General features: G+C 50.3%; 50 protein-coding genes (1 of these 50 running past the window's edge). 28 read left to right on the top strand and 22 right to left on the bottom strand.

Annotated elements, in window-relative coordinates; genetic code table 11:
- The 9 genes from amiB to FAZ14_RS06910 all read left to right on the top strand — a co-directional run.
- A protein-coding gene (amiB, locus tag FAZ14_RS06950) for an N-acetylmuramoyl-L-alanine amidase AmiB (RefSeq protein ID WP_153508274.1) crosses the window boundary here: on the top strand, positions 1–407 show its 3' portion. 1279 nt of this gene lie to the left of the window's left edge; only the last 407 of its 1686 coding nucleotides appear in the window; its start codon lies off the left edge, out of view; its stop codon occupies positions 405–407.
- 23 nt (positions 408–430) lie between these two features.
- On the top strand, positions 431–2368 hold the full coding sequence (gene mutL / locus FAZ14_RS06945; protein ID WP_153508273.1) for a DNA mismatch repair endonuclease MutL: 1938 nt from the start codon (positions 431–433) through the stop codon (positions 2366–2368).
- Positions 2361–3302 (top strand): tRNA (adenosine(37)-N6)-dimethylallyltransferase MiaA, encoded by a 942-nt coding sequence (gene miaA, locus FAZ14_RS06940; protein ID WP_016940705.1) that lies wholly within the window; start codon positions 2361–2363, stop codon positions 3300–3302. Before mutL ends, miaA begins: the two co-directional genes overlap by 8 nt.
- Before the next feature lie 143 nt (positions 3303–3445).
- Complete coding sequence (gene hfq, locus FAZ14_RS06935) at positions 3446–3745, top strand: RNA chaperone Hfq (RefSeq protein ID WP_012886271.1); 300 nt, start codon at positions 3446–3448, stop codon at positions 3743–3745.
- Between the two features lie 89 nt (positions 3746–3834).
- On the top strand, positions 3835–5136 hold the full coding sequence (gene hflX / locus FAZ14_RS06930) for a ribosome rescue GTPase HflX (protein WP_016940704.1): 1302 nt from the start codon (positions 3835–3837) through the stop codon (positions 5134–5136).
- Positions 5137–5187: 51 nt separating this feature from the next.
- A complete protein-coding gene (hflK, locus tag FAZ14_RS06925) occupies positions 5188–6447 on the top strand; it encodes an FtsH protease activity modulator HflK (RefSeq protein ID WP_153508272.1) in 1260 nt (419 codons plus the stop codon).
- Positions 6448–6449: 2 nt separating this feature from the next.
- On the top strand, positions 6450–7445 hold the full coding sequence (hflC, locus tag FAZ14_RS06920; RefSeq protein WP_012886268.1) for a protease modulator HflC: 996 nt from the start codon (positions 6450–6452) through the stop codon (positions 7443–7445).
- Between the two features lie 62 nt (positions 7446–7507).
- Entirely contained in the window at positions 7508–7708 is a 201-nt protein-coding gene (locus tag FAZ14_RS06915) for a DUF2065 domain-containing protein (protein ID WP_012886267.1), read from the top strand.
- Between the two features lie 99 nt (positions 7709–7807).
- A complete protein-coding gene (locus FAZ14_RS06910; RefSeq protein ID WP_016940702.1) occupies positions 7808–9106 on the top strand; it encodes an adenylosuccinate synthase in 1299 nt (432 codons plus the stop codon).
- Positions 9107–9252: 146 nt separating this feature from the next.
- Here the strand turns inward: FAZ14_RS06910 and mpl are convergent, their stop codons facing one another.
- Positions 9253–10635, bottom strand: a complete 1383-nt coding sequence (gene mpl / locus FAZ14_RS06905) for a UDP-N-acetylmuramate:L-alanyl-gamma-D-glutamyl-meso-diaminopimelate ligase (RefSeq protein ID WP_038926586.1) — start codon at positions 10633–10635, stop codon at positions 9253–9255.
- 170 nt (positions 10636–10805) lie between these two features.
- Between mpl and fbp the strand changes: the two genes are divergently transcribed.
- Entirely contained in the window at positions 10806–11810 is a 1005-nt protein-coding gene (gene fbp / locus FAZ14_RS06900; RefSeq protein ID WP_016940700.1) for a class 1 fructose-bisphosphatase, read from the top strand.
- A 252-nt stretch (positions 11811–12062) separates the two neighbouring features.
- Here the strand turns inward: fbp and ruvX are convergent, their stop codons facing one another.
- From ruvX to FAZ14_RS06860, 8 genes are all read right to left on the bottom strand, one after another.
- On the bottom strand, positions 12063–12494 hold the full coding sequence (gene ruvX, locus FAZ14_RS06895; RefSeq protein ID WP_016940698.1) for a Holliday junction resolvase RuvX: 432 nt from the start codon (positions 12492–12494) through the stop codon (positions 12063–12065).
- The gene (locus tag FAZ14_RS06890) at positions 12494–13057 is read right to left on the bottom strand and encodes a YqgE/AlgH family protein (RefSeq protein WP_012886262.1); all 564 of its coding nucleotides are present in this window, start codon (positions 13055–13057) and stop codon (positions 12494–12496) included. Before FAZ14_RS06890 ends, ruvX begins: the two co-directional genes overlap by 1 nt.
- Positions 13058–13163: 106 nt before the next feature.
- Complete coding sequence (gene gshB, locus FAZ14_RS06885) at positions 13164–14117, bottom strand: glutathione synthase (RefSeq protein WP_019843316.1); 954 nt, start codon at positions 14115–14117, stop codon at positions 13164–13166.
- An 11-nt stretch (positions 14118–14128) separates the two neighbouring features.
- Positions 14129–14863: a 16S rRNA (uracil(1498)-N(3))-methyltransferase gene (gene rsmE / locus FAZ14_RS06880; protein WP_038926587.1), complete on the bottom strand. Its 735-nt coding sequence runs from the start codon at positions 14861–14863 to the stop codon at positions 14129–14131.
- A 128-nt stretch (positions 14864–14991) separates the two neighbouring features.
- Positions 14992–15690 (bottom strand): deoxyribonuclease I, encoded by a 699-nt coding sequence (gene endA, locus FAZ14_RS06875; protein ID WP_016940695.1) that lies wholly within the window; start codon positions 15688–15690, stop codon positions 14992–14994.
- Between the two features lie 100 nt (positions 15691–15790).
- Positions 15791–16303: a SprT family zinc-dependent metalloprotease gene (locus FAZ14_RS06870; protein ID WP_038926588.1), complete on the bottom strand. Its 513-nt coding sequence runs from the start codon at positions 16301–16303 to the stop codon at positions 15791–15793.
- A gap of 140 nt (positions 16304–16443) precedes the next feature.
- Positions 16444–17598, bottom strand: a complete 1155-nt coding sequence (metK, locus tag FAZ14_RS06865) for a methionine adenosyltransferase (protein WP_016940693.1) — start codon at positions 17596–17598, stop codon at positions 16444–16446.
- Between the two features lie 116 nt (positions 17599–17714).
- Positions 17715–18074 carry a hypothetical protein gene (locus FAZ14_RS06860; RefSeq protein ID WP_152446784.1) on the bottom strand — a complete coding sequence of 120 codons (360 nt, stop codon included), beginning with the start codon at positions 18072–18074 and terminating at the stop codon, positions 17715–17717.
- Positions 18075–18393: 319 nt separating this feature from the next.
- Between FAZ14_RS06860 and speA the strand changes: the two genes are divergently transcribed.
- The 9 genes from speA (at position 18394) to FAZ14_RS06815 (ending at position 31098) form a co-directional block, all read left to right on the top strand.
- Positions 18394–20370 (top strand): biosynthetic arginine decarboxylase, encoded by a 1977-nt coding sequence (gene speA / locus FAZ14_RS06855; RefSeq protein ID WP_016940691.1) that lies wholly within the window; start codon positions 18394–18396, stop codon positions 20368–20370.
- 302 nt (positions 20371–20672) lie between these two features.
- Positions 20673–21866, top strand: coding sequence for an MFS transporter TsgA (tsgA, locus tag FAZ14_RS06850; protein ID WP_038926589.1), 1194 nt, complete (start codon positions 20673–20675; stop codon positions 21864–21866).
- 398 nt (positions 21867–22264) lie between these two features.
- The gene (tkt, locus tag FAZ14_RS06845; RefSeq protein ID WP_038905730.1) at positions 22265–24259 is read left to right on the top strand and encodes a transketolase; all 1995 of its coding nucleotides are present in this window, start codon (positions 22265–22267) and stop codon (positions 24257–24259) included.
- A gap of 473 nt (positions 24260–24732) precedes the next feature.
- The gene (epd, locus tag FAZ14_RS06840; protein ID WP_038926591.1) at positions 24733–25749 is read left to right on the top strand and encodes an erythrose-4-phosphate dehydrogenase; all 1017 of its coding nucleotides are present in this window, start codon (positions 24733–24735) and stop codon (positions 25747–25749) included.
- Positions 25750–25816: 67 nt separating this feature from the next.
- Positions 25817–26980, top strand: a complete 1164-nt coding sequence (gene pgk, locus FAZ14_RS06835; protein ID WP_016940687.1) for a phosphoglycerate kinase — start codon at positions 25817–25819, stop codon at positions 26978–26980.
- A 189-nt stretch (positions 26981–27169) separates the two neighbouring features.
- Entirely contained in the window at positions 27170–28246 is a 1077-nt protein-coding gene (fbaA, locus tag FAZ14_RS06830) for a class II fructose-bisphosphate aldolase (protein ID WP_016940686.1), read from the top strand.
- A 128-nt stretch (positions 28247–28374) separates the two neighbouring features.
- Complete coding sequence (gene mscS / locus FAZ14_RS06825; protein WP_153508271.1) at positions 28375–29256, top strand: small-conductance mechanosensitive channel MscS; 882 nt, start codon at positions 28375–28377, stop codon at positions 29254–29256.
- A gap of 167 nt (positions 29257–29423) precedes the next feature.
- Entirely contained in the window at positions 29424–30227 is an 804-nt protein-coding gene (locus tag FAZ14_RS06820) for an IclR family transcriptional regulator (RefSeq protein WP_235914489.1), read from the top strand.
- 148 nt (positions 30228–30375) lie between these two features.
- Positions 30376–31098 (top strand): oxidative stress defense protein, encoded by a 723-nt coding sequence (locus FAZ14_RS06815; protein ID WP_194287065.1) that lies wholly within the window; start codon positions 30376–30378, stop codon positions 31096–31098.
- A gap of 32 nt (positions 31099–31130) precedes the next feature.
- Here FAZ14_RS06815 and FAZ14_RS06810 read toward each other — a convergent pair whose 3' ends face one another.
- Positions 31131–32024 (bottom strand): LysR family transcriptional regulator ArgP, encoded by an 894-nt coding sequence (locus FAZ14_RS06810; protein ID WP_016940682.1) that lies wholly within the window; start codon positions 32022–32024, stop codon positions 31131–31133.
- A gap of 196 nt (positions 32025–32220) precedes the next feature.
- Between FAZ14_RS06810 and rpiA the strand changes: the two genes are divergently transcribed.
- Positions 32221–32883 carry a ribose-5-phosphate isomerase RpiA gene (gene rpiA, locus FAZ14_RS06805; RefSeq protein WP_016940681.1) on the top strand — a complete coding sequence of 221 codons (663 nt, stop codon included), beginning with the start codon at positions 32221–32223 and terminating at the stop codon, positions 32881–32883.
- A 380-nt stretch (positions 32884–33263) separates the two neighbouring features.
- A complete protein-coding gene (serA, locus tag FAZ14_RS06800) occupies positions 33264–34496 on the top strand; it encodes a phosphoglycerate dehydrogenase (RefSeq protein ID WP_016940680.1) in 1233 nt (410 codons plus the stop codon).
- A 106-nt stretch (positions 34497–34602) separates the two neighbouring features.
- On the opposite strand, the gene FAZ14_RS06795 is transcribed toward serA, so the two are convergent.
- Positions 34603–35604 (bottom strand): zinc-binding alcohol dehydrogenase family protein, encoded by a 1002-nt coding sequence (locus tag FAZ14_RS06795; RefSeq protein ID WP_016940679.1) that lies wholly within the window; start codon positions 35602–35604, stop codon positions 34603–34605.
- A gap of 110 nt (positions 35605–35714) precedes the next feature.
- Here FAZ14_RS06795 and FAZ14_RS06790 point away from each other — a divergent pair, with 110 nt between their 5' ends.
- Together FAZ14_RS06790 and FAZ14_RS06785 are read left to right on the top strand one after the other, a co-directional pair.
- On the top strand, positions 35715–36611 hold the full coding sequence (locus tag FAZ14_RS06790; RefSeq protein WP_016940678.1) for a LysR family transcriptional regulator: 897 nt from the start codon (positions 35715–35717) through the stop codon (positions 36609–36611).
- A 368-nt stretch (positions 36612–36979) separates the two neighbouring features.
- On the top strand, positions 36980–38686 hold the full coding sequence (locus tag FAZ14_RS06785) for a methyl-accepting chemotaxis protein (protein WP_016940677.1): 1707 nt from the start codon (positions 36980–36982) through the stop codon (positions 38684–38686).
- 137 nt (positions 38687–38823) lie between these two features.
- Here the strand turns inward: FAZ14_RS06785 and ettA are convergent, their stop codons facing one another.
- Positions 38824–40488, bottom strand: a complete 1665-nt coding sequence (gene ettA, locus FAZ14_RS06780) for an energy-dependent translational throttle protein EttA (protein ID WP_016940676.1) — start codon at positions 40486–40488, stop codon at positions 38824–38826.
- A 344-nt stretch (positions 40489–40832) separates the two neighbouring features.
- Positions 40833–41105: a hypothetical protein gene (locus FAZ14_RS20195; protein ID WP_194287067.1), complete on the bottom strand. Its 273-nt coding sequence runs from the start codon at positions 41103–41105 to the stop codon at positions 40833–40835.
- Between FAZ14_RS20195 and sltY the strand changes: the two genes are divergently transcribed.
- Complete coding sequence (gene sltY, locus FAZ14_RS06775) at positions 40995–42926, top strand: murein transglycosylase (protein ID WP_153508268.1); 1932 nt, start codon at positions 40995–40997, stop codon at positions 42924–42926. The two genes, FAZ14_RS20195 and sltY, sit on opposite strands and share 111 nt — an antisense overlap.
- 182 nt (positions 42927–43108) lie before the next feature.
- A complete protein-coding gene (gene trpR / locus FAZ14_RS06770) occupies positions 43109–43441 on the top strand; it encodes a trp operon repressor (RefSeq protein ID WP_029456265.1) in 333 nt (110 codons plus the stop codon).
- An 11-nt stretch (positions 43442–43452) separates the two neighbouring features.
- Here trpR and yjjX read toward each other — a convergent pair whose 3' ends face one another.
- Entirely contained in the window at positions 43453–43992 is a 540-nt protein-coding gene (gene yjjX, locus FAZ14_RS06765) for an inosine/xanthosine triphosphatase (RefSeq protein ID WP_012886237.1), read from the bottom strand.
- Positions 43993–44043: 51 nt separating this feature from the next.
- Here yjjX and gpmB point away from each other — a divergent pair, with 51 nt between their 5' ends.
- Complete coding sequence (gpmB, locus tag FAZ14_RS06760; protein ID WP_016940674.1) at positions 44044–44694, top strand: 2,3-diphosphoglycerate-dependent phosphoglycerate mutase GpmB; 651 nt, start codon at positions 44044–44046, stop codon at positions 44692–44694.
- Here gpmB and robA read toward each other — a convergent pair.
- Positions 44691–45557, bottom strand: a complete 867-nt coding sequence (robA, locus tag FAZ14_RS06755; protein WP_016940673.1) for an MDR efflux pump AcrAB transcriptional activator RobA — start codon at positions 45555–45557, stop codon at positions 44691–44693. The two genes, gpmB and robA, sit on opposite strands and share 4 nt — an antisense overlap.
- 221 nt (positions 45558–45778) lie before the next feature.
- Between robA and creA the strand changes: the two genes are divergently transcribed.
- Positions 45779–46255 (top strand): protein CreA, encoded by a 477-nt coding sequence (gene creA, locus FAZ14_RS06750; protein WP_080578335.1) that lies wholly within the window; start codon positions 45779–45781, stop codon positions 46253–46255.
- Positions 46256–46458: 203 nt separating this feature from the next.
- On the opposite strand, the gene FAZ14_RS06745 is transcribed toward creA, so the two are convergent.
- The 6 genes from FAZ14_RS06745 to FAZ14_RS06720 are packed head-to-tail and all read right to left on the bottom strand — an operon-like array spanning position 46459 to position 52773.
- Entirely contained in the window at positions 46459–47700 is a 1242-nt protein-coding gene (locus FAZ14_RS06745; protein ID WP_153508267.1) for a glutamate-cysteine ligase family protein, read from the bottom strand.
- An 11-nt stretch (positions 47701–47711) separates the two neighbouring features.
- Complete coding sequence (locus FAZ14_RS06740) at positions 47712–48908, bottom strand: aminotransferase class V-fold PLP-dependent enzyme (protein WP_016940670.1); 1197 nt, start codon at positions 48906–48908, stop codon at positions 47712–47714.
- 11 nt (positions 48909–48919) lie between these two features.
- Positions 48920–50137, bottom strand: coding sequence for a phenylacetate--CoA ligase family protein (locus tag FAZ14_RS06735; RefSeq protein ID WP_016940669.1), 1218 nt, complete (start codon positions 50135–50137; stop codon positions 48920–48922).
- Positions 50124–50903 carry a gamma-glutamyl-gamma-aminobutyrate hydrolase family protein gene (locus tag FAZ14_RS06730; protein ID WP_016940668.1) on the bottom strand — a complete coding sequence of 260 codons (780 nt, stop codon included), beginning with the start codon at positions 50901–50903 and terminating at the stop codon, positions 50124–50126. Before FAZ14_RS06730 ends, FAZ14_RS06735 begins: the two co-directional genes overlap by 14 nt.
- Positions 50869–51846, bottom strand: a complete 978-nt coding sequence (locus FAZ14_RS06725) for an ATP-grasp domain-containing protein (protein ID WP_016940667.1) — start codon at positions 51844–51846, stop codon at positions 50869–50871. The genes FAZ14_RS06730 and FAZ14_RS06725 overlap by 35 nt, the downstream gene beginning before the upstream one ends.
- 3 nt (positions 51847–51849) lie before the next feature.
- On the bottom strand, positions 51850–52773 hold the full coding sequence (locus tag FAZ14_RS06720; protein WP_016940666.1) for a radical SAM protein: 924 nt from the start codon (positions 52771–52773) through the stop codon (positions 51850–51852).
- An 817-nt stretch (positions 52774–53590) separates the two neighbouring features.
- Here FAZ14_RS06720 and leuS point away from each other — a divergent pair.
- Complete coding sequence (gene leuS, locus FAZ14_RS06715) at positions 53591–56176, top strand: leucine--tRNA ligase (protein WP_016940665.1); 2586 nt, start codon at positions 53591–53593, stop codon at positions 56174–56176.
- Positions 56177–56438: 262 nt separating this feature from the next.
- On the opposite strand, the gene arcA is transcribed toward leuS, so the two are convergent.
- Positions 56439–57155: a two-component system response regulator ArcA gene (gene arcA, locus FAZ14_RS06710; protein WP_016940664.1), complete on the bottom strand. Its 717-nt coding sequence runs from the start codon at positions 57153–57155 to the stop codon at positions 56439–56441.
- Between the last annotated feature and the right edge of the window lie 516 nt (positions 57156–57671).

Genomic DNA, 57671 nt, shown 5'->3' with positions numbered 1-57671 from the left:
CTGAGCCTGTTCAGACAGCGAGCGGGGCAACGGTACGCCATACGGTGGCGACGGGAGAAACCTTATCGGGGATCGCCGCACATTATGGCGTTAGTATGGACGCTATTCGGGACATCAACCGCCTGAAAAAAGACGTAGTCTGGGTAGGGCAACGGCTGAAGATACCGTCCAGCGCCTCATCGGCGACCAGAACCGCGTCTGCGGCGACGAGCAAGCCTGTTGTGGCTTCATCTGCGCCACGTGTGAAGAAAACCGCAACCGTGATAAAGCACAAGGTGGTGCGGGGCGATACGCTGAGTGATATCGCGGCACACTATGGCGTCAGTATGAAAGCTATTCAGCAGGCGAACAACATGTCTTCCGGAACGGTGCAGTTGGGGCAAACGCTGATCATCCCCTCTGCCTGATTCAGGGGAAACGAGGAGAATCCATGTCGATTCAGGTACTGCCCCCCCAGTTGGCGAACCAGATCGCCGCTGGCGAGGTAGTGGAGCGACCCGCTTCTGTCGTCAAAGAACTGGTGGAAAACAGTCTGGATGCCGGTGCGACGCGAATCGATATCGACATCGAACGCGGTGGCGCGAAGCTGATTCGTATTCGGGATAACGGCTGCGGTATCAGTAAGGCGGATCTGGCGCTGGCGTTAGCGCGTCATGCCACCAGTAAGATCGCTACGCTTGATGATTTAGAGGCGATTGTCAGCCTGGGATTTCGCGGTGAAGCACTGGCCAGTATCAGTTCGGTTTCACGCCTGACGCTGACTTCCCGCACCGACGCGCAGACAGAAGCGTGGCAAGCCTACGCCGAGGGACGCGAGATGGCGGTGACCCTCAAGCCAGCGGCGCACCCGGTGGGGACGACGCTGGAAGTGCTGGACTTGTTCTACAATACCCCGGCCAGGCGTAAGTTTCTGCGTACCGAAAAGACTGAGTTCATGCACATCGATGAGGTCGTGCGGCGCATTGCGCTGGCGCGCTTCGATGTGGCAATAACGTTGCACCATAATGGTAAGTTGATTCGGCAATATCGCGCTGTATCGGAGTCGGCACAGCGTGAACGGCGGCTGGGGAGTATTTGTGGCGCGGCATTTCTACAGCATGCGTTAGCGGTTTCCTGGCAGCATGGCGATCTGAATATTCATGGCTGGGTGGCCGATCCGGCTGGCTCACGCCAGTTACCTGAAATGCAGTACTGCTACGTTAATCAGCGCATGATGCGCGATCGTTTGATTAATCATGCGATTCGTCAGGCGTATCAGGATCAGTTACGTGATGAACAGCAACCGGCTTACGTCCTGTATCTGGAGGTCGACCCCCATCAGGTGGATGTGAATGTGCATCCGGCGAAGCATGAAGTACGCTTTCATCAGGCCCGGTTGGTTCATGACTTTATCTATCAGGCGGTGATGACCGTATTGCAGCAGGCAGCGTCACCGGGCCTGAACGGGGTGGGTGATACGCAGACGGCGTCAACGATGTGGCAGCCGGAAAACCGTACTGCCGCCGGGGAAAACCATTTTGCCCGACCGGTAGCGCCGACACTGACGTCGGAGCCACGCTCCTCTGCCTTTACCGCTCGTGAATCCGGTGAGGAGGGGCGTCAGGCGCGTGAGCCGCAGCCAGCCCGTCCCCAGACGGTGGGTTATGACAAGAAACAGGGCGAGCTGTACCAGCGCTTGTTGCATAACGAATCGTCACGCCCGCAGACGGTTGCTCGCGAGGTACCGCCAGCGCGGGAGCCAGTGGCGATGCCGCGTGAGGTGGCGCAGAAAACGGCGGTGGCCGATGACCTGCCGCTGGCGAGCCATTCGCTGGGGTTAGGACGTGTGTTGACTGTCTATCCTCCCGCTTATGCATTGGTGGAGTACCGTCAGGGGCTGGCGCTCTTGTCGTTAGTTGTCGCGGAGCGTTATCTGCGTCAGGCCCAATTGACACCGCCGGATAATGGCGAGGGATTGCGCCCGCAGCCACTATTAATTCCGCAGCGACTGACGCTAAATGCATCCGAACTGGCGGTTGTCCAGCAGCAACAGCCGTTGCTGGCCCTGATGGGCATAGAGGTTGAAGTATCGCCGCCGCGCGCTACGCTTCGGGCGGTACCTTTACCATTGAGACAACAAAATTTACAAAACTTGATTTCTGACCTGCTAGGCTATCTCGCTGATTCTCATGACGTGACGCCTGATGCAGTAGCGGCGTGGATGGCAGGGCAGCTCAGCAGCGAGCGTGAAAGCTGGACGTTGCCACAGGCCGTACAGTTGCTGTCCGATGTCGAGCGTTTGTGCCCTGTGCAAGTGAAAACGCCGCCGTCAGAATTGTTATATGTGATGGATATTGAATCTGCCATCAAGGCGTTGAAGCATGAATGAGTTTGATACGACGCAATACCCGCCAGCCATTTTTATTATGGGGCCGACGGCTTCCGGGAAAACCGCGCTGGCGATGGCTCTGCGCGAGCACCTTCCCGTTGAGTTGATTAGCGTGGATTCGGCGCTGATTTATCGTGGTATGGATATCGGCACAGCAAAGCCCAGCCAGGAAGAGCTGGCGCGGGCTCCACACCGTTTGCTGGATATCCTGGATCCGGCGCAGGCCTATTCAGCCGCCGATTTTCGACGTGATGCGTTGCAAGCGATGGCGGAGGTAACCGCCGCCGGGCGTATTCCGTTGCTGGTAGGCGGCACCATGCTGTATTTCAAAGCGCTGCTGGAAGGATTGTCGCCGTTACCATCGGCAGATGCCAGCATACGCCAACAGATTGAAGAACGTGCGCGTACCGAGGGGTGGGAAGCGTTACATCGTCAGCTCAGTGCCATCGATCCGGTGGCGGCGGCTCGGATTCATCCAAATGATCCGCAGAGACTGTCTCGGGCACTGGAAGTTTTTTTCGTTTCAGGTAACACTTTAACTGAGTTGACAAAGACATCCGGTGAAGCGTTGCCCTATCGTGTTCATCAGTTTGCGATTGCTCCGGCGACACGTGAGTTGTTGCATGAACGGATAGCGTTACGTTTTCGGCAGATGTTGGAATCAGGTTTTGAAACAGAGGCCCGGGCATTGTTTGCCCGACCAGACTTGAACCCTGCATTGCCGTCAATTCGTTGTGTCGGATACCGCCAGATGTGGTCATATTTGTCGGGCGAGATCGATTACGATGAGATGGTGTATCGTGGCATCTGCGCTACCCGGCAACTGGCAAAACGCCAGATGACCTGGTTGCGTGGTTGGGAAGGGGTGCGCTGGCTTGACAGCGATCAGCCCGGAGAAGCGTTACGCACGGTGATTCAGGTTGTTAGTGCATAGGTTAGACGATTGTGTACATTAGACGATTGTGTACAATTGCCTGTGTCTACAATTGACTGATTCTCGGCATAAATTTTTATAACGTTATTTTAGGGCCGCAGGGTTCTTTGTTACAAACAACAAGCAAATAAGGAAAATATAGAATGGCTAAGGGGCAATCTTTGCAAGATCCGTTCTTGAACGCTTTGCGTCGTGAACGTGTTCCTGTTTCAATTTATTTGGTTAACGGCATCAAACTGCAAGGCCAGATTGAGTCTTTCGATCAGTTTGTGATTCTGCTGAAAAACACGGTCAGTCAGATGGTGTACAAACACGCCATTTCAACGGTAGTTCCTTCTCGCCCGGTATCGCATCACAGTAATAATCCTGGCTCAAATAACTACCATGCCAACAATCAGGCGGCGCAGCAGCAGCCGCAACAGGAAAGTGATGACGCTGAATAACGCGTCCTTACCAGTTTACCACGGCGGGAAAAGTGCTGATTTCAGCGGCTTTCACTGCCGTGGTTGCCTTTTTCTGAGAGGGTGTCCGGTTGTTTGACCGTTATGAAGCCGGTGAACAGGCCATACTAGTTCATATTTATTTTTCGCAAGAGAAAGATACTGAGGACCTGCTGGAGTTCGAGTCTCTGGTGTCTTCAGCCGGAATAGACGCATTGCAGGTGATTACCGGCAGCCGTAAAGCGCCGCACTCCAAATATTTTGTCGGCGAAGGCAAGGCGGAGGAAATCGCGCAGGCGGTTAAAGCGACCGGTGCCTTTGTCGTGTTGTTTAATCATGCATTGACGCCAGCGCAAGAGCGTAATCTTGAACGGCTGTGCGAGTGCCGGGTGATTGACCGCACTGGGTTGATTCTGGATATCTTTGCCCAACGCGCCCGTACCCATGAAGGGAAATTACAGGTTGAGCTGGCGCAATTACGCCATCTGGCGACGCGTCTGGTTCGTGGCTGGACGCACCTTGAGCGCCAGAAAGGCGGTATCGGTCTGCGTGGGCCGGGTGAAACCCAGTTGGAAACCGACCGTCGTTTGTTACGCAACCGCATCAGTCAGATTTTGTCTCGTCTTGAGCGGGTGGAAAAACAGCGCGAGCAGGGACGGCGGGCACGTACGCGTGCTGAAGTGCCGACCGTTTCGTTGGTGGGATACACCAACGCAGGTAAATCAACCCTGTTCAATCGTATGACTGCTGCAGATGTCTATGCTGCAGACCAGTTGTTTGCCACACTGGATCCGACATTGCGCCGTATTGAGGTCGATGATGTCGGTGATACTGTGCTGGCAGATACGGTCGGGTTTATCCGTGATTTGCCGCACGACCTGGTGGCGGCATTCAAGGCGACATTGCAGGAAACCCGGGAAGCCACCTTATTACTGCACGTGGTCGATGCCTCCGATGCCCGTGTCGATGAAAATATCGATGCCGTCAACGAGGTGTTAGCTGAGATAGAAGCGGATGATATTCCTTTTTTACTGGTCATGAACAAAATTGACCGGCTGGAGAATATTGCACCGCGTATCGACCGTGATGAGGAAAACCGCCCAATCAGGGTATGGCTTTCTGCTCAAACCGGGGAAGGAATCCCATTATTATTTCAGGCGTTGACCGAACGATTGTCCGGGGAGATTGCGCATTATTCGTTGCATCTTCCGGCGGAGGCCGGTCGCCTGAGAAGTCGTTTTTATCAGCTTCAGGCAATAGAAAAAGAGTGGATTGAGGAAGACGGCAGCGTAGGGTTGGTGGTCAGAATGCCCATTATCGACTGGCGGCGCCTGTGTAAACAGGAGCAGAAATTGCAGGATTATATTGTCTCATCGACACAGACAGTCTCGTAACTCTGGGACATTGACCCCAAAAAATACCTATCATAATGAATGGAGCTAAACATGGCGTGGAATCAGCCCGGTAACAACGGACAGGACCGCGACCCGTGGGGGAGCAGCAATAACAATAGCGGCAACTCTGGCGGAAACAATAAAGGTGGACGGGATCAGGGGCCGCCTGACCTCGATGATATATTCCGTAAGCTGAGTAAAAAACTCGGCGATCTGGGCGGTAAATCATCAGGTTCCGGCTCTGGTTCTCAGGGCGGCAGCACAAACAGTGGCCGTATTCTGGGCCTGGTCGTGGCGGCCGTGGTGGTGGTATGGGGTGTCAGCGGTTTCTATACCATCAAAGAAGCCGAGCGTGGTGTGGTCACCCGCTTTGGTAAATTCAGCCATCTGGTGGGGCCGGGTCTTAACTGGAAACCGACCTTTGTTGATGCAGTCCGTGCCGTCAACGTGGAGTCTGTCCGCGAACTGGCGACATCCGGCGTTATGCTGACATCCGACGAGAATGTGGTGCGGGTGGAGATGAACGTTCAGTACCGCGTCACTCAGCCGGAAAAATACCTGTTTAGCGTCACCAATGCTGACGACAGCTTGCGTCAGGCGACCGATAGCGCGCTGCGTGGCGTTATTGGCAAGTACACGATGGATAAAATCCTGACTGAAGGGCGTACCATTGTGCGTACGGATACCCAGCGAGTGCTGGAAGAGACCGTGCGTCCGTATGATATGGGCATTACCTTGCTGGATGTGAACTTCCAGACTGCCCGTCCGCCTGAAGAAGTTAAAGCCGCATTCGACGATGCGATTGCCGCCCGTGAAAACGAGCAGCAGTACATCCGTGAAGCGGAAGCCTACGCTAATGAAGTCCAGCCGCGTGCCAATGGTCAGGCACAGCGTATTCTGGAAGAATCCCGCGCCTATAAAGACCGTACCGTACTGGAAGCGCAAGGTGAGGTCTCTCGTTTCTCACGCCTGTTGCCGGAATATAAGGCCGCACCGGAAATTACCCGTGAGCGTCTCTATATTGAAACCATGGAACGTGTGCTGAGCCACACTAACAAGGTGCTGGTGAGTGACAAGAGCAACAACCTGATGGTGCTGCCGCTCGATCAATTGATGCGAGGTCAGGGGAGTTTCCCGGCAACCGTACCTGCCAACGGCAATGCAGCGAATCCTGCGCCGTTGCGCCTGCCATCGACATCCGGCGGTAGCGGTGCCAGCTATGCGCCGCGTTCTTCCAACAACGGTAATATTATGGATCAGCGCCGCGCCAACGCGCAGCGTGACGAGATCAATCGCGTAGGGAGAGAATAATTATGCGTAAGTCAGTCCTCTTTATTCTTGCCCTGTTACTGGTGGTGGTCTATGCCTCGCTGTTTGTGGTGCAGGAGGGCCAGCGCGGCATCGTCATGCGCTTTGGTAAGGTATTGCGCGATAGTGAAAATAAGCCGCAAGTGTATCTGCCCGGTCTGCATGTGAAGATCCCCTTCCTGGAGTCGGTAAAAATGCTGGATGCCCGCATCCAGACGATGGAAAACCAGGCTGATCGCTTCATTACTAAAGAACAGAAAGACTTGATTGTTGACTCGTATATCAAATGGCGTATCAGCGATTTCAGTCGTTACTACCTGGCGACCGGCGGTGGCGATGTCTCTCAGGCGGAAGTGCTGCTCAAGCGTAAATTCAGTGACCGTCTGCGTTCTGAAATCGGTCGTCTGGATGTTAAAGGTATCGTCACCGATTCCCGTGGTCAGCTGATGTCTGATGTGCGCGAAGCGCTGAATAACGGTACGGGTGAAACCACGGAAGCGGATAACGCGATTGCTTCTGCTGCTGCGCGAGTTGCGCGTGAAACTACTGGCGACATGCCGCGGGTTAACCCGAATAGTATGGCGGCACTCGGGATTGAAGTAATTGATGTGCGTATCAAGCAGATCAACCTGCCGACCGAAGTCTCGGATGCTATTTACCAGCGTATGCGTGCTGAGCGTGAAGCGGTTGCCCGCCGTCACCGTTCTCAAGGTCAGGAACAGGCAGAGAAGATCAAGGCAGCTGCTGATTATGAAGTGACCCGTACACTGGCAGAAGCGGAACGCCAGGGGCGCATCATGCGTGGTGAAGGCGACGCCGAAGCGGCAAAACTGTTTGCGGCTGCATTCAGTCAGGACCCGGAATTCTATGGTTTCATTCGTAGTCTGCGAGCGTATGAGCATAGCTTCAACAGCTCCAATCAGGATGTACTGGTGTTGAGCCCTGACAGCGATTTCTTCCGCTATATGAAATCGCCTGAAAAGAGCCTCCCGGCGCGTTAAGGTTGTCTGTCGCTACACTATCAAGCCCGTGTTTACGGGCTTTTTTCTGTCTGGAGTTTTTTATGAATGTGAGCATCTGGCTGGCGCTGGGGTTAGTGCTGATTATGGAAGGGTTGGGGCCCTTGCTGTTTCCCCGTATCTGGCGTCGGATGATCCTGACGATGGCGCAGCTACCCGATAATATTTTGCGTCGGTTTGGCGGTGGTATTGTGGTTGCTGGGTGTGTGATCTACTACATGTTGCGTAGTCGAACTGGCGGCTGAAATTTCCACTAAAAATGTGCGCAATCGTGTGCTAAAACTACTGAAAGCCGAAAGATGAGATGCTAGAATCCTTTTTTAACCAATCTGGTGATTCTTGAGATGGGTAAGAACGTTGTCGTACTGGGCACCCAATGGGGTGACGAAGGTAAAGGCAAGGTCGTAGACCTGCTGACTGAACGGGCCAAATATGTTGTGCGCTACCAGGGTGGCCACAATGCTGGTCACACGCTAGTTATCAACGGTGAAAAAACCGTTCTCCATTTAATTCCCTCCGGTATTCTGCGTGAGAATGTCATCAGCATCATCGGTAACGGTGTTGTGTTGGCACCGGATGCGCTTCTGAAGGAAATGACCGCACTCGAAGCACGTGGCGTGCCAGTGCGTGAACGTCTGTTGCTTTCCGAAGCCTGCCCGCTGATTCTGCCGTACCATGTTGCGCTGGATAATGCCCGCGAAAAAGCGCGTGGCGCGAAAGCTATCGGTACGACTGGCCGTGGTATCGGTCCGGCGTATGAGGACAAGGTTGCACGTCGTGGTTTGCGCGTTGGCGATCTGTTCGATCAGGAAAGTTTTGCCATCAAACTGAAAGAAATTATGGAATACCATAACTTCCAGTTGGTGCATTACTACAAAGCCGAGCCGGTGGATTTCCAGAAAACGCTGGATGATGTGTTGGCAGTCGCTGACATTCTGACTGGCATGGTCGTAGACGTATCCGATTTGTTGTTCAAAGCGCATCAGCGTGGCGATTTCGTCATGTTCGAAGGGGCGCAGGGTACGCTGCTGGATATCGACCACGGTACCTATCCCTATGTGACCTCCTCCAATACCACCGCAGGTGGTGTAGCGACCGGTTCTGGTCTGGGGCCGCGTTACGTGGATTATGTCCTGGGTATCGTTAAAGCTTACTCCACACGTGTTGGTGCAGGTCCGTTCCCGACTGAGCTGTTCGATGATGTTGGCGAACACCTGTCACAGAAAGGTAATGAGTTCGGTGCAACTACCGGTCGTCGCCGTCGTACTGGCTGGCTGGATGCAGTTGCTGTACGCCGTGCGGTGCAGATTAACTCCCTGTCCGGTTTCTGCCTGACCAAACTGGATGTGCTGGATGGTCTGAGTGAAGTGAAAATCTGCGTCGGTTACCGTATGCCGGATGGCAGCAACGTGGATGTCACTCCGTTGGCTGCAGACGGCTGGGAAGGTATCGAGCCGATTTATGAATCGTTGCCGGGTTGGTCTGAAAGCACCTTTGGCGTGAAAGAGCGCAGCAAATTGCCGCAGGCAGCGCTGAACTACATTAAGCGCATCGAAGAAGTAACGGGTGTACCGGTGGATATCATTTCCACGGGTCCAGACCGCGAAGAAACCATGATTCTGCGCGATCCTTTCGACGCATAATTTCAGTGGTTGCTGCATGAAAAAGGACGGGCTTAGCCCGTCCTTTTTGCTTTTGGCCTTTTAATCTCTGCCTTTACCTTTCCACGCTTGTCTGCTCGCCGACAAGCGGGTTGTCGGCGGCAGGCATCGTATCGTGTCAGTCTCGGTCAATCTTCGTTGTGCGTCGCCTGGGCTTTGGTATTCAGGGCATCCAGCAGTTTGTTGTGAATATTGCCGAAACCACCGTTGCTCATCACCAAGATATGATCGCCCGGCTGAGCGACTTTGCAGACCATCTCCACCAACGTATCGATATCGGCACTCCAGTAGGCGGGCTGAACACAGGCGTCAGCCACTTCAGAGACCTGCCAGGGGATATGTTGGGGCTGGAACAGGAATACGCCATCAGCACGCCCCAGAGAAGGCGCTAACTCGTTTTTGCAATGGCCCATCTTCATGGTGTTGGAGCGGGGTTCCAGCACGGCGAGAATGCGTGCTGTCCCACCCACTTTGCTGCGCAGCGCAGCCAGTGTTGCCAGAATGGCTGTCGGATGGTGAGCAAAATCGTCATACACCGACACGCCGTGCGCGGTACCGCGCAGTTCCAGACGACGGCGGGCATTAATGAAACCGCCCAGCGCCCGGCAGGCTTCCGCTGGTGTGACACCGACATGACGCGCGGCCGCGATAGCCATCAGGCCGTTATGCATGTTGTGTTCACCCACCAGATTCCAGGTGACCTCCCCAACCAGTTGATCGTTGAGGTATACCTGAAACACGCTGGCGTCGGTGGTGACTTTTTTCGCCTTCCAGATCCCTTCTTCACCCACCAGTTCTTGTTCACTCCAGCATCCCATGCTTATCACCTGCTTCAGGTGCAGGTCGTGCGATGGAACGATGATACGACCTTTGCCCGGCACCAGACGTACCAGATGGTGGAACTGCTTCTGAATGGCTTTGAGGTCATCAAAGATATCGGCGTGGTCAAATTCCAGATTATTCAGAATGAGTGTCCGCGGGCTGTAGTGAACGAACTTGGAACGCTTGTCGAAGAAGGCGCAGTCGTATTCGTCGGCTTCTACCACGAAGAATGGGCTGTCGCCCAGACGGGCGGAAACGGTGAAGTTGCCCGGTACGCCGCCGATGACGAACCCCGGCTGATAGCCGCAATCCTCCAGAATCCAGGTCACCATACCGGCAGTGGTGGTTTTGCCGTGGGTCCCGGCAACAGCGATGACCCAGCGCTCGCGCAGAACATGGTCATGAAGCCATTGCGGGCCGGACATATACGGGATATTTTGTTCCAGTACCGCCTCAACGCAGGGGTTGCCACGGGTCATGGCATTGCCAATGATGACCAGATCCGGTGCCGGATCCAACTGTGCGGGGTCGTAACCCTGGATAAGGGTAATCCCTTGCTCTTCCAGTAAGGTACTCATTGGCGGATAGACGTTAGCATCCGAACCGGTTACCTGATGTCCTTGTGATCGGGCCAGCAACGCCAGTCCTCCCATGAAGGTGCCACAGATTCCTAAAATATGAATACGCATACATTTTCCATCTATATTCAGAGAGTCTGCCGTCCATTCTAACGCCTGGAATACGTCATAAGAAATGGATTTGCTAGGTACTCGCTTTCTCTTTGGGCTACACTGCAGACGCAAACGCTGGCGGTACAAAAATAAAACCGCTTTTCATTCGTAGATTCTGGAATAGTGTTATGAAAACGTTAGGCGAATTTATCGTCGAAAAACAGCACGATTTCTCTCACGCCACTGGTGAGCTGACGGCTCTGCTCTCTGCCATCAAACTGGGTGCGAAGATTATTCACCGTGACATTAACAAAGCCGGTCTGGTGGATATTCTGGGCACCAGCGGCGTGTCCAACGTTCAGGGCGAAGTGCAGATGAAACTCGATCTGTACGCCAATGAAAAGCTGAAAGCGGCGCTAAAAGCCCGTGGCGAGGTGGCAGGGATTGCTTCCGAAGAAGAAGACGAAATCGTTATCTTCGACGGTGAGCGCGCTGAAAATGCCAAATACGTGGTATTGATGGACCCGCTGGACGGTTCTTCCAATATTGACGTGAATGTCTCTGTCGGTACCATTTTTTCGATTTATCGCCGTATCACTCCGCTGGGAATGCCGGTGCGCGAAGAGGATTTCCTCCAGCCTGGTCACAAGCAGGTTGCCGCGGGTTATATCGTTTACGGGTCTTCGACCATGCTGGTGTACACCACCGGTCATGGCGTGCATGCCTTCACGTATGACCCCTCGCTGGGGGTGTTCTGCCTGTCTCACGAACGCGTGCGTTTCCCGGAGAAAGGCAATATGTACTCCATCAACGAAGGGAACTACATCAAATTCCCGCAGGGCGTGAAGAAGTACATCAAGTACTGTCAGGAACAGGATGAAGCGACACAGCGTCCGTATACCACCCGTTATATCGGTTCGCTGGTGGCGGATTTCCACCGTAACTTGTTGAAGGGCGGCATTTACCTCTATCCAAGTACTGCCAGCTATCCAGAAGGGAAACTGCGCTTGCTGTACGAATGTAATCCGATGGCGTTTTTGGCTGAGCAGGCGGGCGGTAAAGCCAGTGATGGTAAAAACCGCATTCTGGATCTTGTCCCGCAGAAATTGCATCAGCGTGCGCCGTTCTTTGTCGGTAACACCTCAATGGTGGAAGACCTGGAAGGGTTCCTGCGCGACTACCCGGACGAGTAATCCCCGTTAGTTGTTGTGCACGACATGTTTCACTCAGGCTCGCTTTGGCGGGCCTGAATTGTTTATACCCTTCATACTTCAAGTTGCAGGTGTGTTGGCTGCGTTCGTTCACCCGAATCACTTACCTCAGTAAGCTCATCGGGATTCACTCTCTTGCCGCCTTCCTGCAACTCGAATTATTTTGGGTATATACAGTAAGTAAGAAAAGCCTTGATAACAAAGGTGAGGGCGACATGGCTTGCCGGGGCAGGTTTACTGCGGTTGGGTAAATTGCTGTTCGAACCAACTTTCCAGAATAATCACCGCAGAGGCCGCGTCGACGCTGCCTTTATCCAGCGCCCGGAATCCACCACGTTCGAACAGATCTGCGCGTGCTTCCACGGTACTTAGCCGTTCATCATGCAACTCAACGGTGACGCCGAAACGGCCATGCAGGCGCTGGGCAAATTTACGCGCCCGTGCGGTCAGCGGTTGTTCGGTACCATCCATATTCAGCGGCAGGCCGACGATGATTAACGCGGGCTGCCACTCGTTGAGCAGCTTTTCCACTTTCTGCCAGTCGGGTATGCCATCCTGCGCTTTCAGTGATGTCAACGGGCGGGCCGTCCCGGTGATTTCCTGACCGATAGCAACGCCAATACTGCGGGTGCCAAAGTCGAAGGCCAGTAATGTTCGGTTTCCCATCAGGCATGCCCCGCTTCGGCTGCGATATTATGAATGTCCACACCCAGTTTTTTAGCAGCCGCACGCCAGCGCTCAGCAATCGGTGTATGGAATAACAGATGGTGGTCCGCCGGTACGGTCAGCCAGGCGTTCTCCAACAGTTCGCTCTCTAATTGGCCCCCTTCCCAGGCTGAATAACCCAACGCGACCAATGTATTGCGCGGCTGCTCCGGCGTCCCCAACGTTTCCAGCACATCTTTTGACGTGGTGATCATGGTTTCGTCGGAAATACTGATGCTGGAGGCAAAACCCTCACAAGGGGTATGCAGGATAAAGCCGCGATCGTCTGCCAGCGGGCCACCGGAAAACACCGGCTTATCGAGACGGATAGTCGTATCCCGACGATCAGGCGTAATCTTCAGCTTTTTGAGGATGTTCTCGACGGTGAACTGTTCCATTGGTTTGTTGATGATAAGACCCATGGCGCCGTCTTCATTGTGTTCGCAGATGTAAATCACCGTCCGCCTGAACACCGAGTCCTGCAGAGAGGGCATCGCAATCAGAAAATGGTGCTGTAAATTCATTGTCTTTATTATCGCTTCTCTGTCGGAGTGAATGTTTCCGGTTCGCCGCCGGGCAGCGAACCGGGTGGGGCTCTACATCACCGACCGGGATACGGTCCGTGTATCGTTAACGCTGAGCCAGCCTACGATCAATCGCGTCCATCAGCATGCCAGTAATAGAGACATCCGGATAGGCGGCTTCGATTTCACGCACACAAGTAGGACTGGTGACGTTAATTTCGGTCAGGCGATCGCCAATGATGTCCAGCCCGACGAAGATCAAGCCTTTCTGTTTCAGTACCGGTGCGACGGTACGGGCAATCTGCCAGTCGCTTTCGCTGAGTGGGCGGGCTTCGCCCCGGCCACCCGCGGCCAGATTCCCACGGGTTTCACCGCTTTTCGGAATGCGTGCCAGGCAGTAAGGCACGGGTTCACCATCGACCACCAGTACGCGTTTATCGCCGTCTTTAATGGCAGGCAGGTAGTTTTGCGCCATGCAGTAACGGCTACCGTGTTCGGTCAGCGTTTCGATAATGACCGATACGTTAGCATCCTCTGGCTTCAGGCGGAAAATCGACGCGCCGCCCATGCCATCGAGTGGTTTTAAGATGACGTCGCTGTGGTGCTGATGGAACGCCCGCAGCCGATCGGCATTGCGGGTGACCAGCGTATCTGGCGTTAACTGCGGGAACCAGGCGGTGAACAGTTTCTCGTTACAATCGCGCAGGCTTTGCGGTTTGTTAACGATGAGCGTCCCTTTCTCTTCCGCTCGCTCCAGAATATAGGTGGCGTAGATGAATTCGGTGTCAAACGGCGGGTCTTTGCGCATCAACACCACATCTAATTCGTGCAGGGCGATGTCCTGCGTCGCACCGAAGTCGTACCAATGGTTGTAATCGTATTGAACGCTCAGCGTGCGGGTGGTGGCCCGGGCTTCACCTGCGTGCAGGTAGAGGTCGCCCATTTCCATATAGTGTAGTTCCCAGCCACGACGCTGGGCTTCCTGCAACATCGCAAAGCTGGTGTCTTTCTTGATATTGATGGACGAAATCGGGTCCATCACGATACCGAGTTTTCTCATTATTCTCTCCTTTACCCCAAATCGCCGAATCGCACCTGAAGCGCGGTGATTGCGGTGAGCGCGGTGGTTTCTGTACGCAGAACGCGAGGCCCCAGCAGGATATCAGTAAATCCCTGGGTTGCGGTCATGGCGATTTCGTCTGCTGATAATCCGCCTTCCGGGCCAATCAACAACCGGATGCGTGATACCGGCAACGGCAATGTATTGATGTGTTGCGACGCCCGCGGATGCAGGTTCAGTTTTAACCCATTGTCCGATTCCGCGCACCAGCTTTCCAACGTCTGGACTGGACGAATATCCGGTATCCGGTTTCTGCCGCACTGTTCGCAGGCCGCAACGGCGATTTTTTGCCACTGCGCGATTTTCTTCTCCAGCCGTTCACCATCCAGTTTGACGCCGCAACGTTCGGATAGCAGCGGAGTGATGATATTAACACCCAGCTCGATGGATTTTTGGATAGTGAATTCCATTTTTTCGCCACGTGACATCACCTGGCCCAAATGCAGGTGCAAGGGTGACTCCCGGTCTTCCGTTTGACCGGCGGCATAACGGACCCGCACGTTTTTTTTCCCGGCCTGCACAATCTCGGCCTCGAAGACCTGATTACTGCCGTCAAACAGTTGCAGCGCCTGCCCGGCGCTCATGCGAAGTACCCGGCCCACATGGTTGGCGGCGTCTTCGCTCAGATCGGTTTCTCCCCCTTGTGGGGCAAGCGTATCGGGATGAAAAATGCGCGGTATTCGCATGAATAATCTGGCCTTAGGTGGTAGTTAATCGAAGGGGCAAAGCCTGACAGACCCCGGTCACCGGTATAGCAACGGTGGCGACGGCGGCGCTTATTATAAGAGACACGCCGTTATAGTAGGGAGCAGCATCAGGGCTGGCAAGCCTCTTGCACATAGGGGTTAGGGTTGCCTTGTATCGCTGCGATGCGTTTTTCACGGGTACATTCCCACGCGGTGACCGGGTATTGTTTGCTCCAGACATCAAACAGTTGGGTCTGCTGGCGGGACAGGTTCAGATGATAGCGATCACGCATATAGAAGTAGGTGCGGGCGATAGCACCGCGTGCTCGTTCGGGCGGTTCTGCCAGTTGGTTTTTAAAATCAATCTTCATCTCGCACTGGCCATATTGACGCTCGCCACCATTCCACTGGCTGTACATGAAGTTGCCGCGATCGCCGTTCACTTCACCAATTGACGGTTGCAAGTTGTGCAGATCGGTTTCCATCTGGCGGTAAACATCGTCTTTGGTACAGTTCTTGCGGCCACCGTCTTGCCAGCACTGGCGCTGATTACCAAATTGCCATGCAGGCACGACGTGTTCCCACTCAATACGATGAGCGCGGTTGGCGTCTTTGCGAACCTGATAGCCGCATGAGGCCAGGTCCGGCGTTCCTTTTTTACCCTGCCAGTTAATGGTACAGCCGCAGTAGAAGGTACCGGGTGCATCCTGATGGATTTTCACGGCGGCAGCTTTGGCTTGCGTGAAATTATTGATGTTCTGACCGGCTACGGCCAGCGTTGTCAGGCCTGCGCCCAACACCACGAAAATGACAACATTGCGAAGCATATTCCAACGTCACCTGCAGGGTTAAAAACGGGCAGCGTACCTGAGGAAGACCGTACAGGCAAACTCAAAAAACACAGTATTAGATGCCAGCTATTTTTGTTTAAACAGGTTTTGTTACAAGAGCGCGTAACCGTTCGCCGCAAGCGCGACAACGGTATTCTGATTCGCCCTTTATCACCCGGTTATGCCGACGAACAGTGAGTTCATGGCGACGGCAGGCGCATTCATAAAGGAAGGTTTTCCCCTGGACTGATGCTGTCGCAAACTGATGGGTACGACGGGCGGGGACGTTCAACACGCTTTCCATCATCCAGCGCCATTGTTGACCGTGTGGCGCGGTTTTACCAAAACGGGCGTAGACCAGCAGGTGCGCCAGTTCGTGCGGCACGACTTCGTCAATGAACGGCTGCTGGTTTTCCAGTAATAACACCGGGTTGAGGCGGATTTCCCACTCTTTGAGCCAGGCGCTGCCCGCTGTGGAACCGCGTTGCTGGTAGTTGATGACCGGTTCAGGGTAATCGCTGCCTAATACGGTATTGGCCTGCTGAAGTTTTTCTCGCAGACAACGCATGACCGCTTGTTGCAGGGCGATAGGAAGACGTGGTGTGTTCATGCTGGCAGCTTACGGGCTGGGCGAACCGGATGCAATCATGACTTCAGACACAATCATGAGCAGACACAATCATGCCCACAGGCTTCGGCAATAAAAAACGGCGAAGCGCTGCTTCGCCGTTGGCATGTCAGAAAAGCGGATTATTTCAGGCCTGCGGCATCGCGCAGTTTTTCTGCCACGTCGGTTTTTTCCCACGGGAATTCTTCACGGCCAAAGTGACCGTAAGCTGCGGTTTTCTGGTAGATCGGATGCAGCAAGTCCAGCATCTGAATCAAACCGTAAGGGCGCAGATCGAAGAACTGACGAACCAGATCAACCAGGCGATCGCTGGAGACTTTCTCCGTACCGAAGGTTTCCACCATGATGGAAGTCGGTTCTGCAACGCCGATAGCGTAAGACACCTGGATCTCACAACGATCTGCCAGACCGGCGGCCACGATGTTTTTCGCGACATAACGGGCGGCGTAGGCAGCGGAGCGGTCCACTTTAGACGGATCCTTACCGGAGAAGGCACCACCACCGTGACGTGCGGCACCGCCGTAAGTATCAACGATGATTTTACGACCCGTCAGACCGCAGTCACCCATTGGGCCACCGATAACAAAACGGCCAGTCGGGTTGATGAAGTATTTGGTATTGGCAGAGAGCCATTCAGACGGCAGAACCGGCTTGATGATCTCTTCCATCACCGCTTCCTGCAGGTCTTTCTGCCCGATGGATTCTGAATGCTGGGTAGACAATACAACGGCGTCGATACCGACGATTTTGCCGTTGTCGTAAGCAAAGGTCACCTGGCTCTTGGCATCGGGACGCAGCCACGGCAGGGTGCCATTTTTGCGCACTTCAGACTGACGTTGCACCAGACGGTGTGCATAGGTGATCGGTGCTGGCATCAGTACGTCGGTTTCGTTGGTGGCGTAGCCGAACATCAGGCCCTGGTCGCCCGCGCCTTGCTCCAGCGGGTCTTTACGGTCAACGCCCTGGTTGATGTCCGGAGACTGCTTGCCGATGGCGCTCAGTACTGCGCAAGAGTTGGCGTCAAAACCCATTTCTGAGTTGACGTAGCCAATTTCGCGGACGGTGCGACGTGTGATTTCTTCGATATCCACCCAGGCGCTGGTAGTGATTTCACCACCAACTAACACCATACCGGTTTTTACGTAAGTTTCGCAGGCAACCCGCGCTTTGGGGTCCTGCTCCAGAATCGCGTCAAGGACGGCGTCGGAAATCTGGTCAGCGATTTTATCAGGATGTCCTTCGGAGACCGACTCGGATGTAAAAAGGTGTTTAGCCATGAGTTTCTTTACCTTATAAGCTAAAGCCGTTAATCAATAATTCAGTTAATCAGTATAGATGGATTAACATCTGGATGGCTATTCTAGGCCACACGATAGCACCATGCCAGCAGTTTTTATGCCGCGGCGGTGGACTGGCAATCTTCATCGGCAGTGTTTGCCAACATGATAGGTTTTTTTACCATTTTCATTTTGCTTTTCCGGGGATGGATAGGTATAAACGGCAGGCGGTTTTGTTGTCCGTCATTCGGGGCCTCAAAATGTGGCGCGACGCTTGTTCTGAGAGTGCAATTCTGAGAGACCAGCGAGTGCTGCGACAAGACGCTTGCCGATACTGTTTGACCGTTTTCCTGATGGTTGTCGTGATAGCCTGACCGCATCATCTGCGGCGAGCGTGGAGGTGATAGGATTAATGATCCGTTGTTTATTGAGTGAGTTGCGCCTGCCGCGCTTTTCTTCTGACGCCACTGCGTCACTGACTCAATCCTTTCCGCCATTTGCCCGAAGTTGCCTGTCCCGCAGCGCAACGCAGGACTCCCGAGCTGGCTAACCTGCTTTTTTCTCCGCGCCAGTGAATGCGTGTGCGTTCTTCCTGGCGGTGTTTTCCCTGGTTTTCACCGACCCGAATCTCGGAGTCTGACATCGTGTTTTACACTAATAAGAGTCATAAAACGACGGCATACTACTGCCCGTCGGTTTTTTCACTGCCAGCGATGCACGCTTTTGCTATGTCGCCGGTATTTGTTGCGGGAAAAAATGTGATTATTCATCTAAAAGTGGAAGAAGGGGATCGCCATGTCTGACGATATGATTCAACCGTACTCGTCAGCGGCGGGTAAACACGATCATCTGCGCTCCATGCAGGAGGTAGCCATGAATGACCGCGACGCCAGCGAGATGCTGAGAACGTATAATATTGCCTGGTGGGGCAATAATTACTATGACGTCAACGAACTGGGTCACATCAGCGTGTGCCCGGATCCAGACGTGCCAGAGGCGCGTGTCGATCTGGCTAAACTGGTAAAAACCCGCCAGCAGGATAATCAGCGTCTGCCTGCGCTGTTCTGCTTCCCGCAGATTTTGCAACACCGCCTGCGTTCCATTAATGCCGCGTTCAAACGCGCGCGTGAGTCTTTCGGTTATGAAGGCGGCTATTTTCTGGTTTATCCCATCAAAGTTAACCAGCATCGCCGCGTCATTGAATCCCTGATCAATTCCGGTGAGCCGCTGGGGTTGGAAGCGGGCTCCAAAGCGGAATTGATGGCGGTATTGGGCCATGCGGGTATGACCCGTACCGTTATCGTCTGTAACGGTTATAAAGACCGTGAGTATATCCGACTGGCCTTGATCGGCGAAAAGCTGGGTCACAAGGTCTATCTGGTCATTGAAAAGATGTCGGAAATCAAGCTGGTGCTGGAAGAGGCCGAGCGTCTGAACGTGGTGCCACGTTTGGGCGTGCGTGCGCGTCTGGCATCGCAGGGTTCCGGCAAGTGGCAGTCGAGTGGTGGTGAAAAGTCCAAGTTCGGTCTGGCCGCGACACAGGTACTGCAACTGGTGGAACTGCTGCGTAACGCCAACCGTCTCGATAGCCTGCAACTGCTGCATTTCCACTTGGGTTCACAACTGGCGAACATTCGTGATATCGCCACCGGTGTGCGTGAATCTGCGCGTTTTTACGTTGAACTGCATAAACTGGGCGTCAACATTCAGTGTTTTGACGTCGGTGGTGGATTGGGCGTCGATTACGAAGGCACCCGTTCGCAGTCTGACTGTTCGGTCAATTACGGTCTGAACGAGTACGCCAACAACGTTATCTGGGGGATTGGCGACGCCTGTAACGAATACGGCTTGCCGCATCCGATGGTGATAACCGAGTCCGGGCGGGCGGTGACCGCGCATCACACCGTGCTGGTATCCAATATCATCGGGGTAGAGCGTAACGAATTCAGCGAACCGACGGCACCGGATGAAGACGCACCGCGTGCGTTGGAAAGCTTGTGGAGCACCTGGCAGGAAATTCAGGAACCGGGCAACCGCCGTTCGCTGCGTGAATGGCTGCACGACAGCCAGATGGACCTGAATGATGTCCATACCCAGTACACCCACGGTATGCTGGATTTGACCCAACGCGCGCAGGCGGAACAGCTTTATCTGAATATCTGCCAGCGCCTTCAGCAGCAGCTTGACCCGAGTAACCGTGCGCACCGGCCTATTATTGATGAACTGCAGGAACGTATGGCAGATAAGCTGTATGTCAACTTCTCGCTGTTCCAGTCGATGCCCGATGCCTGGGGTATCGATCAGTTATTCCCGGTGTTACCGCTCGAAGGGCTGGACAAGCCGCCGCAGCGTCGTGCGGTACTGCTGGACATTACCTGCGATTCTGACGGCACTATTGATCACTATGTGGATGGCGATGGCGTTGCCACAACGATGCCGATGCCGCCTTACGACCCGGAAAACCCACCGTTGCTGGGATTTTTCATGGTGGGGGCGTATCAGGAAATCCTCGGCAATATGCACAACCTGTTTGGTGATACGTCGACCGTTGATGTGTTTGTATTCCAGGATGGGACGGTTGAGCTGGAAGAGTCGGATGAAGGCAACACCGTGGCCGATATGCTGGAATATGTGCAGCTTGACCCGGATGTGTTGATGTCTCGCTTCCGCGATCAGGTGAAGGGAGCCAATCTGGCGCCGGAACTGCAGGCACAGTTCCTTGATGAGTTTGAAACCGGGTTATACGGTTACACTTATCTGGAAGACGAGTAATCTCTCGTTAGAAAAGGTTGAGTGCTGATAAGGCACTCAACCTTTTTCTTTTCCGGGCGTGCAGCCATACTGACTGCTGTACGGTATGTCTGCGTTTATTACACAGTACGTCAGTTTTTTATTACATAGCACGTCTGGTTGTGTGTAGTTCGGCGTGTAGTAAGGCAGATTAACGCTTTCCGGTTAGCATGCCGTTTTGTGTGTGCGGCCTGGCAACACTTTGATGACAACGTTGTGGCGCAACGTCGATACCAGAATCGGGTATCGCCTGCGCTTTTCCTATTTGATGACAGGAAGGATATATGTCTGATCTCAATCGTCAGCGGTTATTTTTTACCAGCTGCTTTTCTTATGCGCTGACCGGTGCGCTGGTTATCGTCACGGGCATGGTCATGGGTGATATCGCTCAGTACTTCAATGTTCCGATAGCCAATATGAGTAATACCTTTACGTTTCTGAATGCCGGTATTTTGCTGTCCATTTTCCTGAATGTCTGGCTGATGGATATTTTCCCGTTGAAGAAACAGCTGGTCTTCGGTTTTATACTGATTGTCCTGTCGATCGTCGGGTTGTTCGTGGGTAAATCGCTGGCGGTGTTTTCTGCCTGTATGTTTACGCTGGGCGTGGTCAGCGGCATCACCATGTCGATCGGCACCTTTCTGATTACCCAGCTCTACTCCGGGCGTCAGCGTGGTGCCCGCTTGCTGTTTACCGATTCCTTTTTCAGTATGGCCGGTATGATTTTCCCGATTGTAGCGGCGGCGTTGTTGTCCCGTCATTTCGGCTGGTACTGGATTTACGCTTGCATCGGGCTGTTGTACGTGGCGATTCTGGTTCTGACACTGCTGTCTGATTTTCCCGCTATCGGCACGGAAAAAGCCACCCCCCAGAGCGCGCCTGTCGAGGCGGAAAAATGGGGCATGGGCGTGGTATTCCTGTCTATCGCGGCGCTGTGCTATATCCTGGGGCAACTGGCGTTTATTCAGTGGGTGCCGGAATATGTGACTAAATCCTTTGGTATGAGCATTGGCGATGCCGGGGAACTGGTCAGTAGCTTCTGGACGTCGTACATGATTGGTATGTGGGTGTTCAGCGTTGTGCTCAAATTCTTTGACTTGCAGCGCGTAGTGACTGTGCTGGCTGTGCTGGCTACCGGTGCGATGTACCTGTTTGTCAGCAGCGATCAGCCTCATCTGCTGAAATACTTCATTTTTGGTTTGGGCTTCATTTCCAGCGCTATCTATACCACGCTGATTACTCTGGGCTCCCAGCAGACCAAGGTGCCGTCGCCGAAGCTGGTAAACTTCATTCTGACCTGCGGAACGGTGGGGACCATGCTGACCTTTATCGTCACTGGGCCGATCGTGCAGCACTTCGGCGTACATGCCGCGCTGGTGACCGCGAACGCGCTCTATTTTGTGGTATTCGTCATGTGCTTCCTGTTAGGGATGGTGACCCGTCACCGTTTGCATGGGCATGAGGCTGCCGCGCATTAATCGGTACAGACTTACCGTTGTGGATATTTTTCGCTAATGAGCCACGTTACAAAGGCATCCTGACCGGATGCCTTTTTTATCGGTGTCTCTTCTAAAGAAGGCCGTGCAGATGACCTCTCGGTGGTGTTATGGTGGCGCAAACGGGCGGACGTAAACAGGTAAAGCTGCTACATCGTGTGAGCTAAGGCAGATAAAACCGCCCCGATGAAAAGGAAAGCCTGCTATACGGTCTGCATGTCAGCAGATTCGTGCGTTTTTTCCGCTTGCTGTTCCATGTGCAATCGGCTGGGTTTTCATGTACATTTGTGAATATCTTCTCTTTGCCTTTTTGAGCTAACACATTGATTCATATGTTTTATGTTCGACAGGCAACTGTTCAATCCGATCTGGAGTAAAGCATGTCCTCTCGTAAAGAACTTGCCAATGCTATCCGTGCGTTGAGTATGGATGGCGTGCAGAAGGCCAAATCAGGTCATCCCGGCGCACCAATGGGTATGGCTGATATCGCTGAAGTCTTGTGGCGTGACCATCTGAACCATAACCCGGCCAACCCGCACTGGGCTAACCGCGATCGCTTCGTGCTGTCCAACGGTCATGCCTCCATGCTGATCTACAGCCTGTTGCATCTGACGGGTTATGATTTGCCGATTGAAGAACTGAAAAACTTCCGCCAGTTGCATTCCAGAACGCCGGGTCACCCGGAAGTGGGTTATACACCGGGCGTGGAAACCACCACTGGGCCGTTAGGACAGGGTATCGCTAACGCAGTCGGTATGGCGATTGCCGAGCGTACACTGGCTGCGCAGTTCAACCGTCCGGGCCACGACATCGTTGACCATCACACCTATGTCTTCCTGGGTGATGGTTGCATGATGGAAGGGATCTCTCATGAGGTCTGTTCACTGGCGGGTACCCTGAAGCTGGGTAAACTGGTTGCGTTCTACGATGACAACGGTATTTCCATCGACGGCCACATCGAAGGCTGGTTCACGGATGATACCGCTGCCCGCTTTGAATCCTATGGCTGGCACGTAATTCGTGGCATCGATGGTCATGATGCTGATGCCATCCAGCGCGCTATCAAAGAAGCGCAGAGCGTCACTGACAAACCGTCGCTGCTGCTGTGCAAAACCGTGATTGGTTTCGGTTCTCCGAACAAAGCCGGTACCCATGATTCCCACGGCGCACCGTTGGGTGATGCCGAAGTCGCTGCGACCCGCGAGCAATTGGGCTGGAAATACGGTCCGTTTGAAATCCCGGCTGATATCTATGCCGCCTGGGATGCTCGCAAAGCTGGTGAAAGCAAAGAAGCGGCCTGGCAACAGGCGTTCAATGCCTATGCCAGCGCTTATCCGGAACTGGCTGCTGAATTCACTCGTCGCGTGAACGGCGAACTGCCGGCTAACTGGCAGGCCGAGTCGACTAAAGTTGTCGAACAACTGCAGGCTAACCCGGCCAAGATCGCCAGCCGTAAAGCCTCGCAGAATGCGCTGGAAGCCTATGGCAAGCTGCTGCCGGAATTCCTGGGCGGTTCTGCCGACCTGGCACCGAGCAACCTGACGATTTGGTCTGGTTCTAAAGCGCTGAATGAAGACCCGGCGGGTAACTACATCCATTACGGGGTGCGTGAATTTGGCATGACTGCCATTGCCAACGGTATTTCGCTGCACGGCGGTTTTGTACCGTACACCGCAACGTTCCTGATGTTTGTGGAATACGCCCGTAATGCGGTGCGTATGGCAGCACTGATGAAAGTGCGCAGCATCTATGTTTACACCCATGACTCCATCGGTCTGGGCGAAGATGGCCCGACCCATCAGCCGGTAGAGCAACTGGCCAGCCTGCGTGTGACGCCAAACATGAGCACCTGGCGCCCGGCGGATCAGGTTGAAACCGCGGTGGCCTGGAAATACGCCATTGAACGTAAAGACGGCCCGACAGCGTTGATTCTGTCTCGTCAGAATCTGGCGCAGCAGGAACGTACTGCTCAGCAGTTGGCTGATGTCGCGAAAGGCGCTTACGTGCTGAAAGACAGCGGCGGCCAGCCGCAGCTGATTCTTATCGCTACCGGTTCTGAAGTCGAACTGGCCGTTGCTGCCTGGCAGAAACTGAGCGAAGAAGGCGTTAAAGCGCGCGTGGTGTCCATGCCGTCTACCGATGCATTCGACAAACAGGATGCGGCCTACCGTGAAGCGGTGCTACCGTCAGCTGTGAGCGCCCGTGTGGCGATCGAAGCGGGTATCGCTGACTACTGGTACAAGTATGTTGGCCTCAATGGCGCGATTGTTGGTATGGAAAGCTTTGGCGAATCCGCACCGGCAGAAAAACTGTTCGACGTATTTGGCTTCACTACCGATAACGTGGTGGCGAAGGCGAAAGCGCTGCTGAAATAACGCTGTTCTGCAGTTAGCCGTTCTTGTAAGGCCGGGATGGTTTCCCGGCCTTTTTTGATCCCGCTAGTCTGGGGTTAACACCTGGGTTGAACAAACTGTGCGGTAATTATTTGATGCGGATCACTCTTCTGGCATCCTCCCGGCCGCCATATTTCTTTTACCAGGCAATTCGTTTATGCTAGCTGAAGCGTTTCAGTTGTTGGTGTGACAGCGTTTGGCAACAACACTATCAGCAGGCTTTACGTGATGACACGTCCTGTGCAACAAGCGGTTTATACCCCAATAATCGAGTTGCAGGACAACACGCTCGCGTGTTGAACGCAGCGTGCTGCGGCCCTGAAAGGGCGAGGCCCAGGGATGGGCCGAGTAATGCAGCCAACACACCTGCAACTTGAAGTATGGTGGGTATATTTCTGGTGGCGTACTGATTATCCTATAACGCGCAATGCTTTTATCACTACACAGGGAATTTCATGACAATCCGTATTGCGATAAATGGCTTTGGTCGTATAGGTCGCAGCGTTCTGCGTGCGTTGTATGAATCAGGTCGGCGAGCCGAAATCACGGTGGTGGCGATTAATGAGCTGGCCAATGCCGAAGGGATTGCCCATCTGCTCAAGTACGATAGCAGCCATGGCCGTTTTTCGTGGGATGTCCGTCAGGAGTGCGATCGCTTATTGGTAGGGGATGACACTATTCGCCTGTTGCATGAGCCGGATCTCCGCTCCCTGCCGTGGGGCGAGCTGGGTGTTGATATCGTGCTGGATTGCAGCGGTGTGTACGGTAGCCGTGCCGATGGTGAAGCCCATCTGGCGGCAGGCGCGAAAAAAGTGCTGTTCTCCCACCCCGGTGCGCCAGATCTTGATGCCACCATTGTGTATGGCGTTAATCATCAGGATCTACACTCGGCTCACCGTCTGGTATCCAATGCCTCCTGCACCACCAACTGTATTATTCCGATTATTAAACTGCTGGACGATGCGTATGGCATCGAGAGCGGTACCGTGACGACGATCCATGCGTCGATGAACGACCAACCGGTGATCGATGCGTATCACCATGACCTGCGGCGTACCCGTGCTGCCAGTCAATCGATCATCCCGGTGGACACCAAACTGGCGGTGGGTATTACCCGTTTCTTTCCGAAATTTGAAGACCGTTTTGAAGCGATTTCGGTGCGGGTGCCGACTATCAATGTCACGGCTATTGATCTTAGTGTCAGCGTGAAAAACGCGGTAAACGTAAGTGAAATCAATATGCTGTTTCGCCAGTCAGCGCAGAATACATTTCGTGGTATAGTTGATTATACCGATTTGCCGTTGGTCTCAGTGGACTTCAACCACGACCCGCACAGCGCGATAGTGGATGGGACGCAAACCCGGGTCAGCGGAGGGCATCTGATCAAGACGCTGGTCTGGTGCGATAACGAATGGGGCTTTGCCAATCGGATGTTGGATACAACATGGGCGATGGCGGCCTGCGGTTTCTGATAGGCGGTGCCGGGAAACCGACACCTCACTCAAGCAACTTTAAAGAGAATCAACAAGAGGATTCACCATGGCTGTAATTAAGATGACCGACCTGGATTTGGCTGGCAAACGCGTGCTGATCCGTGCGGATCTGAACGTGCCGGTTAAAGATGGCAAAGTGACGTCTGACGCCCGCATCCGCGCATCCCTGCCGACCATTGAAATCGCCCTGAAGCAGGGTGCCCGCGTGATGGTGACATCCCATCTGGGCCGCCCGACCGAAGGCGAGTACAACGAAGAATTCTCCCTGCTGCCGGTAGTCAACTACCTGAAAGACCATCTGTCTGCGCCGGTGCGTCTGGCGAAAGATTACCTGGACGGCGTTGATGTGGCCGAAGGTGAGCTGGTCGTACTGGAAAACGTCCGCTTCAACAAGGGTGAGAAGAAAGACGACGAAGTGCTGTCCAAAAAATACGCCGCACTGTGCGATGTGTTTGTGATGGATGCGTTCGGTACTGCACACCGTGCGCAGGCTTCAACTCACGGTGTCGGCAAATTCGCCCCGATCGCTTGTGCCGGCCCGCTGCTGTCTGATGAACTGGAAGCACTGGGTAAAGCATTGAGTAACCCGGCTCGTCCGATGGTGGCTATCGTCGGTGGTTCCAAAGTGTCTACCAAGCTGACGGTGCTGGATTCACTGTCTAAAATTGCTGACCAGCTGATCGTCGGTGGTGGTATCGCCAATACTTTCGTGGCTGCCCAAGGCCATAACGTCGGTAAATCGCTGTACGAAGCGGAACTGATTCCAGAAGCGAAGAAACTGCTGGAAACCTGCGATATTCCGGTACCGAGCGATGTACGTGTTGCAACAGAATTCTCCGAAACTGCCAGCGCGACGTTGAAATCCGTGGCTGCCATTAAAGATGATGAACAGATTCTGGACCTGGGCGATGTGTCTGCCGAACGTCTGGCTGACATCCTGAAAAACGCCAAGACGATTCTGTGGAATGGCCCGGTTGGTGTATTCGAATTCCCGAACTTCCGTAAAGGGACGGAGATTGTGGCGAATGCTATCGCCAACAGCGATGCTTTCTCCATCGCAGGCGGCGGTGATACGCTGGCGGCAATCGATCTGTTCGGCATTGCCGACAAGATCTCCTATATTTCTACCGGCGGCGGCGCTTTCCTGGAGTTTGTGGAAGGTAAAAAACTGCCGGCAGTGGTGATGCTGGAAGAACGCGCTCGTCAGTAAGCGTTTTTCGTCAGTCATTTGAGGTGGGAGAATATCTCGCCTCCTGGTAACCCGGTGAAAGCCGGGCTACCGGTAGCAATACCAGCAGCAACAAATGGTAGTCATGTCGGCAGTCACGGTATTGCCGACGATAATGCAGTAACAGACAAATCTCTAACCCTCCACGGCCAACGAAACAGGACACGTGACATGTCTAAAATCTTTGATTTCGTAAAACCTGGTGTCATCACTGGTGATGACGTTCAGAAAGTATTCGCCATTGCCAAAGAAAATAACTTTGCACTGCCGGCGGTTAACTGTGTCGGTACCGACTCCATTAACGCCGTTCTTGAAGCCGCAGCCAAAGTGCGCGCGCCGGTAATCGTTCAGTTCTCCAACGGTGGTGCTGCATTTACTGCCGGTAAAGGCCTGAAAGCTGAAGGTCAGCAGGCGGCAATTCTGGGTGCGATTTCTGGTGCTCATCATGTACACCAGATGGCAGAACACTATGGTATTCCGGTGATTTTGCACACCGACCATTGCGCGAAGAAACTGCTGCCATGGCTTGACGGTCTGCTGGATGCCGGTGAGAAACACTACGCCGCGACCGGTAAACCGCTGTTCTCTTCTCACATGATCGACCTGTCGGAAGAATCGCTGGAAGAAAACATCGAGATTTGCAGCAAGTATCTGGCGCGTATGGCCAAACTGGACATGACGCTTGAAATCGAACTGGGCTGCACCGGTGGTGAAGAAGACGGCGTGGACAATAGCCATCTGGACAACTCTGCGCTGTATACCCAGCCGGAAGATGTGGCTTATGCCTACGAAAAACTGAACGCTATCAGCCCTCGTTTCACCATCGCGGCTTCTTTCGGTAACGTACACGGTGTGTATAAGCCGGGTAACGTACAACTGACGCCGAAAATCCTGCGTAACTCTCAGGAATATGTCTCTAAGAAATTCAACCTGCCGCACAACAGCCTGGACTTCGTGTTCCACGGCGGTTCCGGTTCTTCCGCAGCAGAAATCGCCGAAGCAGTCAGCTACGGTGTGGTGAAGATGAATATCGATACCGACACCCAGTGGGCGACCTGGGAAGGCATCCTGAATTACTACAAGAAAAACGAAGGCTATCTGCAGGGCCAGCTGGGTAACCCGGAAGGCGACGACAAGCCGAACAAGAAATACTATGACCCACGTGTCTGGCTGCGTGCCGGTCAGGTGACCATGGTGGCGCGTCTGGAACAAGCGTTTAAAGAACTGAACGCGGTTGACGTGCTGTAATTATCAAACCGGTTGTCATGATTGAACCGGTTGTAATTATCGACGTAATAATTTGACTAAGGCTCCTACGGGAGCCTTAATTTTATCTGCATACCGATAATGCACATGATGCTAACAGGAGCGAACAAATGGAAGAACTCAACGTAGCTGAAAGCATGGGACGCCTGCAGAGCTGGCTGGTGAATAATCAACACATTCTGTTGCAGTATGCGGTGAACATTGTCGCCTCACTGGTGATTTTGTCTGTTGGGATGCTGATTGCCCGCATGATGGCGAACACACTAAACCGGCTGATGGTCACTCGTGGTATTGACGTCACGGTGGCGGACTTTTTGTCTGCGATGGTGCGCTACGGCATTATCGCTTTCACGCTGATAGCAGCGCTAAGTCGGGTGGGGGTGCAAACCACATCGGTCATTGCGGTGTTGGGTGCCGCCGGTCTGGCGGTTGGTCTGGCTTTACAAGGTTCGCTATCGAATTTTGCTGCCGGGGTGCTGCTGGTGATGTTCCGGCCTTTTCGCACCGGGGAGTCGGTGGATTTGGGTGGCATTGCGGGCACGGTGACTCAGGTACAAATTTTTTCCACCACGCTGCTGACGGCCGACGGCAAAGTCATCGTAGTGCCAAATGGCAAAATTATCGCCGGGAATATTATCAACAGTTCCCGTGAGCCGAATCGTCGTACTGAAATTATTGTCGGCGTGGCCTATGACGCGGATATCGATGTGGTGAAAAATGTACTGGGCGCTATCGTCGCGGCGGATAACCGTATTCTGCATGATAATGGCGTCACTATTCGGCTCAATGAGCTGGGGCCGTCTTCGCTTAACTTTGTGGTGCGGGTGTGGACCAATAATGGCGATGCGGCGGCGGTGTATTGGGATCTGTTGGAGAACTTCAAACGGGCGTTGGATGAGCACCGTATCGGTATTCCGTATCCACAGATGGATGTGCATTTGCACCATTCGCCGTCAGCCCATACGGGGTCGCAGGGCGCGCCGACACTGTAGTTTTTCATGCGAATTTATGCCTGCGGCTGTTGTCTGTAGCGGAGTGTGAGCTATTTCCTCTATTGCATCGCATAACATGCTGTTTCATGATGGTCTTTGTCCCGGCAGAGGTGGATGTCCTGGCGGGCGTAATGAGAGGAAGATCAGACGTGATAAATGAACATAGCATTGATGACGAGGGGAAGGCGGAAAAGCCGCTGGGAAGTCAAAGCCTGTTTCGCGGTTTACAGTTGATCGAAATACTTAGCGACTATCCCAACGGGTGCCCGTTGGCGCGGATTGCTGAGTTGTCCGGCATGAATAAAAGTACCGTCCATCGCTTGTTGCAAGGTCTGGCCGGGTGTGGTTACGTGGTGCCTGCACGTCAGCCAGGCAGTTATCGACTGACCACCAAGTTTATTGCTATCGGCCAGAAGGCGCTCTCGTCGTTAAATGTGTTGCACGTAGCGGCACCGCACCTTGAGGCGTTGAACCTGATGGTAGGGGAGACTGTTAACTTCTCAACGCGTGAAGATGACCACGCGATTCTGATTTATAAGCTGGAACCGACTACCGGCATGATGCGTACCCGTGCTTACATCGGCCAGCATATGCCTTTGCACAGTTCGGCGATGGGGAAGATTTTCATGGCCTACGGCGCGGAGGATTACCCTGCAGAATACTGGCGGACCCATCAGAACAGTATTTATCCTCTGACTGATAACACCATCGTTGAGCTTCCCGCCATGCAACAGGAACTGGCGGAAATTCGCCGCCAGGGGTTGGCGATGGACCGGGAAGAGAATGAATTAGGGGTTTCCTGTATTTCTGCGCCGGTGTTTGATATTCAGCATCGGGTGGCCTATGCCGTTTCCATTTCGCTGTCGATGGCGCGTTTGCAACAGATGGGGATTGATACGCTGGTTGACCCCTTACGGGAAACCGCCCGCACTATTTCCCTTGAGTTAGGATTTACACCGCCTGCGGCGTAAGCGGGCGTTTGGCATTGTGTTTCTCGATGTTTAGCCGGTATTCGCGCATTCATCTATCCAGACATTCACCTATTCAGACATTCGCCTATAGTGAATAAAGCCTGCCCCGGGTAGGCTTCGTCACTCACTCATGCGCAAAGGAGATACTGTGAAGCTGAACGTTCTGGTTTTGACTATGCTGCTCGGTTTGTCGTCACTGACGGCACAGGCCGGTAATGAGTTGCCCAGTGGGCCGCACATTGTGACTTCCGGTACGGCGAGTGTGGATGCAACGCCGGATATCGCCCGGCTGGCGATAGAAGTGAGCGTGTCCTCCAAAGATGTGTCCGACGCCAAAAAGCAGGTGGATGATCGTGTCGCGCAATACTTTGCTTTTCTGGATAAAAACGGTATCGACAAGAAAGATATCAACGCGGCCAATTTGCGCACCCAACCAGAGTACGATTACCTGAAGAACGGCGGCTCGGTCCTGAAAGGGTACCGTGCGGTGCGGCAGGTGGAAGTCACGCTGCGTCAGTTAGATAAGCTCAATGAATTGCTGGATGGCGCGCTCAAATCGGGTCTTAACGAGATTCGGGCGGTGGAACTGGGGGTGTCTAACCCGGATACCTACCGTGAACAGGCGCGTAAAAAAGCGATAGAGCAGGCGACATTACAGGCGCAGTCGTTAGCCTCTGGGTTTAACGCTACGCTGGGGCCGGTTTACAGTATTCGTTACCACGTTGCCAACTACCAGCCGATACCAGCTGCGCGTATGTTCAAAACCACCAATATGGCGGCGCAAAGCGAGGTGGCGCAAACCTACGAACAGCAGACTATTCACTTTGATGATCAGGTGGATGTGGTGTTTGAATTACAGCGAGCGCCCTGAGGGCGCCGCGTAAGCGAGTCGGCCTGACGAATTCAGGATTGACGTAGAACCTGGCGTCCGTGCGTGAGCAGGGCGTCAGTCACCTGCCGCATCATTCTGCTTTCCGGCGCGAAACGATGCCAGTACAGCATACGGCGCTGGCATAGCCCCGGTGTCAGGTCGATAAGCTCGCCATTCGCCAGTTCGCGTTCGATCTGCAAATGGGGGATCATACAGCAGGTGGTGCCCTGACGGGCAAGCTGTACGAAAGCCTCAGATGAGTTAACGATGTGGCAGGGTACGCTACCCGGCGGCAGGTCGAAATTTTGCTGCAAAAATGCCTGATGCATATCATCCAAATGGTCGAACGCCACCACTGGCGCACGCAGCAGCGCCGAACGTGTTACCCCGTTAGGAAAGTAGCGATTGGCGAAGCCTGGCGAGGCGACGAACAGATAATCCAGCGCGCCCAGTTTATCCACCAGACAGCTTGGCAGCGGCTGCGGCTGAATACTCACGGCTCCCACCACTTCACCCCGGCGCAGGCGCTCCTGGGTTCGGGTTTCATCTTCCACCTGCAAATTCAACCTGATGGGTGAGTCCACCAGTACAGGTTGCAGGGCGGGTAACAGCCAGGTCGCCAGACTGTCGGCATTGACCGCCAGAGACAGCAAGAGAGGGGTTTCATTGCTGTTTTCATTGCCCAGCCACTCTTCTTCCAGCAATTCCACCTGATGCAGCAAGGCCAGCAATTTCTGCCCTTGTTCGGTCGGACGCGGCGGAATCGTTCTTACCAGTAGCGGCTGGCCGAACAGGTTCTCCAACTGTTTGATGCGTTGCGAGACGGCGGACTGCGTAATACAGAGTTTTTGTGCGGCGCGCTCAAAGCCACGCTCACGGATCACGGCGTCCAGCGCCTGAAGCGTGCGATAGTCCGGGCGTTTCATGAAGGTGAAGATTCCTTTGCGTAAAAACTATATTTGGCAATATGCCACATTTTTGTGAGGTATCGCCGAAAAAAATCGCCCTGCCTGCCGCCGTGAGACTGAAATATTACCGTACCTGACAGGCAGGGCTCTCCTTTTGACTATGGCATGCCCTATAATACGCACACGTTTTCGTAGCTACAGGCATAAGCACATCATGACGCAGGATGAACTGAAAAAAGCCGTGGGTTGGGCCGCACTCGACTATGTTCGCCCCGGTACTATCGTTGGCGTGGGAACCGGCTCTACCGCCGCTCACTTTATTGACGCACTGGGGTCTATCAGGCATCAAATTGAAGGCGCGGTTTCAAGCTCTGACGCTTCTACCGCCAGGCTCAAAAGTCTGGGGATTCCGGTTTTTGACTGTAATGACGTGGATGTGCTTGATGTCTACGTCGACGGCGCTGATGAAATCAACCCACACATGCAGATGATCAAAGGTGGCGGTGCCGCATTGACCCGTGAAAAAATCGTGGCGGCGATCGCGCGTCAGTTCGTGTGTATCGTCGATGCGTCCAAACAGGTTGATGTGCTGGGGCGTTTCCCGTTGCCGGTGGAAGTTATCCCGATGGCGCGCGCCTATGTGGCCCGTGAGCTGGTCAAACTGGGTGGTCAGCCGGTGTATCGTGATGGGGTTATCACTGACAACGGCAACATTATTCTGGATGTGCACAATATGGATCTGTCGGATGCGGTGGCGATGGAAAACCGCATCAATAGTCTGGCTGGCGTGGTAACGGTGGGGTTGTTTGCTAACCGCGGTGCGGATGTCGCGCTGGTGGGGACCGCCGACGGGGTGAAAACCGTTCGCCTGAAATAAGTCATTCCTGACGCAGACTATTCTGGCCACAGCAGTGTCGAAACAATTCCACTGAAAGTGTGCCATGAAAGAGTGCGATTGTTGTTATCTCTCGCAGAGGTCCGGCCATGCTAACGACGGTCGGATTTTTTTATCTAAAAAATCCGACTTTCTATAACGGCTCATTTTTGGTACTTAATATCAGTTTTTCTTATTTCGCATCACCCCTGTCTGGTCTTGCTGAGGGTTGGCAGTATTTTTTGCCATGAAATCACTGACGGGTGGGGGTAAGAAAAAACGTGAAGGCAATCGTTTGTATTGCCGCCTGCGTATTTTTTGTTATGTTTGCACAGACCGGTTTGCAAACCGTCATATCTGAAGTCTGAAAATAAGGTCGGGAAATGGCAAAGGTATCACTGGAAAAAGACAAGATTAAGTTCCTGCTGCTGGAGGGGGTACACCCGAATGCGCTTGAGAATCTGCGTGCTGCGGGTTACACCAATATTGAATACCATAAAGGAGCGCTTGACCCGGAAGCGCTGAAAGCGTCGATTCGTGACGCGCACTTTGTGGGGATTCGATCGCGTACGCATCTGACGGAGGACATTTTCGCAGCGGCTGAAAGACTGGTAGCAGTGGGGTGTTTTTGTATCGGCACGAATCAGGTTGATCTGTCGGCTGCAACCAAACGTGGCATTCCGGTCTTCAACGCACCTTTTTCCAATACCCGCTCCGTAGCCGAAATGGTTATCGGTGAACTGCTGCTGCTGTTGCGCGGCATTCCGACCGCTAACGCTAAAGCGCATCGTGGTATCTGGCACAAGCAGGCGGTTGGCTGCTTTGAGGCTCGCGGTAAGAAACTCGGTATCATTGGTTATGGTCACATCGGTACCCAACTTGGGATCCTGGCTGAAAGCCTGGGGATGCACGTCTATTTCTACGATATCGAAAGCAAATTGCCGTTGGGGAATGCCCAACAGGTTCGCCATTTGTCTGAATTGCTGAATATGAGCGATGTAGTCAGTCTGCATGTGCCGGAAACTGACAGTACCCAGAATATGATCGGTGCTAACGAACTGACGTTGATGAAGCCAGGTTCGATTTTGATCAACGCATCACGCGGTACTGTGGTCGATATTCCGGCATTGAGCGACGCTCTTGCCAACAAGCACCTCTCTGGTGCGGCTATCGACGTGTTCCCGCAGGAACCGGCAACCAACAGTGACCCGTTCCTGTCGCCGCTGTGCGAATTCGATAACGTGATCCTGACACCGCATATTGGTGGTTCGACGGAAGAAGCGCAGGAGAATATTGGTATCGAGGTTGCCGGGAAACTGGTGAAATACTCTGATAACGGCTCTACCTTGTCTGCTGTTAACTTCCCGGAAGTATCGTTGCCGACGCACAGCGATCGTGCCAGCCGTCTGCTGCACATCCATGAAAACCGTCCTGGTATCATGACGCAGATTAACAACATCTTTGCTGAGCAGGGCATCAACATTGCAGCACAGTATCTGCAGACCAGCCCGACCATCGGTTATGTGGTTATCGATGTGGAAACGGACGGTGCTGACACCGCGCTGCAACTGATGAAAGCTATCCCCGGCACTATTCGTGCCCGCTTGTTGTACTAAGCAGCGAATAGCAAGTCGGTGGTAACCGATGGCATATTGCGTGGATGACAAAGCCAGCCTGACAGGCTGGCTTTTTTTATGCTGACGCTGTCATTGGGACTTGCACTCACAGAGTGATGACGAGCTTACCGCGCATATGGCCATTCAGTATGGCCTCGTGGGCTTGTTTTAGCGTTTCAGGCGTTAATCCGTTCAGGGTCTGGCTAAGGGTGCCCTGCAAGAGACCGTTATCCACCTGTTGCGCCACCTCACGCAGAATTTCTCCCTGACGAGTGATGTCCGGTGTGGTAAACATGCTGCGGGTAAACATGAATTCCCAGTGCAGCGTCGCGCTTTTTAACTTCAGCGCGTTTTGATCTAAAGGACGAGTGTTTTCCACGATGGTACAGATATGTCCCAGCGGGGCGATTAACTGACTGATGGCATCCCAGTGGCCGTCAGTGTCATTCAGGCAGAAAATGTAATCGACGTGCTCAATATTCTGCTTTTTCAGGTCATCAACCAGATGGCGATAATCCACCACCAGATGAGCGCCACGGTCGCGACACCATTGTGCGGAGTCGGGACGAGACGCCGTCGCGATGACGGTCACCTCGCTACGTTGTGCCGCCAGTGAAATCGCCAGTGAACCGACGCCGCCAGCACCACCGATAATCAACAGTGTTTTGCCTTTGGCTGCAGTCTGAATGTTCAAATGTTCAAATAGCCCTTCCCAGGCGGTCAGCGCTGTCAACGGCAAGGCGGCCGCTTCAGCCCAGTTCAGTGACGCGGGCTTGTGTGCGACGATGCGGGCATCGACTAACTGATGGGTGCTGTTGCTGCCTGGGCGCGTGATATCACCGGCATACCAAACTTCATCTCCGACGTTGAAGTTGCTGACACCTGAGCCGGTTTTTATCACGATGCCACTGGCATCCCACCCAAGAATGCGCGGGTGTTGCAGACCGTTTCGACGTAATCCTGCGTGTACTTTGGTATCCACCGGATTAACCGACACCGCTTTTACGGCTACCAGCAGGTCATGCTCACCGGGCTGTGGTAATTCGGCCGTAATTTCTACGAAATTATCAGGAGAACTGGGGGCAACGGCGATTGCTTTTACTGTCATGATCAATGTTTCCATCGTTGCGTGTTGGATGTGACAACAGTGTAGAACCTGTCGATAGTACTGATAAGATGGACAATCACTAACGACGTGTTCGGCTGAGAAGAACAATCATGTTCAGACAATTGCAGGATATGGCGCTGTTCGCCCTGGTGGCGGAATGCGGCAGTTTTACCGAGGCGGCCAGACAGGCTGGTATGGCTAAGTCGAGTCTCAGTTTACGCGTTAGTCAGTTAGAGCAATCATTGGGGCTACGGTTGTTCAATCGAACGACTCGCAAGCTGAACCTCACCTTTGCAGGTGAACGCTATCTGGTGCATTGCCAGGAAATGCGTCAGGCCAGCGAGCGCGCTGAGATGGCGATGCAACACTTACGCGATAAACCCAGTGGGCGCTTGCGAATAACCAGTCCTGCCGGATTAGGGGCAACCTTGTTGGCGCGTTTGACCGCCGAGTTTCAGTCCCGCTTTCCGGCGGTATCGCTGGAGATTGTGGTGGCTGATCGGGTTATTGATCTGGTGGCAGAAGGGTTCGATGCCGCGTTGCGTACCGGTAAACCGCAGGATTCTTCCCTGATTGGTCGTTCTTTGGGGCAAGTGCCGCATTATCTGGTGGCTTCCGACGCCTATCTGACGGCATTTCCGCCGATTACGCACCCGCGTGAACTGCAAGCGCACCGGTGTATTGCTCACCGAGCCTGGCCGGAGTGGGGATTTCGCCGGGAAGCAGAGTATTTTCTCTGGCGCTTGCCGCAATCACACATCACCGACAATCTGCTGTATGCGCGTGCTTGTGTACTGGCGGATGGCGGTATTACGTTGCTGCCGGCATTTTTGTGCCGTGAGCAGATAGATAATGGTGAGTTGGTTTGTCTTTTGTCGGAATGGCAGGCTGATACTAATGATCTCTATTTGATTTATCCTGGGCGCAGGTTGAACTCTCCTGCTCTGAATAGCTTTATTGATTTTGCACTGAGTTTTGACGCGTTGTGCGATTATTCTTCACGGTAAACCATGTCGTTTCCCAGGAAGTACAGTAGGGCGACGTACCCTGCAAAGGCTAATTTTCGGTTGATATACCCGCCAGATATATGGTGACTTCATCATAAAAAAGGAACCTGAGCGCTTCTTGTTACCACTTATCAACAGAGCATGCTACAGTCGTCACGGTTTTTCTTTTTTAAAGAAACAACAATACAATTAAAATAAAATATCGTTTTGTTTTGTGCTTAGGAGAGACGTTTGTTGCCTTACCGGACGCTGATGTGGCAGCAGCCGGTGTATGCCAGGGAGTACTAAAATGGCGCAAAGCTATACGTGCTTCTGCTGTTGAGACAGCGGAAGTGTTCAGCATCTTGTAGTGAAAGTGAGAAATCGGAATGGCAGAACAAAAAGGAAATATTTCTTCGATAAATAACATTCGTCTTGTGACGCTGTTTATTACCCTGTTAACCATTATTTTGGTTCTGTTTGCTCTCTCAATTGGTACTGCCAGTTATTTTCTCAAACAGAGTAATGCCTCTCTGGAGCGGGCTAATCTGGTTTCCGATATCCGGGCAGGGGTCAGTAGCAGTATGGACCAACTGCGTGTTTCCCGTCAGTTGCTGGTTCAGGCAGTGGCATCGTCGCGTATCGGTGATACGGAGGCTTACAAACAGGCCTTTACCGAAGGTCTGGATCGTATCAAAAGCTCACAGAAGCGCTTTGATGAGTATATGGCGCGAACTGACAAATCCGCACAAGAGACATCCCTGGATTCTGAGTTGAGCGCAAACTACACCGCCTATCGTGACAAGATAATGTTGCCGATGGTGGAGTTCGTGCGTAACGGTGAATTCGAAAATACCATTGAACTGGAAACGACACTGGCTCGCCAGTTGGATACGAATTACGCCCTTCAGGTGCGCAAGGAAGTGAAGTACCTGACAGATCACGCAAACAGCATTAATGCGCAGGCCTCTGCTAACGCTCGTCTGGGGAATATCCTGATGGGGGCGTCGTTTATTTTAGCCATTCTGCTGGCCGCGCTGACGTATCTGGTCATCCGTCGGGCGATTTTGGTACCGGTTAATGCGCTGATTGCCCGTATCCAGAAAATTGCTCAGGGTGATCTTACCCAACCGGCTGAACATCTGGGACGCAACGAAATCGGTATTCTGGGGCAAAACCTGCAGCACATGCAGGAGTCTTTGACCAATACTGTGACGGTCGTTCGCGAAGGTGCCGATTCTATCTATCAGGGGGCGTCAGAAATTAGCGCGGGCAACGTCGACCTTTCTTCCCGTACGGAGCAACAGGCGGCGGCGCTGGAGCAGACGGCAGCCAGCATGGAAGAGCTGACCTCCACCGTGAAGCAGAACTCCGATAATGCCAACCATGCCAGCCAACTGGCTCGTAATGCCTCCAGTAAGGCGGAGCAGGGTGGTTCTATTGTTCAGGACGTGGTGAGAACCATGGGTGATATTTCCTCCAGTTCGAGAAAAATATCGGAGATCACCAGTGTTATTAATAGCATCGCTTTCCAGACCAATATTCTGGCGCTGAATGCGGCGGTAGAGGCCGCCCGTGCTGGTGAACAGGGTCGGGGATTTGCGGTGGTGGCTGGTGAGGTGCGCAACCTGGCGCAACGCAGCGCACAGGCAGCGAAAGAGATTGAATCACTGATTGGTGAATCCGGCAAGTTAGTGGACGCTGGCTCTGTTCTGGTGGCAAAAGCGGGTGATACGATGGAGGAGATCGTAAAAGCGGTTGTCAGCGTGACGGATATCATGGGTGAAATTGCCTCTGCATCTGATGAGCAAAGCCGTGGTATTGGTCAGGTGAATCAGGCTGTGCTGGAAATGGAAGGCACAACACAGCAAAACGCCGCACTGGTACAGGAGGCTTCTGCCGCTGCGTCTTCACTGGAATCGCAGGCTGAGCGGTTGACCCAGGCGGTAGCAGTCTTCAAGGTGAGTCATCGTCGGGACAACGAGTCTGCTCGTGCGTCGTTACCATCCCGTCCGACTTTACAGGCTGTTCCCGCCGTGGCCGCTATTGGCGCGGGTAAAAGTAGCCGCAGTGAGCAGAATTGGGAAACGTTCTGACGGTTATCCGGTGTGGCTTAATTCGCCACACATGATGATTACTTATTGTATTCAAATGAAAAGCCCGCCGATTGGCGGGCTTTATTGTCACAGGAACCGGCTGTGACAGCATAGAGCAGAATAGAAAGGGCGTAGTGTTACGCCATTTTCTTATACTTGATGCGATGTGGTTCCAGCGCTTCTGCACCCAGCGTACGTTTTTTGTATTCTTCGTATTCCGTGAAGTTACCTTCAAAGAATTCCACCTTACCTTCATCCTGATAGTCGATGATGTGGGTGGCGATACGGTCCAGGAACCAGCGGTCATGGGAGATGACCATGGCGCAGCCTGGGAATTCCAACAGGGCGTTTTCCAGCGCTCGCAGCGTTTCGATATCCAGGTCGTTGGTTGGTTCGTCAAGCAGCAGCATGTTGCCGCCAACCTGCAGCAGCTTGGCCAGGTGTACTCGGCCGCGTTCACCACCGGAGAGCTCTCCGATTCGTTTACCCTGATCGACGCCTTTAAAGTTGAAGCGACCGACGTAGGCACGGCTTGGGATTTCGAAATTACCGATGCGCATAATATCCTGACCACCGGAAACCTCTTCCCATACGGTCTTACTGCCGTCCATTTTGTCACGGAACTGATCGACTGACGCCAGTTGAACGGTTTCACCCAGTGAAATCGTGCCGGAGTCCGGTTGTTCCTGAGCGGACAACATGCGGAACAGCGTCGATTTACCGGCACCGTTAGGGCCGATAATCCCAACGATGGCACCTTTAGGAATGGAGAACGACAAGTTGTCGATCAACACCCGGTCGCCATAAGACTTGGTAAGGTTCTGAACATCCAGCACCTTGTCGCCAAGGCGAGGGCCAGGCGGAATAAACAGTTCGCTGGTTTCATTACGCTTCTGGTATTCCACGCTGTTAAGTTCATCGAAGCGGGCCAGACGTGCCTTACCTTTGGCCTGACGGCCTTTCGGATTTTGACGTACCCACTCCAGCTCTTTCTCGATGGATTTGCGACGAGCGGCTTCGGTGGAGGCTTCCTGTGCCAGACGCTGGTCTTTCTGTTCCAGCCAGGAAGAATAGTTGCCTTCCCATGGAATCCCTTCACCACGGTCCAGCTCCAGAATCCATCCCGCAACGTTATCAAGGAAGTAACGGTCATGGGTGATGGCGACGACGGTGCCTTCATAGTCATGCAGGAAGCGTTCCAGCCAGGCGACGGACTCGGCATCCAGATGGTTGGTCGGTTCGTCGAGCAGCAGCATGTCGGGTTTTTCCAACAGCAGGCGACAGATTGCGACACGACGGCGTTCACCACCGGATAAATTGGCGATTTTGGCATCCCACGGCGGCAGACGCAGCGCATCAGCGGCTCGCTCTAGCTGATTATCAAGATTATGGCCATCGTGCGCCTGAATAATCGCTTCCAGTTCACCTTGTTCTTTCGCCAGTTTATCGAAGTCAGCCTCCGGGTCGGCATAGGCGGCATAAACCTCGTCCAGACGGGTCAGCGCGTGTTTCACTTCGCCGACTGCCTCTTCAATGGCTTCACGAACGGTGTGTTCCAGATTCAGTTGGGGTTCCTGAGGCAAATAACCGATCTTAATTCCCGGTTGTGGGCGTGCTTCGCCTTCGATGTCTTTATCAATCCCCGCCATGATGCGCAGCAGAGTGGATTTACCCGCACCGTTTAGACCCAGCACGCCGATTTTGGCGCCAGGGAAGAAACTAAGGGAGATATTTTTCAGGATATGGCGCTTCGGCGGAACAACCTTACCGACGCGGTGCATAGTGTAAACGTATTGAGCCACGTTGCTCTGAGCCTCTTTCTGTCCAGTTTAGCGTTATGCCATTAAAAGCATGGCGCCTGTAGGGGCATGATACCGGAAGCGCACAAGTGCTCCACCGGCAAAAGGAATTTACTGTTGACGGAGTTTAGCTGTTTTCGCCTCATGATCCCAGCCATCCTGTCATCGTGTTGCTGACTCTGCGAGGCGGCTTCCATCCGTGATGGTGTAATCGACACCAATATCCGCTAAAACTGCGAGCGCTATTGATACAACGGGGAAAACACCGTGAATTTCGTTCTGTTTTAGCGCGCTTTCGGCGTATCGTTGCCGGGCTGGATATGCCACACTGATTTGGTTTGAAAACGTCAGAAGTTGCTGGTGTTAATGTGGCCGTTGTGGGTCTGGAACGGCATGGCTGAGCGCTTGAATTGATAACGCATTGATAACGCATTGATAGTATGTTGATAGGGAATGAAGGCGGTATCTGGCGCAATGGCAGAATCGATAACGAGTGAGGTCAGGGCTGTATGTTCAAAATAGGGTATTGGCGATCTGTGGCCGCCGTGCTGTGTCTCTTTGGGGTTTCGTACCAGGTGCTGGCAGACTCGCTCGATGAGCAGCGGCAGCGCTATCAGCAAGTAAAGTCCGCCTGGGATAATAATCAGATGGACGTTGTTTCCCAATTGATGCCGACGCTGCGTGATTACCCGCTTTATCCCTATCTGGAATATCGCGCCCTGACTCAGGATCTCTCAACGGTGAGCACCGTGCAGGTCAGGCAGTTTATGACGTCACACCCAACACTGCCCGCGGTACGGACGTTGAATAACAGTTTTATCAATGAGCTTGCCCGCCGTCAGGACTGGAGCGGCTTGTTGGCATTCAGCCCCCAACCGCCTAAACCCGTTGCTTCGCTCTGCAACTATTTGTATGCCAAGGTGATGACGGGGCAGGTGCAGGGTGTCTGGGAGCAGACACAAGAGATCTGGCTGACCGGCCGTTCTCTGCCTCCGACCTGTGACAAGCTGTTTTCCGCCTGGCAGCAACAAGGCGGTTTAACTTCAATGATGGTGCTTGAGCGGATGCGGTTGGCCATGGATGCGGGCAGTGCGGGGTTGGTCAACCATCTTGCCCGGCAACTACCGGCAGATTACAAAACCATCACCGATGCGTTGCTGAAGTTACAAAGCAACACGAAATCGATTGAACGATTCGCCCGCTCTGTCGGCCCAACGGATTTTACTCGCAGGGCAGTGTTGTCGACATTTAGCCGTATTGCCCGTCAGGATCCCAATGAGGCGCTGGCCCTATTACCGCAGTTAGTACGGCTGCAAAAAATGCGTCCGCAGGAACGCCAGAGCATGGAAGATGACGTGGCCTGGCGGCTGATGAGCAGCGATGCTACCGACGAACAGGCACGCTGGCGTGATGCGGTGATTTTGCGTAGTGCCTCGGCTCCCTTGCTGGAGCGACGTGTCCGTATGGCGTTGGGGCAAGGTGATCGTGTCGGTCTGGCACAGTGGATGGCGCGTTTGCCAGCCGAGGTGCAGCAAAAAGACGAGTGGCGTTACTGGCGAGCAGTACTGTTGCTTGAACAAGGGCAAAAGCAAGAGGGGGAGAATCAACTGCGCGAGCTGATGAAGACCCGCGGTTTTTACCCGATGGCTGCTGCACAGAAACTGAATGTTAACTATCCGCTGACGATCATGATTGCCGCCAAACCGGAGCGTTCGATTGGGCAGTCACCGGAGGTGGCAAGAGTACGTGAGCTGATGTTCTGGGGACTGGAAAGTCTGGCCCGTTCAGAGTGGGCTGGTCTGGTCGCCAGCCGGGAAAGACCTCAGCAGGAGGCGCTGGCACGTTTTGCATTAGAACAACGTTGGTATGATTTGAGTGTGCAGGCCACGATAGTGGCGAAACTGTGGGATAACCTGGAAGAGCGTTTCCCTCTGGCATGGAGTGACGATTTCCGTCAGGCGATACAAGGTAAAGGAATTAGCCAGAGTTATGCCATGGCGATCGCTCGTCAGGAAAGCGCCTGGAATCCACAGGCGCGTTCTGCTGTAGGTGCCGCGGGTTTGATGCAACTGATGCCAGCTACCGCGCAGCACACCGCCGAGATGTTTAACATCGCCAGTTATAGCAATAGCAGTCAGTTGCTCGATCCGCAGATGAATATTCAGCTTGGTACCAGTTACCTGGAATATGTCTATCAGTCGTTTGGTCAGAACCGGATTCTGGCATCGGCGGCTTATAATGCGGGGCCGTCGCGGGTCAATAACTGGTTGAAAGACACAAATGGCCGTATTGATGCGATCGCGTTCGTGGAAAGCATTCCATTTTCAGAAACCCGTGGGTACGTTAAAAACGTGCTGGCGTATGACGTTTTTTATCGCAGTTTGATGCAACAACGCCAGACGGCTTTGTTGATGGATAATGAGTGGCAGCGACGTTACTGATAAATCAACCTGCGACCCATTATCACCAAGCTGCATGCGGATTTAACGCGTAACCGTCAGCAACGCGTGATTATCTCAATGCCCGCCTCGTTGGGGGGGGTGTTTATCCTTTTTCCTGAACTTTTTTTTGAATGGAATAGTATGTTATGCTGCTGTACTAGTTAAATAGTATGGTGGCCGTTATGACATTACCTTCACTTCACGATCCGAGTTTTTCCGAGTCAGATGATGAGAACTGGCACGCTTTTGTCAGCCTGTTTCAGCAGGCAATGGCAGAAGGATTGGAACAGCCGCTACTGCAATTGTTGTTAACACCGGATGAGAGGGCCTCTCTCGGTACTCGTGTGCGCATTATTCAGGAATTGATGCGGGGCGAAATGAGTCAGCGTGAATTGAAAAATGAGCTGGGTGCCGGTATTGCTACCATCACCCGGGGCTCTAATAGTCTCAAGTCTGCTCCAGTCAGGCTGAAAATCTGGCTGGAGGGGCAGTTGTTACCAGAGAAGAAAGCGTAACGCTTGGGGCTTCAGGCTGATGCCGCATGAATGGACTGCTGATAAACCGGGTTATGGAACGGCACCAGTGCCAGTAGCAGCGCCTGATAATACACGCTGGTTCTGGAGAGCTTGCCATCGGTAAATACGCCGATCGCACCACCCTGACGTTTGATGTCCTGAATGCCGGTAATGCGGGCCATTTCGTCTCCCAGCTCACGGCCTTGACCGATTCCCTGCAGAATGCTTTGTGGTAATACCAGACTGGCCGAGCGGGATTCCCCCCGAATGGTGGCGTTTTCAATGACCATCCAGGCGAAGGTCATGCTTTCTTCGATACCTGCCTCGACTCCCACCCAGAAATCTGCTTCCGGGCGAACCTGACGAGCCCTCATCACGCGGTTCCTTGCGCCTGTTCGGGTTTCAACGGAGCCAAGTGGTTGGCTGGGGACGCCACTGTCCACATCAACCCCTTCAATACGGCAATTATCTGCACCAAATACGTCGGCAAATGCTAAAGTTATGGCACTAATCTTGGCCGGGTTGGTCGTAGATGCGACAACATGGTACATAATGTTTCCCTACCTTGTAGTTAGTTTGACGCAGTATAACGGAAAAAAATCATGTTACAGGTATATCTTGTTCGCCACGGTGAAACAGAGTGGAATGTGGCGCGACGTATCCAGGGGCAGTCGGACAGTCCGTTAACCCCAGGTGGTGAACATCAAGCTCGTTTGGTCGCCGACAGGGTAAAAAAATTGGGGATCACCCATATTCTTACCAGTGATCTAGGGCGTACCCGACATACCGCCGATATTATCTCGCAGGCTTGTGGTGGCTGTCAGGTCATCATGGAGCCAGACCTGAGAGAACTGAACATGGGGGTGTTGGAAGAAAGGCTGATTGATTCGCTAAGCCATGAAGAAGAAAGCTGGCGTAAACAATTGGTGGATGGCACCCGTGATGGCCGTATTCCCGGCGGAGAGTCCATGTCGGAGTTGGCTGTGCGTATGCACCGTGTGCTGGAAAAATGCCAGGCGTTAGAGCAAGGTAGTCGCCCATTGCTGGTCAGCCACGGTATTGCGCTGGGATGTTTGCTGAGTACGTTACTGGGCCTGCCCGCCTGGGCTGAGCGTCGTCTGCGCCTTCGCAACTGCTCGCTATCTCGTGTGGACTACCAGCAAAGCCCCTGGCTTGCTCCGGGCTGGATAGTGGAAACAGCCGGAGATGTTTCTCATCTTGATGCTCCGGCGTTGGATGAATTGCAGCGTTAACGCTGGATGGGAATCAGATATTCACAGCGTATGATTTTTGGAGGCTCGGTGTCGGGGTCCTCTTTGGGGTGAAAACGTTCGGCATCGAACCCTTTGCGCCGGGTCAGTTTATAGGTCGGCAGGCAGGTGTCATACAGCGTGATAATGAAATCCTGCAAATCATCCGTCGGGCCTTCATAGATAAACAACGCGTAATCGCCAGCCGGGAGTGTGACGGGGTCACCAGGGTGCACACCTTCCGGTACATGATGAGGCTCCAGTGCGGTGGTATACAGCACTTCATGTTCATCATCTTTCTCTTTACTTGGGCGAGAATGATGCAACCCGTATAACACTGGTGGAACCTGCTTTACTTCACCGAGGTACTGACGCCAGAAGTGGATGCGTATTTCGGTGCGAAAACAGCTAATCTGTTCCAGGTTACAGTTGTAGCTCTGAGTCAGGCCTACCAGTTGTGTTTCTGGCATGGAGATAAATTGCGGTTGCGGCATGGTGAACGCACCCAGCCGAATCGGTGGATGGATACCAAAGGTGTTCCAGTCATCCGCCCGGCGATAGGAGGCTGGTGTCTGCGCAAACTGCTTTTTGAAGGCGCGGGTGAAGGTCTGTTGCGAATCGAAACGGTACTGTAAGGCGATATCCAGAATAGGACGACTGGTCAGACAGAGTGCGACAGCCGCTTTGGTGAGCCGACGGGCGCGAATATAGGAGCCGATAGCATGACCTGTTACTTCCTTGAACATCCTCTGCAAATGCCACTTGGAATAGCCGGCCTTGGCTGCAACATTATCCAGCGATAAAGGCTGGTCCAGATGACCCTCCAGCCAGTTGAGCAGGTCACGTATGATACTGGCTTGATCCATAGATCGTCCTCATAGAACACACCGAGAGCTAAGCGTATAAGCTCGGCATAATAGCAACTTTTTCCCTGGCGCACTTACCAAGATTTTTGTGCCTTATGAATAAAGAATTTGATTAACATAGGTCACCAGAGAAATCTATCTGACAAACGGTCTGTAGACCACAGAAACTACGCTATGGTAGCAACGAGCGAAAGAACGGCAATTGTGAGAGAGTGGCAATGATGATGAAAAGACACGTTATATTGACGGTTGCAGCCCTGTTTTTCGGTATCACCTCAGCCAGGGCAGAAGAGATAGGTTCAGTGGATACAGCGTTTAAACTGTTAGGCCCAGATCATAAAATCGTGGTGGAAGCGTTTGATGATCCTGATGTGGCAAATGTCACTTGCTATTTGAGCAGAGCGAAAACCGGTGGCATCAAAGGCGGGCTTGGTCTGGCGGAAGATACATCGGATGCCGCTATCTCTTGTCAGCAGGTAGGGCCTATCACCCTGAATGACAAGATAACCAGCAGTAAAGGCAAGGGGAATGTGGTGTTTCAGCAGCGTACTTCACTGATCTTCAAGAAATTGCAGGTAGTGCGTTTTTACGATGCGAAACGTAATGCGCTGGTGTATCTGACCTATTCTGATCGTCTGGTGGATGGTTCGCCGAAGAATGCGCTCAGTGCAGTACCGATTCTGCCTTGGAGTAAGTAACAACGTTTATTGAGGGAAGAGAAATGATCTCTTCCCTGCAAATTGTACTATGCTCTCACGGAGGAGCATATCAGCCATGAAAAAGCTCCATTTATACCGAAGGACTGTGGCTGACGATGAGGCGTTGTATTATTGAGTTCGGTGGTCGATCGAGAAACCACTTTTAATGGATGGCAAGGATACAGAATTATCTACAGGGTAATCTATAATATCTTGCAGGATTCGTCATAAATGACAGAATCATAGCTTGTTATTCTTCTTCCTATTTTCATGACATTTTCTATTTCATCTTCTTTTCCTATATTTTCCAATCCTTTAATTGCTAGATTTGCTAATTCTTTTAAAACTTTTCTTACAGGTATACCTGAATGGTCCATTGAAAAAACACCATCTTTAGAAATGGCATTATAATTATACTCCACATTCTCTTTGGTTGTTTTTCTAAACCGATAAAGGCATTCATCAAGAATTTCATCGCAATACATTAGTCCTTTAATTATACTAAGGAATATCATTGCCCTATCAGGAGGGCATGAGTCACATGATCTAAGTTCAATAACGTTTTTCAAACGGGCATCAGGATATAAAGTGCTTAGATGGGAAACCCAGTCACAAACCTGAACGTCATACTCGTTTCTTTTAATATAGTCTTGGAAAGTAATTCCATTCATCTTTTTTACTTCATTATCACGAATTATGTAGAAAATTTCTTTTTGGAAAGCCCATTCTGTATATAATTCATAAGAGTTATTTATAAAGTCATCGGACCAGATAAAGTCAGGTACTCCCGAGCGCCCTTTATCAAACTCGCGTAAACATTTTGTTCTATAGCTAACAAAGCCAGAATAATGCCCATTACAGAGAAAAGAGTTACCAAAAAAACCAGCCAGATAAGGTTGAATAAAACTCGCTAGTCTTATCCTTTTCCCTGCATCTATTCTATTACTATAGTCTAAAGAGCATTGCATTGATGCAGTCAGTTTCTGCGTATCACAACAGTCTAGTAATGAAGTAATATTCTGATAGCGAGGGCAAGGGATTACATCAATATCATGTGTTGAGCAAAAGGGATGATATCCAACACTATGTAACGATATGCTATCTCCACAGACAGAACTCATATCAAAAAGAAAATCTTTTAGACTGTGATAAATATCAATGACATTATTTCTTGGATCACATGAAAATTCAATCTGGCCTCCTGGCTCGATAGTGATTCTTATATCATTCTTGGTTGCGCCAGATAAGAATTTATTGATAATAATGGGGCTATATCCACATTCAATTAACTCATTTAATATACTGTAAATCCCTTTTCTTCCCAAATAGGTCACAGGAGTGTTGGGGTTTTCAATATTTATTGGAATTGTTTCATATTCAAATCCAAGCATTTTTTCATTCTTTGAGTTTCTTAAAAAGAAATTAACACACTCTTCGAAGTACATATTAAACCTCACTAATTTATCAAGCACCTTACTTCATTTAAGGATGCTACGAGTGCATCAATATCATCCTTACTGTTGTATAAATGAAGTGATATTCTCATTCCACCTTTAAGATTTCTACGCTTGTAGATAAGCTGGTTACACTGATATCCAGTACTGACGCAAATTTTTCGCTGTGATGAGAGTATCCTGGCAATAAAATTGAGATCGATGTTGCTGTTAAAGTTTAGTGTCAGCAATGGAATCCTATTTTTAGATAATTGAAATGCTAAATTAACTCCAGATAAAGAACTGATAGACTCTATGAGATAGCTATTAAGCTCATGACCATACTTCTCTATATTATCTATCCCAATGCTTTCAATATAGTCTATTGCTGATCCCAGCCCTAACACACCCTCTATATTCGGTGTTCCTGCTTCAAATTTTTTGTGACCTGAATAATACTCAACAGAATGAGATAGATTAATGCTGTTTACCATCCCGCCTCCAGCCTTATATATAGAGAGGTTTTTATTATTAATATTGCTGTTTATATACAACACCCCAACCCCAGAGGGTCCTAACATTTTATGGCCAGAGAAAGCAAAAAAGTCACATCCGATAGATTTTACATCGACATGAATATGACCGACCGCCTGAGCGCCATCAATTAAACATAATGCACCATACTTTCTGGCTAATGAAGCAATTGCATTAACTGGTTGGATATTCCCTGTGACATTTGAAACCATACAGCATGAAACGATTTTAACTTTATTTTTCTTTAGTTGACTTTCTAATATATTAAGGTCTATCAGCCCATTGTTATCAGTTGGTATGGATTTCACCGTACCATATTTCATCCAGGGAAGTGTATTAGAGTGATGTTCTAATTCACTAATTATAACTAAATCATCATTAGTAATATTCAATGAAGAAGCTATGGTGTTAATTGATTCTGTACAATTCATTGTAAAAACTACTTCATCGCTATCACAGCCAATGAACGATGCTACTTTACTTCGTACATCTTCATAATTTTCTGTAGCTATTTGCCCCATGAAGTGACTAGAACGCCCTACATTAGCACTGAAGCTCTGGTAGAAGTCGTTAACCCTCTCTATAACTGAGTCGGGTTTTAGTGAGGTGGCCGCACTATCCAAATAAACAATCCCTTTTTTCATTATAGGAAAGTCTTTTCGTATAGTCGAAAAACTGATGCTCATATTTAAAACCTTTAATATGTTATTAATGAGAACTTCCCAGAAGTAGAAGGTGATATACTGTTTACCTTAATAAATTTAACCTGACTAAAGATAGTATCAAATGATGACAAAGCTTTGCTGAAGGAGAGTGCTAACCTCTCTTTGGGTTTTCTATCTTTTAAAATCCCTTCAATAATAACAGAATCACTTTTTATTATTTTTATCTTATACATGACAAGATCTGGCTCTACATTGAAAATAATATCATCGATCATGGAAATGGATATTTTTTGATTATTGATACCATTTATAAGCTCTCTCTTCCTACCATGAAAAACCATCTTCCCTATCTTATTAAAATCAATACCCCCATCAGCTAAAGCTGTGTTTTCGCCTAGTTCAATCAAATCACCTGTAGTGTAACGGACAAAAGGCATGTATTTATTTTTCCAGGAAGTTACAACAACTTCATAAATATTTTCACATACAGGAATGAACTCTATTATCTCTGATTCGCTAGTTCTGACTAAATCATGATTTTCATCCTCTATAAATAAAAAACCAAGCTCAGTTGAACCGAATGCAGAAAAAACCTCGCATCTATAGTTATCGCTAATAAATTTTTTACATCCGCGATGTAAATATTCATAGGATAAAACTATTGCTGAAGGTTGATATAATATCTTATCAGGAAAATACTTGTGCCATTTCATTAAGAAAATAAGTAAATAAAGAGGATCTGCTTGTAATATACCAGGGCTATAGTCCACTATTTCATTATGCATTCTTAGAATATCTTCTTTTGTCCAGGAATTAGGATCTGCTGTCAAGTTTAGGCTTAGGAAGTCAAAGTTTATTCTCTCTTGATACGATGGGTTTGATATATGACAAACTCCTGATGAACATACTGCAGTTGTTAAAAAAGCTATTCGTCTGTTCCCATCTATAATACGGGAAAGCTGCTTATTTTTACTATATGCCTGTTGATACTCAGGTATCCACCAGTTTTTTTCTCGAATAATATTTAACTGTAAACCACTGGTTCCTGACGTTGTGGCATATTCAACATTGGAGTCGTTAATAGCATTTTTCAAATCAGCATTCATGAAGCCCGATGGAAAATCACGTGCGATATCTTCTTTTGAAAAAAATGGTAGACTTTTTATTTTAGAAATGGAAAGCCCATCTTCATTAATGAAGTCCTTATATAAAGGGATGTTTGAAAATAGATTAGCGTCAAATTTTAGCATGATTATATTCCTTAGCTCGCTCCAGGAAGTGAATCCAAATATTATCGTATTGCTTATGTGTTTCACTCTGAAACTCAAAGTGTCCTTGAATGCCTAATATGAATTTTTTTTTATTTTTAGATTCTATAACTTCAGTGATTCCATCTTCACTGAATGCTGATATTTTTAATCCATCCCCAACTTTATTGACAGCTTGGTGATGTACTGACGATATAGGAATATTTGATTGGCCAATAAGTTTATGAAATAGACTGTCCTCTTCAATATATAAATCATGATAATGAATCCATCCATTGTCATCTATGTTGTGTTTTATTTTTTCATCATCTATCTCTTGATAGAGCGTCCCTCCACTGGCGATATTTATAATCTGCATACCTCGACATATCCCAAGGATAGGGATGTTTCTTCCATTTGCACCTTTGCATAGAGCTAACTCTGTTAGATCACGGAGTCTGTCAGGACTATATGCTATTGGTCTTTTATATCTTTCACCTGGGAAACTGATTTTATCTATGTATTTAACAATCATCTCTTCACCATAAAATTCAGGGCTAACATCTTGGCCAGGGGTTAACAATAAGCCATCAATAATATCGATTATACTATCGTCGATGAATTCACTATTGGGAATTACAATAGGTTGTGCATCAAGCTCAAAAATCTTTTCAAGAATATTATTAGGCACGGTACAATTTTTGAAATCAAAACCGTTGACGGCTTTTACATTTCTATTCGCTGATGATACAGCTATGATTGGTCTCATTTTTTTTCTCTTCAACTTTTTTCATTATGTAGTTGACTAACATTTTTAATTTTCTATCATCATGTTCTTTAAAAAAAATGGGTAATATATCTTGACCTTTCCCATATCTGGCTGCAACAGCTGCTTCAACAAAAACCCCTAAGAGATAATTCACTTCTAGGACATAAAATTTATCATCTTTGACAGATCTAACCATATCAACGATGGTGCCATCAATTTGAAGTGCATTAGCAGCCTTAAGTGCTAAGCTAATATGGTGCCCAGAGCTTTCACACTCTTCAACAAACCCACCAGCAGTAACATTTGTTTTGAAGCTATGAGACTTGACTCTGCTATACCCACCTATAATCTCATTGTCAATAACTTCAACTCGATAGTCTCTATCACCAAAATCAATATATTTCTCTATATAAAAGTTTTCTTCATACGATTTTGAGTATTGGATAAAATCATAAAATTGCTCTGCATCAACAAATTTTATAATTCCAGCTGCACCATGCCCTTCCCTTGGTTTATATACAGCAGCCCCCCACTTATAAAAAATATTTTTCACTACATCAAGATTGACATTCTTGTTGAGCAAAGCGGACTCTGGAACATTAACCTCAGATTCTCTCATTATGAAATTAGCGATAAATTTATCCCGACATTTAAGATAAGCATCTACACCATTTATAACAGTTACACTCTTACCCTCCAAAGCCCAGAGTACTTCTCGCTGATGAATACTTTCGTGGTCAGCATACATATGATATAGGATATCAATCTGACTCAAATTTTCTCCGGAAGATAGAAAAACCTCCCCATTTAATATATAACATTCGTTGAGGTCAAAGTTATCAATTACTTTTATCCCCCTGGCTTTTAGTTCATCCACTAATTTTTTCTTAGGGATATCACCGTTATCATTATCATACATCCATATTGCTACTGTGGTTTCCATATATTATTTCCTATCACTTCTGAGGAATATGTTTTTCTTACTGGCTTGTTCTTTTGTATTACATACGAAGCACATATCCATGTTCCCCAGTATCTTATGTCTTGCTTTTATAATTTGTTTTATACTCATTTCTCGGATGTTTCCAAGAACATGTTTCTTACCAAAGTCCTGAAAACAAGTTAGAATACTACCATCATGTGATATGCAGACACTGCTGTCTCCCACCGGGCAATAGTTTGGGTTTTGTATCCATTTCTTTAGGTAATTATATATATATCGAGGTTTGCTTTCACCACCTCGACAAGTTGACTCAATAGCATTTAATTTCAGCTGTGCTATGAGCTGACTTCTCTTTTTTTCAACCGGGTCTACCTTTATATCTCCACCTCGATTCCATAGTGGGAAGAGGTTGATATCTTTATAGCCCAACTCACGTAATTTACTGACGGTATCCGGAACGGATTCATAGATAACATCACCACCGACGAGATGAATAGTTGTTTTATCTGCGGCAACACTAGCTAGATTGGATATATTCTCCCAAATTCTTTCATATTTCAGACCGCAGTGAACTTTTTCAAAAATATCTTTTTTTACAGAGCTCACTGATAGACGAATAGCATCAATAGAATTTGTCAGGGCGTTTAATCTTTTTTCCGACAGTGTAACACCTGTTGTTGTCAATTTTTTAGGGACTGGGGCATCTTTAATAAGCTCAACCATATCATAAAAATTAGGATGAACCGTGGGTTCACCTCTTCCCGCAAAGTCTATTTCGTATACGTCATCTTGCTTAACCTTTTCGATTATTAACCTTAACATATCTTCAGTCATAAACCCTTTATCTGTAACAACATGTCTAGGACACATGCTGCAAGATGCCGGGCAAGATGATGTTAGTTCTATATTTAAAAGAATTTTATTCATCAGCATTTTCCTTATTATTAAGTTGAGATTATTTTATGGAATATTTCATATGTAATGATTATCAAATGATTAGTGTTAACGTGTGTAAATTATATATTAATTTTATTTTTTAATTATTTCAGCTCAATGTATATGGTTGTTATTAATTTAATTTTTTATTCGATCTCTCTAGCGAGATAAAAATATAGATTCGTAATCTTCTGATGCAATGTCTATTTTATTGATTTTGATTTATATCAAAAAGCAATCCAAAAAACATTGACGCAATGGAATGGTGAAAGATACAAGTTGTAAACTACAGGGGATGGTGTTTTTATCATTTAAGCCTATTAGTTTTCATTGAAATTATTTTGACGTAAAATAAAATTGATTATCAACTTATAGTTGAATAGCTTTTCATTCTTGTGTATAAGTGTATTAATGAGCTAAAATATAAGTCGTAATTTTTTATATTTCGAATTAAGATAAGAAAATGTTTAGAACCCACAAGGACCTAATGAATTGAAGAGTATGAAGTGTTTATAATAAGAAGAATTGCGTAACGATTTCACGTAACAAGAGCCGATAATGTAACTAGTACCCTGAATGATGAATATATGGATGTTTAAGTTTTCTGATTCATAGCATATTGGTAATACTCCATTGTGCTGCTAAACACCCGATAAGTATCACGCCGTTAGTGTGTCGGTGCTATATCGACATCTCCTTTAGTCAGGATATATTCATCTGTTACGTACTGACGTCACATCGATGATGTTAAAAGATATGAGGATGTTAGTCTAACATATGAAAATCAATAAATAAGTGAAAATATAGAATGGATACGGAATATAATTTTAAGAATGTAGAAAATGAAGCGCAACATTATTGGAAAAATAATAAAGTATTCCATAGTGTAGAAGACTCTAAGAAAGAAAAATTTTATTGTCTTAGTATGTTCCCTTACCCTAGTGGAAAACTACACGTCGGCCATGTGAGAAATTATGCCCTTGGTGATGTTGTGGCAAGATTCCAGCGGATGAAAGGAAAGAACGTACTTCAGCCCGTTGGGTGGGATTCATTTGGAATGCCGGCTGAAAATGCCGCCATAAAAAATAATATTCCTCCAGCAACATGGACCTATGAAAATATAAAGGTGATGAAGTCACAGTTTCAGGCATTGGGCTTTGCTTATGACTGGAACCGTGAGCTAGCTACCAGCGATCCAGATTACTATCGTTGGGAACAATGGTTTTTTATCCGTTTATATGAGAAAGGACTGGTTTACAAGAAAAAATCTATGGTGAACTGGGATCCTGTAGACCATACGGTTTTAGCTAATGAGCAAGTTATTGATGGATGTGGATGGCGGTCTGGTGCAAAAGTAGAAAGAAAAGAGATCGAGCAATGGTTTCTTCGTATTACTGATTATGCTGAGGAATTGTTGGTAGATCTGGATAACCTGGATTGGCCCGAACAGGTTAAAACGATGCAGCGTAATTGGATCGGAAAGTCACGAGGTATTGAACTGGCATTTGACCTTGTTGGCAATTTTCCTGACTGCCCACGCCTGACTGTTTTTACTACACGGCCCGATACCCTGATGGGGGTTAGCTGCCTAATCATTGCTGCGACACATCCGTTGGCAAAAGTCACGGCAAAGACTGACATCGCCATCGCTGCCTTTTGTGAAACCTGCCAGCAAGGCAGTACTTCAGAAGCAGACATTGCGACTATGGAAAAACGCGGTATACCGACTGGCTATCAGGCACGTCATCCTATCACCAACGATGCTTTACCTATCTATATTGCAAATTTTGTTTTAATGGAATATGGCACTGGTGCGGTCATGTGCGTACCTGCTCATGATACCAGGGATTGGGAATTCGCCCGGCGATATCAATTACCAATAAAACCGGTAATTACCGATGTGGATGGTAATTCGCCTGATGTTTCTAAAAGTGCCTATACCCAATACGGCTCTTTAATAAATTCTGGTGAATTTAATGGGTTATCATCAGAAGAGGCATTTGATGTGATCGCCAACCGCCTGGAAGCAACGGGACATGGGCATATCAAGATTAATTACCGCTTGCGTGACTGGGGTATTGCACGTCAGCGCTATTGGGGTACGCCAATACCGATGAAATATGGGCCGAATGGTGAAACAAGGGCATTACTGGATGAAGAGTTGCCCGTCGTGTTACCGACGGATGTACGTATTGATGCTACCGGCTCGCCGCTGAAGAAAATGAGCAGTTTCTACTCATTGGATGACGACTGGGTTCGGGATACAGATACATTTGATACTTTTATGGAGTCATCCTGGTACTACGCACGTTTTTGTTGTGCCGATAATAATGTAACTATGCTTGATGACAGAGCGAATTATTGGTTACCTGTCGATTTGTATATTGGCGGCATCGAACATGCTGTACTGCATTTACTTTATGCACGTTTCTTCCACAAATTATTGCGTGACTTCGGTATGGTCACATGTGATGAACCATTTAAACGGTTATTAACTCAAGGAATGGTCTTAGCGGAAACGTACTATCGGAACAATGCAGATGGAGGAAAAGACTGGTTTAATCCTTTAGATGTTGAAGTTATCAACCATAAGGATGCTTGTGCTGAAGCGATACTTAAATCTGATGGACAGCCCGTCAAGATTGGTAGCATAGAGAAAATGTCGAAGTCGAAGAATAACGGTGTCGATGCCCAATATCTGATAGACCGTTACGGTGCTGATACGGTTAGACTGTTTATGATGTTTGCCGCGCCCCCGGAACAATCTCTAGAATGGTCTGACTCTGGGGTTGAGGGAGCATTTCGTTTCATTAAGCGTCTCTGGAAAATGACCATTGATCATCTGGATGTCAGCGATACACATGCATTATCAGACATCACTCCAGACAAACTCACAAAAGCGCAGCAAGAATTATATCGTAAAACACACGAAACTATCGCTAAGGTGACAGACGATATTGAGCGGCGGTTTACTTTTAATACCGCGATATCTTCAGTAATGGAATTGGTTAATGCTACATTACGCTTTGAGGATGGCTCGCCGCAAGGTTTGTCTGTGAGTCGCAAGGCTATCGAAGTAAGTATTTTGTTGCTTTCACCGATCATTCCCCATGTAGCACATACTTTGTGGCTGCGGTTGGGACATATTACGTCTATTGCGGAAGAAACATGGCCTACCGTTGATGCACGTGCTCTGGTTCGAGATTTGATGAATATCGTTATTCAGGTCAATGGTAAACGACGGGCTCAGATAGAGCTACCCGTGACTCTGGATGAAGATAGTGTGAAATCTGAAGCTTTAAACGAATGGAATGTTAAGCGTTATCTGAACGATAAGTTGATTCGCAACATTATCGTGGTTAAGGGGAAACTAGTTAATATTGTTACCGCTTAATGGTCTTCGGATAACTCCGGCAACAATTTATCGCCAGTGGTGGAATAAAGAACAAAATAAAAAAGCGCTTCCTTACAACAGGAAGTGGTGACTAATTAACGATCAGCCAAGCTGTTCCGTCACTATGTCGAACCCGAAAATGTTCTTCGTTTCCGGATTTTTCACAAAAAAATCAGAAAAAACCAGTCAGTAGCTTAACTGACTGGTTTTAGAGAATAATTCTGGCGTTTTATATACTGGCGCGTGATGAACGCGCTGGGAATCAGCCTTCCAGATCACCGCAGAAGCGATAGCCTTCACCGTGAATCGTCGCGATGATTTCCGGCGTATCGGCGGTGGATTCAAAATGTTTGCGGATACGGCGGATAGTCACATCGACCGTGCGGTCATGCGGCTTCAGCTCGCGACCGGTCATTTTCTTCAACAACTCGGCACGTGACTGGATTTTGCCCGGATTCTCGCAGAAATGCAGCATGGCGCGGAATTCGCTACGCGGCAGTTTATACTGTTCGCCGTTCGGGCTGACCAGTGAGCGGCTGTTAATATCCAGCTCCCAGCCGTTGAAACGGTAACTTTCAACCAGACGACGTTCTTCCGTGCCGCCGCCCAAATTCATGGTGCGGGACAGCAGGTTACGCGCACGAATAGTCAGTTCACGGGGGTTAAACGGTTTGGTGATATAGTCATCCGCACCGATTTCCAGGCCCAGAATTTTGTCGACTTCGTTGTCGCGACCCGTCAGGAACATCAGCGCTACGCTTGCCTGTTCACGCAGTTCACGTGCCAGTAATAAGCCATTTTTGCCCGGCAGATTAATATCCATAATGACCAGATTGATATCATGCTCGGACAGTATGTTATGCATCTCGGCGCCGTCTGTAGCCTCGTGAACAACGTATCCCTCAGCCTCAAAAATACTTTTGAGGGTGTTGCGAGTTACCAACTCGTCTTCGACAATAAGAATGTGGGGGGTCTGCATGTTTGCTACCTAAAATTGCCAACTAATATAGAGATTCGAAAGTACAGAAGTCCTGGTTCTCTCGGGCGCTTTGGGAAATCGTGTTCACCGTTTTTTCGCCGACCGACTCAAGTACGCAAATACGTGTTAATGCACTTGTTTCCACCTGACGCACGGCCTGATAACAGGTAGCGATGAGGTTTTTCAACAGGGCCTATTGTGGCGCATAGTTTAACCTTATTAACAGCAACATAACAGTGAGCACTGATTTCACCGACTGGCAAATCTACGGTTCCATTGACATATATCAAATTCCATTGTAGCACGTTAGCGCTTTGTGGAAAACGCGCTACGAATGCTGCTATCTATCACAATTTAACATTTTTATACTGACCACGGCATAATAAATGCTAATGGCTGAAGCGTTTCCATTTTCATGGCGTCATCCCATTCTGGCCGGTGTGTCAAGGTTGACGTTTCTGTCCACCTGTCTGATATACCACTACCCTGGTAGAGGGCAGGTCAACTCGTTGTTAC

The sequence above is a fragment of the Dickeya oryzae genome, assembly GCF_009372235.1.
In the GTDB taxonomy this organism is placed as follows: Bacteria; Pseudomonadota; Gammaproteobacteria; order Enterobacterales; family Enterobacteriaceae; genus Dickeya; species Dickeya oryzae.
Note: the sequence above shows the minus strand (reverse complement) of the source record. Positions and strands in the feature narration are given on the sequence as shown.

What these genes read in the sequence shown, in the direction of transcription:
- mutL (WP_153508273.1), top strand. Translation starts at nt 431, where the DNA reads ATGTCGATTCAGGTACTGCCCCCCCAGTTGGCGAACCAGATCGCCGCT.
- miaA (WP_016940705.1), top strand. Translation starts at nt 2,361, where the DNA reads ATGAATGAGTTTGATACGACGCAATACCCGCCAGCCATTTTTATTATG.
- hfq (WP_012886271.1), top strand. Translation starts at nt 3,446, where the DNA reads ATGGCTAAGGGGCAATCTTTGCAAGATCCGTTCTTGAACGCTTTGCGT.
- hflK (WP_153508272.1), top strand. Translation starts at nt 5,188, where the DNA reads ATGGCGTGGAATCAGCCCGGTAACAACGGACAGGACCGCGACCCGTGG.
- hflC (WP_012886268.1), top strand. Translation starts at nt 6,450, where the DNA reads ATGCGTAAGTCAGTCCTCTTTATTCTTGCCCTGTTACTGGTGGTGGTC.
- FAZ14_RS06915 (WP_012886267.1), top strand. Translation starts at nt 7,508, where the DNA reads ATGAATGTGAGCATCTGGCTGGCGCTGGGGTTAGTGCTGATTATGGAA.
- FAZ14_RS06910 (WP_016940702.1), top strand. Translation starts at nt 7,808, where the DNA reads ATGGGTAAGAACGTTGTCGTACTGGGCACCCAATGGGGTGACGAAGGT.
- mpl (WP_038926586.1), bottom strand. Translation starts at nt 10,635, where the DNA reads ATGCGTATTCATATTTTAGGAATCTGTGGCACCTTCATGGGAGGACTG.
- fbp (WP_016940700.1), top strand. Translation starts at nt 10,806, where the DNA reads ATGAAAACGTTAGGCGAATTTATCGTCGAAAAACAGCACGATTTCTCT.
- ruvX (WP_016940698.1), bottom strand. Translation starts at nt 12,494, where the DNA reads ATGGGAAACCGAACATTACTGGCCTTCGACTTTGGCACCCGCAGTATT.
- FAZ14_RS06890 (WP_012886262.1), bottom strand. Translation starts at nt 13,057, where the DNA reads ATGAATTTACAGCACCATTTTCTGATTGCGATGCCCTCTCTGCAGGAC.
- gshB (WP_019843316.1), bottom strand. Translation starts at nt 14,117, where the DNA reads ATGAGAAAACTCGGTATCGTGATGGACCCGATTTCGTCCATCAATATC.
- rsmE (WP_038926587.1), bottom strand. Translation starts at nt 14,863, where the DNA reads ATGCGAATACCGCGCATTTTTCATCCCGATACGCTTGCCCCACAAGGG.
- endA (WP_016940695.1), bottom strand. Translation starts at nt 15,690, where the DNA reads ATGCTTCGCAATGTTGTCATTTTCGTGGTGTTGGGCGCAGGCCTGACA.
- FAZ14_RS06870 (WP_038926588.1), bottom strand. Translation starts at nt 16,303, where the DNA reads ATGAACACACCACGTCTTCCTATCGCCCTGCAACAAGCGGTCATGCGT.
- metK (WP_016940693.1), bottom strand. Translation starts at nt 17,598, where the DNA reads ATGGCTAAACACCTTTTTACATCCGAGTCGGTCTCCGAAGGACATCCT.
- speA (WP_016940691.1), top strand. Translation starts at nt 18,394, where the DNA reads ATGTCTGACGATATGATTCAACCGTACTCGTCAGCGGCGGGTAAACAC.
- tsgA (WP_038926589.1), top strand. Translation starts at nt 20,673, where the DNA reads ATGTCTGATCTCAATCGTCAGCGGTTATTTTTTACCAGCTGCTTTTCT.
- tkt (WP_038905730.1), top strand. Translation starts at nt 22,265, where the DNA reads ATGTCCTCTCGTAAAGAACTTGCCAATGCTATCCGTGCGTTGAGTATG.
- epd (WP_038926591.1), top strand. Translation starts at nt 24,733, where the DNA reads ATGACAATCCGTATTGCGATAAATGGCTTTGGTCGTATAGGTCGCAGC.
- pgk (WP_016940687.1), top strand. Translation starts at nt 25,817, where the DNA reads ATGGCTGTAATTAAGATGACCGACCTGGATTTGGCTGGCAAACGCGTG.
- fbaA (WP_016940686.1), top strand. Translation starts at nt 27,170, where the DNA reads ATGTCTAAAATCTTTGATTTCGTAAAACCTGGTGTCATCACTGGTGAT.
- mscS (WP_153508271.1), top strand. Translation starts at nt 28,375, where the DNA reads ATGGAAGAACTCAACGTAGCTGAAAGCATGGGACGCCTGCAGAGCTGG.
- FAZ14_RS06810 (WP_016940682.1), bottom strand. Translation starts at nt 32,024, where the DNA reads ATGAAACGCCCGGACTATCGCACGCTTCAGGCGCTGGACGCCGTGATC.
- rpiA (WP_016940681.1), top strand. Translation starts at nt 32,221, where the DNA reads ATGACGCAGGATGAACTGAAAAAAGCCGTGGGTTGGGCCGCACTCGAC.
- serA (WP_016940680.1), top strand. Translation starts at nt 33,264, where the DNA reads ATGGCAAAGGTATCACTGGAAAAAGACAAGATTAAGTTCCTGCTGCTG.
- FAZ14_RS06795 (WP_016940679.1), bottom strand. Translation starts at nt 35,604, where the DNA reads ATGACAGTAAAAGCAATCGCCGTTGCCCCCAGTTCTCCTGATAATTTC.
- FAZ14_RS06790 (WP_016940678.1), top strand. Translation starts at nt 35,715, where the DNA reads ATGTTCAGACAATTGCAGGATATGGCGCTGTTCGCCCTGGTGGCGGAA.
- FAZ14_RS06785 (WP_016940677.1), top strand. Translation starts at nt 36,980, where the DNA reads ATGGCAGAACAAAAAGGAAATATTTCTTCGATAAATAACATTCGTCTT.
- sltY (WP_153508268.1), top strand. Translation starts at nt 40,995, where the DNA reads ATGTTCAAAATAGGGTATTGGCGATCTGTGGCCGCCGTGCTGTGTCTC.
- trpR (WP_029456265.1), top strand. Translation starts at nt 43,109, where the DNA reads ATGACATTACCTTCACTTCACGATCCGAGTTTTTCCGAGTCAGATGAT.
- yjjX (WP_012886237.1), bottom strand. Translation starts at nt 43,992, where the DNA reads ATGTACCATGTTGTCGCATCTACGACCAACCCGGCCAAGATTAGTGCC.
- gpmB (WP_016940674.1), top strand. Translation starts at nt 44,044, where the DNA reads ATGTTACAGGTATATCTTGTTCGCCACGGTGAAACAGAGTGGAATGTG.
- robA (WP_016940673.1), bottom strand. Translation starts at nt 45,557, where the DNA reads ATGGATCAAGCCAGTATCATACGTGACCTGCTCAACTGGCTGGAGGGT.
- creA (WP_080578335.1), top strand. Translation starts at nt 45,779, where the DNA reads ATGATGAAAAGACACGTTATATTGACGGTTGCAGCCCTGTTTTTCGGT.
- FAZ14_RS06745 (WP_153508267.1), bottom strand. Translation starts at nt 47,700, where the DNA reads ATGTACTTCGAAGAGTGTGTTAATTTCTTTTTAAGAAACTCAAAGAAT.
- FAZ14_RS06740 (WP_016940670.1), bottom strand. Translation starts at nt 48,908, where the DNA reads ATGAGCATCAGTTTTTCGACTATACGAAAAGACTTTCCTATAATGAAA.
- FAZ14_RS06735 (WP_016940669.1), bottom strand. Translation starts at nt 50,137, where the DNA reads ATGCTAAAATTTGACGCTAATCTATTTTCAAACATCCCTTTATATAAG.
- FAZ14_RS06730 (WP_016940668.1), bottom strand. Translation starts at nt 50,903, where the DNA reads ATGAGACCAATCATAGCTGTATCATCAGCGAATAGAAATGTAAAAGCC.
- FAZ14_RS06725 (WP_016940667.1), bottom strand. Translation starts at nt 51,846, where the DNA reads ATGGAAACCACAGTAGCAATATGGATGTATGATAATGATAACGGTGAT.
- FAZ14_RS06720 (WP_016940666.1), bottom strand. Translation starts at nt 52,773, where the DNA reads ATGAATAAAATTCTTTTAAATATAGAACTAACATCATCTTGCCCGGCA.
- leuS (WP_016940665.1), top strand. Translation starts at nt 53,591, where the DNA reads ATGGATACGGAATATAATTTTAAGAATGTAGAAAATGAAGCGCAACAT.
- arcA (WP_016940664.1), bottom strand. Translation starts at nt 57,155, where the DNA reads ATGCAGACCCCCCACATTCTTATTGTCGAAGACGAGTTGGTAACTCGC.